This window comes from Lentzea sp. NPDC036949 (assembly GCF_055608075.1).
The window spans coordinates 56,293-110,575 of record NZ_JBVJRA010000016.1; the positions used below are offsets into that span (position 1 = coordinate 56,293).

At 71.4% G+C, this 54,283-nt stretch carries 58 protein-coding genes, 2 tRNA genes and 3 pseudogenes (1 of these 63 cut by a window edge); 41 read left to right on the forward strand and 22 right to left on the reverse strand.

Going from position 1 to position 54,283, the window contains the following annotated elements; genetic code table 11:
• Window positions 1–110: 110 nt before the first annotated feature.
• Window positions 111–902: a GNAT family N-acetyltransferase gene (locus ACZ7CD_RS33935; RefSeq protein WP_470380526.1), complete on the reverse strand. Its 792-nt coding sequence runs from the start codon at window positions 900–902 to the stop codon at window positions 111–113.
• 103 nt (window positions 903–1,005) lie between these two features.
• On the opposite strand from ACZ7CD_RS33935, the pseudogene ACZ7CD_RS33940 reads away from it, so the two are divergent.
• From ACZ7CD_RS33940 to ACZ7CD_RS34005, 14 genes and pseudogenes are all read left to right on the forward strand, one after another.
• Window positions 1,006–1,698 (forward strand): annotated as a pseudogene (locus ACZ7CD_RS33940) (PhoH family protein); the annotation flags it as partial.
• 570 nt (window positions 1,699–2,268) lie between these two features.
• Window positions 2,269–2,499, forward strand: a pseudogene (locus ACZ7CD_RS33945) (LAGLIDADG family homing endonuclease); the annotation flags it as partial.
• 282 nt (window positions 2,500–2,781) lie between these two features.
• Window positions 2,782–3,138 (forward strand): annotated as a pseudogene (locus ACZ7CD_RS33950) (PhoH family protein); the annotation flags it as partial.
• 5 nt (window positions 3,139–3,143) lie between these two features.
• The gene (gene ybeY / locus ACZ7CD_RS33955; protein ID WP_360397165.1) at window positions 3,144–3,704 is read left to right on the forward strand and encodes an rRNA maturation RNase YbeY; all 561 of its coding nucleotides are present in this window, start codon (window positions 3,144–3,146) and stop codon (window positions 3,702–3,704) included.
• 21 nt (window positions 3,705–3,725) lie between these two features.
• Window positions 3,726–5,015 carry a hemolysin family protein gene (locus ACZ7CD_RS33960; protein WP_360397166.1) on the forward strand — a complete coding sequence of 430 codons (1,290 nt, stop codon included), beginning with the start codon at window positions 3,726–3,728 and terminating at the stop codon, window positions 5,013–5,015.
• On the forward strand, window positions 5,008–5,358 hold the full coding sequence (locus ACZ7CD_RS33965) for a cytidine deaminase (RefSeq protein WP_360397167.1): 351 nt from the start codon (window positions 5,008–5,010) through the stop codon (window positions 5,356–5,358). The genes ACZ7CD_RS33960 and ACZ7CD_RS33965 overlap by 8 nt, the downstream gene beginning before the upstream one ends.
• Before the next feature lie 44 nt (window positions 5,359–5,402).
• The gene (locus ACZ7CD_RS33970) at window positions 5,403–6,299 is read left to right on the forward strand and encodes a PLL family lectin (RefSeq protein ID WP_360397168.1); all 897 of its coding nucleotides are present in this window, start codon (window positions 5,403–5,405) and stop codon (window positions 6,297–6,299) included.
• A 76-nt stretch (window positions 6,300–6,375) separates the two neighbouring features.
• Window positions 6,376–7,272, forward strand: coding sequence for a GTPase Era (gene era, locus ACZ7CD_RS33975; RefSeq protein WP_360397169.1), 897 nt, complete (start codon window positions 6,376–6,378; stop codon window positions 7,270–7,272).
• Window positions 7,272–8,024 (forward strand): DNA repair protein RecO, encoded by a 753-nt coding sequence (gene recO, locus ACZ7CD_RS33980; RefSeq protein ID WP_360397170.1) that lies wholly within the window; start codon window positions 7,272–7,274, stop codon window positions 8,022–8,024. Before era ends, recO begins: the two co-directional genes overlap by 1 nt.
• A gap of 48 nt (window positions 8,025–8,072) precedes the next feature.
• On the forward strand, window positions 8,073–8,891 hold the full coding sequence (locus ACZ7CD_RS33985) for an isoprenyl transferase (protein ID WP_360397171.1): 819 nt from the start codon (window positions 8,073–8,075) through the stop codon (window positions 8,889–8,891).
• On the forward strand, window positions 8,888–9,286 hold the full coding sequence (locus tag ACZ7CD_RS33990) for a YbjN domain-containing protein (RefSeq protein WP_360397172.1): 399 nt from the start codon (window positions 8,888–8,890) through the stop codon (window positions 9,284–9,286). The genes ACZ7CD_RS33985 and ACZ7CD_RS33990 overlap by 4 nt, the downstream gene beginning before the upstream one ends.
• Before the next feature lie 32 nt (window positions 9,287–9,318).
• Window positions 9,319–9,738 (forward strand): hypothetical protein, encoded by a 420-nt coding sequence (locus ACZ7CD_RS33995; RefSeq protein WP_458433863.1) that lies wholly within the window; start codon window positions 9,319–9,321, stop codon window positions 9,736–9,738.
• Entirely contained in the window at window positions 9,735–10,745 is a 1,011-nt protein-coding gene (locus ACZ7CD_RS34000) for a permease (RefSeq protein WP_458433862.1), read from the forward strand. The genes ACZ7CD_RS33995 and ACZ7CD_RS34000 overlap by 4 nt, the downstream gene beginning before the upstream one ends.
• Complete coding sequence (locus ACZ7CD_RS34005) at window positions 10,742–11,461, forward strand: TIGR03943 family putative permease subunit (protein ID WP_360397175.1); 720 nt, start codon at window positions 10,742–10,744, stop codon at window positions 11,459–11,461. The genes ACZ7CD_RS34000 and ACZ7CD_RS34005 overlap by 4 nt, the downstream gene beginning before the upstream one ends.
• 190 nt (window positions 11,462–11,651) lie before the next feature.
• Here ACZ7CD_RS34005 and ACZ7CD_RS34010 read toward each other — a convergent pair whose 3' ends face one another.
• Genes ACZ7CD_RS34010 through ACZ7CD_RS34020 form a run of 3 tightly spaced genes read right to left on the reverse strand, consistent with a single transcriptional unit; the run spans window position 11,652 to window position 12,687 of the window.
• Entirely contained in the window at window positions 11,652–12,050 is a 399-nt protein-coding gene (locus ACZ7CD_RS34010; RefSeq protein ID WP_360397176.1) for a Fur family transcriptional regulator, read from the reverse strand.
• Window positions 12,047–12,397, reverse strand: coding sequence for an ArsR/SmtB family transcription factor (locus tag ACZ7CD_RS34015; protein WP_065913762.1), 351 nt, complete (start codon window positions 12,395–12,397; stop codon window positions 12,047–12,049). The genes ACZ7CD_RS34010 and ACZ7CD_RS34015 overlap by 4 nt, the downstream gene beginning before the upstream one ends.
• An 11-nt stretch (window positions 12,398–12,408) precedes the next feature.
• Entirely contained in the window at window positions 12,409–12,687 is a 279-nt protein-coding gene (locus ACZ7CD_RS34020) for a hypothetical protein (RefSeq protein WP_360397177.1), read from the reverse strand.
• A gap of 17 nt (window positions 12,688–12,704) precedes the next feature.
• Here ACZ7CD_RS34020 and ACZ7CD_RS34025 point away from each other — a divergent pair, with 17 nt between their 5' ends.
• Entirely contained in the window at window positions 12,705–13,082 is a 378-nt protein-coding gene (locus tag ACZ7CD_RS34025; protein ID WP_470380527.1) for an antibiotic biosynthesis monooxygenase family protein, read from the forward strand.
• On the opposite strand, the gene ACZ7CD_RS34030 is transcribed toward ACZ7CD_RS34025, so the two are convergent.
• On the reverse strand, window positions 13,066–13,740 hold the full coding sequence (locus ACZ7CD_RS34030) for a tetratricopeptide repeat protein (protein ID WP_360397179.1): 675 nt from the start codon (window positions 13,738–13,740) through the stop codon (window positions 13,066–13,068). The genes ACZ7CD_RS34025 and ACZ7CD_RS34030 overlap by 17 nt on opposite strands.
• A gap of 94 nt (window positions 13,741–13,834) precedes the next feature.
• Between ACZ7CD_RS34030 and ACZ7CD_RS34035 the strand changes: the two genes are divergently transcribed.
• Complete coding sequence (locus tag ACZ7CD_RS34035; protein WP_360397180.1) at window positions 13,835–15,220, forward strand: glycine--tRNA ligase; 1,386 nt, start codon at window positions 13,835–13,837, stop codon at window positions 15,218–15,220.
• Between the two features lie 238 nt (window positions 15,221–15,458).
• Here ACZ7CD_RS34035 and ACZ7CD_RS34040 read toward each other — a convergent pair whose 3' ends face one another.
• Window positions 15,459–16,076, reverse strand: coding sequence for a serine hydrolase (locus ACZ7CD_RS34040; RefSeq protein WP_470380528.1), 618 nt, complete (start codon window positions 16,074–16,076; stop codon window positions 15,459–15,461).
• 268 nt (window positions 16,077–16,344) lie between these two features.
• A complete protein-coding gene (locus ACZ7CD_RS34045) occupies window positions 16,345–17,076 on the reverse strand; it encodes a Type 1 glutamine amidotransferase-like domain-containing protein (RefSeq protein WP_360397182.1) in 732 nt (243 codons plus the stop codon).
• Window positions 17,077–17,127: 51 nt separating this feature from the next.
• On the opposite strand from ACZ7CD_RS34045, the gene ACZ7CD_RS34050 reads away from it, so the two are divergent.
• From ACZ7CD_RS34050 to ACZ7CD_RS34065, 4 genes are all read left to right on the forward strand, one after another.
• Entirely contained in the window at window positions 17,128–17,802 is a 675-nt protein-coding gene (locus tag ACZ7CD_RS34050) for a YdcF family protein (protein WP_360397183.1), read from the forward strand.
• Window positions 17,802–19,040, forward strand: a complete 1,239-nt coding sequence (locus ACZ7CD_RS34055) for a deoxyguanosinetriphosphate triphosphohydrolase (protein ID WP_360397184.1) — start codon at window positions 17,802–17,804, stop codon at window positions 19,038–19,040. Before ACZ7CD_RS34050 ends, ACZ7CD_RS34055 begins: the two co-directional genes overlap by 1 nt.
• Before the next feature lie 59 nt (window positions 19,041–19,099).
• On the forward strand, window positions 19,100–20,107 hold the full coding sequence (locus ACZ7CD_RS34060; protein WP_470380529.1) for a serpin family protein: 1,008 nt from the start codon (window positions 19,100–19,102) through the stop codon (window positions 20,105–20,107).
• A gap of 82 nt (window positions 20,108–20,189) precedes the next feature.
• A complete protein-coding gene (locus ACZ7CD_RS34065; protein ID WP_360397186.1) occupies window positions 20,190–20,708 on the forward strand; it encodes a Scr1 family TA system antitoxin-like transcriptional regulator in 519 nt (172 codons plus the stop codon).
• On the opposite strand, the gene ACZ7CD_RS34070 is transcribed toward ACZ7CD_RS34065, so the two are convergent.
• Entirely contained in the window at window positions 20,705–20,884 is a 180-nt protein-coding gene (locus tag ACZ7CD_RS34070; RefSeq protein WP_030472123.1) for a hypothetical protein, read from the reverse strand. The genes ACZ7CD_RS34065 and ACZ7CD_RS34070 overlap by 4 nt on opposite strands.
• 146 nt (window positions 20,885–21,030) lie before the next feature.
• Here ACZ7CD_RS34070 and ACZ7CD_RS34075 point away from each other — a divergent pair, with 146 nt between their 5' ends.
• Window positions 21,031–21,843, forward strand: a complete 813-nt coding sequence (locus tag ACZ7CD_RS34075) for a class I SAM-dependent methyltransferase (protein ID WP_360397187.1) — start codon at window positions 21,031–21,033, stop codon at window positions 21,841–21,843.
• Between the two features lie 20 nt (window positions 21,844–21,863).
• On the opposite strand, the gene ACZ7CD_RS34080 is transcribed toward ACZ7CD_RS34075, so the two are convergent.
• Together ACZ7CD_RS34080 and ACZ7CD_RS34085 are read right to left on the reverse strand one after the other, a co-directional pair.
• Window positions 21,864–22,499, reverse strand: a complete 636-nt coding sequence (locus ACZ7CD_RS34080) for a dioxygenase family protein (RefSeq protein ID WP_360397188.1) — start codon at window positions 22,497–22,499, stop codon at window positions 21,864–21,866.
• 115 nt (window positions 22,500–22,614) lie between these two features.
• Window positions 22,615–23,499, reverse strand: coding sequence for a sigma-70 family RNA polymerase sigma factor (locus ACZ7CD_RS34085; RefSeq protein ID WP_458434465.1), 885 nt, complete (start codon window positions 23,497–23,499; stop codon window positions 22,615–22,617).
• Between the two features lie 40 nt (window positions 23,500–23,539).
• Between ACZ7CD_RS34085 and dnaG the strand changes: the two genes are divergently transcribed.
• Genes dnaG through ACZ7CD_RS34100 form a run of 3 tightly spaced genes read left to right on the forward strand, consistent with a single transcriptional unit; the run spans window position 23,540 to window position 26,714 of the window.
• Window positions 23,540–25,426 (forward strand): DNA primase, encoded by a 1,887-nt coding sequence (dnaG, locus tag ACZ7CD_RS34090; protein WP_360397190.1) that lies wholly within the window; start codon window positions 23,540–23,542, stop codon window positions 25,424–25,426.
• Entirely contained in the window at window positions 25,427–25,921 is a 495-nt protein-coding gene (locus ACZ7CD_RS34095) for a hypothetical protein (RefSeq protein ID WP_470380530.1), read from the forward strand.
• Window positions 25,922–25,973: 52 nt separating this feature from the next.
• A complete protein-coding gene (locus ACZ7CD_RS34100; RefSeq protein ID WP_470380531.1) occupies window positions 25,974–26,714 on the forward strand; it encodes a trans-aconitate 2-methyltransferase in 741 nt (246 codons plus the stop codon).
• Window positions 26,715–26,722: 8 nt separating this feature from the next.
• Here ACZ7CD_RS34100 and ACZ7CD_RS34105 read toward each other — a convergent pair whose 3' ends face one another.
• Complete coding sequence (locus ACZ7CD_RS34105; RefSeq protein ID WP_360397193.1) at window positions 26,723–26,983, reverse strand: YtxH domain-containing protein; 261 nt, start codon at window positions 26,981–26,983, stop codon at window positions 26,723–26,725.
• Window positions 26,984–27,132: 149 nt separating this feature from the next.
• On the opposite strand from ACZ7CD_RS34105, the gene ACZ7CD_RS34110 reads away from it, so the two are divergent.
• A tRNA-Asn gene (locus ACZ7CD_RS34110) sits at window positions 27,133–27,205 on the forward strand.
• A 67-nt stretch (window positions 27,206–27,272) separates the two neighbouring features.
• The gene (locus ACZ7CD_RS34115; protein ID WP_470380532.1) at window positions 27,273–28,127 is read left to right on the forward strand and encodes an oxygenase MpaB family protein; all 855 of its coding nucleotides are present in this window, start codon (window positions 27,273–27,275) and stop codon (window positions 28,125–28,127) included.
• On the opposite strand, the gene ACZ7CD_RS34120 is transcribed toward ACZ7CD_RS34115, so the two are convergent.
• A complete protein-coding gene (locus ACZ7CD_RS34120) occupies window positions 28,082–28,543 on the reverse strand; it encodes a GNAT family N-acetyltransferase (protein WP_458433849.1) in 462 nt (153 codons plus the stop codon). The genes ACZ7CD_RS34115 and ACZ7CD_RS34120 overlap by 46 nt on opposite strands.
• 105 nt (window positions 28,544–28,648) lie before the next feature.
• On the opposite strand from ACZ7CD_RS34120, the gene ACZ7CD_RS34125 reads away from it, so the two are divergent.
• The 3 genes from ACZ7CD_RS34125 (at window position 28,649) to ACZ7CD_RS34135 (ending at window position 31,381) form a co-directional block, all read left to right on the forward strand.
• Window positions 28,649–28,723: transfer RNA gene (locus ACZ7CD_RS34125), tRNA-Ile, on the forward strand.
• 77 nt (window positions 28,724–28,800) lie between these two features.
• Complete coding sequence (locus tag ACZ7CD_RS34130) at window positions 28,801–30,411, forward strand: hypothetical protein (protein ID WP_470380533.1); 1,611 nt, start codon at window positions 28,801–28,803, stop codon at window positions 30,409–30,411.
• A 73-nt stretch (window positions 30,412–30,484) separates the two neighbouring features.
• On the forward strand, window positions 30,485–31,381 hold the full coding sequence (locus tag ACZ7CD_RS34135; RefSeq protein ID WP_470380534.1) for an exodeoxyribonuclease III: 897 nt from the start codon (window positions 30,485–30,487) through the stop codon (window positions 31,379–31,381).
• On the opposite strand, the gene ACZ7CD_RS34140 is transcribed toward ACZ7CD_RS34135, so the two are convergent.
• The 5 genes from ACZ7CD_RS34140 to ACZ7CD_RS34160 all read right to left on the reverse strand — a co-directional run bounded on the left by ACZ7CD_RS34140 (window position 31,359) and on the right by ACZ7CD_RS34160 (window position 34,700).
• Window positions 31,359–32,669 carry a HAMP domain-containing sensor histidine kinase gene (locus ACZ7CD_RS34140; RefSeq protein ID WP_470380535.1) on the reverse strand — a complete coding sequence of 437 codons (1,311 nt, stop codon included), beginning with the start codon at window positions 32,667–32,669 and terminating at the stop codon, window positions 31,359–31,361. The two genes, ACZ7CD_RS34135 and ACZ7CD_RS34140, sit on opposite strands and share 23 nt — an antisense overlap.
• Window positions 32,666–33,343, reverse strand: a complete 678-nt coding sequence (locus ACZ7CD_RS34145; RefSeq protein WP_470380536.1) for a response regulator — start codon at window positions 33,341–33,343, stop codon at window positions 32,666–32,668. Before ACZ7CD_RS34145 ends, ACZ7CD_RS34140 begins: the two co-directional genes overlap by 4 nt.
• A gap of 3 nt (window positions 33,344–33,346) precedes the next feature.
• Window positions 33,347–33,469, reverse strand: coding sequence for a hypothetical protein (locus ACZ7CD_RS34150; RefSeq protein ID WP_360397200.1), 123 nt, complete (start codon window positions 33,467–33,469; stop codon window positions 33,347–33,349).
• A 5-nt stretch (window positions 33,470–33,474) separates the two neighbouring features.
• The gene (locus tag ACZ7CD_RS34155) at window positions 33,475–33,837 is read right to left on the reverse strand and encodes a hypothetical protein (protein ID WP_470380537.1); all 363 of its coding nucleotides are present in this window, start codon (window positions 33,835–33,837) and stop codon (window positions 33,475–33,477) included.
• Between the two features lie 74 nt (window positions 33,838–33,911).
• Window positions 33,912–34,700, reverse strand: coding sequence for an STAS domain-containing protein (locus ACZ7CD_RS34160; protein ID WP_470375778.1), 789 nt, complete (start codon window positions 34,698–34,700; stop codon window positions 33,912–33,914).
• A 208-nt stretch (window positions 34,701–34,908) separates the two neighbouring features.
• Between ACZ7CD_RS34160 and ACZ7CD_RS34165 the strand changes: the two genes are divergently transcribed.
• Window positions 34,909–37,113: an ATP-binding protein gene (locus tag ACZ7CD_RS34165; protein ID WP_470371868.1), complete on the forward strand. Its 2,205-nt coding sequence runs from the start codon at window positions 34,909–34,911 to the stop codon at window positions 37,111–37,113.
• A 16-nt stretch (window positions 37,114–37,129) separates the two neighbouring features.
• Here ACZ7CD_RS34165 and ACZ7CD_RS34170 read toward each other — a convergent pair whose 3' ends face one another.
• A complete protein-coding gene (locus tag ACZ7CD_RS34170; RefSeq protein ID WP_470380538.1) occupies window positions 37,130–38,188 on the reverse strand; it encodes an LCP family protein in 1,059 nt (352 codons plus the stop codon).
• A gap of 35 nt (window positions 38,189–38,223) precedes the next feature.
• Between ACZ7CD_RS34170 and ACZ7CD_RS34175 the strand changes: the two genes are divergently transcribed.
• From ACZ7CD_RS34175 to ACZ7CD_RS34210, 8 genes are all read left to right on the forward strand, one after another.
• The gene (locus tag ACZ7CD_RS34175; protein WP_360397205.1) at window positions 38,224–38,643 is read left to right on the forward strand and encodes a DUF6542 domain-containing protein; all 420 of its coding nucleotides are present in this window, start codon (window positions 38,224–38,226) and stop codon (window positions 38,641–38,643) included.
• Entirely contained in the window at window positions 38,604–38,729 is a 126-nt protein-coding gene (locus ACZ7CD_RS34180) for a hypothetical protein (RefSeq protein ID WP_360397206.1), read from the forward strand. The genes ACZ7CD_RS34175 and ACZ7CD_RS34180 overlap by 40 nt, the downstream gene beginning before the upstream one ends.
• Window positions 38,726–40,615, forward strand: coding sequence for a glycosyltransferase (locus tag ACZ7CD_RS34185; protein WP_470371865.1), 1,890 nt, complete (start codon window positions 38,726–38,728; stop codon window positions 40,613–40,615). The genes ACZ7CD_RS34180 and ACZ7CD_RS34185 overlap by 4 nt, the downstream gene beginning before the upstream one ends.
• Before the next feature lie 17 nt (window positions 40,616–40,632).
• On the forward strand, window positions 40,633–41,214 hold the full coding sequence (locus tag ACZ7CD_RS34190; protein ID WP_360397208.1) for a TetR/AcrR family transcriptional regulator: 582 nt from the start codon (window positions 40,633–40,635) through the stop codon (window positions 41,212–41,214).
• 63 nt (window positions 41,215–41,277) lie between these two features.
• Window positions 41,278–42,471, forward strand: coding sequence for a cytochrome P450 (locus ACZ7CD_RS34195; protein ID WP_458433833.1), 1,194 nt, complete (start codon window positions 41,278–41,280; stop codon window positions 42,469–42,471).
• Window positions 42,468–42,668, forward strand: a complete 201-nt coding sequence (locus ACZ7CD_RS34200; protein WP_470380539.1) for a ferredoxin — start codon at window positions 42,468–42,470, stop codon at window positions 42,666–42,668. The genes ACZ7CD_RS34195 and ACZ7CD_RS34200 overlap by 4 nt, the downstream gene beginning before the upstream one ends.
• Before the next feature lie 277 nt (window positions 42,669–42,945).
• Window positions 42,946–43,905 (forward strand): transcriptional regulator, encoded by a 960-nt coding sequence (locus ACZ7CD_RS34205; protein ID WP_470380540.1) that lies wholly within the window; start codon window positions 42,946–42,948, stop codon window positions 43,903–43,905.
• A gap of 233 nt (window positions 43,906–44,138) precedes the next feature.
• Entirely contained in the window at window positions 44,139–47,060 is a 2,922-nt protein-coding gene (locus ACZ7CD_RS34210) for an AfsR/SARP family transcriptional regulator (RefSeq protein ID WP_470380541.1), read from the forward strand.
• 93 nt (window positions 47,061–47,153) lie between these two features.
• On the opposite strand, the gene ACZ7CD_RS34215 is transcribed toward ACZ7CD_RS34210, so the two are convergent.
• From ACZ7CD_RS34215 to ACZ7CD_RS34230, 4 genes are all read right to left on the reverse strand, one after another.
• Window positions 47,154–47,345 carry a ferredoxin gene (locus ACZ7CD_RS34215; protein WP_360397212.1) on the reverse strand — a complete coding sequence of 64 codons (192 nt, stop codon included), beginning with the start codon at window positions 47,343–47,345 and terminating at the stop codon, window positions 47,154–47,156.
• A gap of 2 nt (window positions 47,346–47,347) precedes the next feature.
• On the reverse strand, window positions 47,348–48,550 hold the full coding sequence (locus ACZ7CD_RS34220; RefSeq protein WP_360397213.1) for a cytochrome P450: 1,203 nt from the start codon (window positions 48,548–48,550) through the stop codon (window positions 47,348–47,350).
• 19 nt (window positions 48,551–48,569) lie between these two features.
• The gene (locus ACZ7CD_RS34225; RefSeq protein WP_470380542.1) at window positions 48,570–50,141 is read right to left on the reverse strand and encodes an ABC-F family ATP-binding cassette domain-containing protein; all 1,572 of its coding nucleotides are present in this window, start codon (window positions 50,139–50,141) and stop codon (window positions 48,570–48,572) included.
• Window positions 50,142–50,247: 106 nt separating this feature from the next.
• Window positions 50,248–50,784 (reverse strand): TetR/AcrR family transcriptional regulator, encoded by a 537-nt coding sequence (locus ACZ7CD_RS34230; RefSeq protein WP_470380543.1) that lies wholly within the window; start codon window positions 50,782–50,784, stop codon window positions 50,248–50,250.
• A 71-nt stretch (window positions 50,785–50,855) separates the two neighbouring features.
• On the opposite strand from ACZ7CD_RS34230, the gene ACZ7CD_RS34235 reads away from it, so the two are divergent.
• From ACZ7CD_RS34235 to ACZ7CD_RS34245, 3 genes are all read left to right on the forward strand, one after another.
• Window positions 50,856–51,950 carry an FAD-dependent monooxygenase gene (locus ACZ7CD_RS34235; protein WP_470380544.1) on the forward strand — a complete coding sequence of 365 codons (1,095 nt, stop codon included), beginning with the start codon at window positions 50,856–50,858 and terminating at the stop codon, window positions 51,948–51,950.
• A gap of 174 nt (window positions 51,951–52,124) precedes the next feature.
• Window positions 52,125–53,300 (forward strand): nitric oxide synthase oxygenase, encoded by a 1,176-nt coding sequence (locus tag ACZ7CD_RS34240; RefSeq protein WP_458433828.1) that lies wholly within the window; start codon window positions 52,125–52,127, stop codon window positions 53,298–53,300.
• Window positions 53,301–53,304: 4 nt separating this feature from the next.
• On the forward strand, window positions 53,305–54,283 hold the 5' portion of the coding sequence (locus tag ACZ7CD_RS34245; RefSeq protein WP_360397217.1) for an APC family permease. The gene runs 92 nt beyond the window's last position; only the first 979 of its 1,071 coding nucleotides appear in the window; the start codon lies at window positions 53,305–53,307; its stop codon lies off the right edge, out of view.

Genomic DNA, 54,283 nt, shown 5'->3' on the forward strand with positions numbered 1-54,283 from the left:
CTCGAGCTCGACGACCTTCGTACCGAGGTCGTCGAGCTCGCGATATATCGGATATCGGCGTGGTCAGCTCGCCCGTGTGCAAGCGCGGCGGTTCCCGTCGAGTCCCCGCGTCACCCGAGTGCGTGCGAAGCGGGGGCGAAGTAGCGCGACCGGTCACTCGGCACGTCGTCGGCACCGCACACCATCAACGTGCACCCGCCGCCACCCTGCTCGAACCCCCGTCCCCGCAGGAAGGCCGCCACCTCGGCGTCACCGGTGTCCACGCGGACCCGGCCCGCACCGGCGGCCACGTCCACGAGCATCGCGCACGCGACCTCGGCCGACGGCGCGATCAGCGGCCCCACGGTCTCCCCGGCCGGGTTCGGCCGCGTCGCGACGACACCCTCCGCCGACATCAGCACCCGGTACGGCGACGCCGGGTCGAGCAGCCGCTCCCACAGCAACGGTCGCGTGAACCCGCTCACCTCCTCGTCCAGCGCGACGAGCACAGGCAGGTCCGCGGGCGTCGCCGGCCGCGTCCTCCCGCTCGCGGGACCGGCGAGCTCGCCCTGGAACTCGACCGTTGCCCCGACGGGGTGAAAGCCGAGCCGCGCGTACAGCGGCTCACCCATGGCCGTCGCGAACAGCACCGAAGGACTGATGTCCAACACATTGGTCATGAGCTGAGTGCCGATGCCCCTGCGTCCCGCCCACGAACCCACCAGCACACCGCTGATGGCCTGCATCTGCGGGTACGGCGTCGTCACCGCGGTGCCGAGCAACCCGGTCTCGTCGAACGCGCCCCACGCCGGCCCCAGCGCGAGCATCAGCTCCCACTGCTCGGGCGTCCAGGCCCAACCCCGGTCCGTGATGAGCTTCATGCAGTCGGGTACGTCGGCGACGGTCAGCCTGCGGATCTCCACAACCGGTGAGCACACACGGTGAGCAATCCGGTAGCCACTCATTTTCGGCCGGACTAGCATCGTGGCCATCAGATCCGAGCGACAGGAAGCAGGCCGGGGCCTCGTGGCCGAAGAAACACAGCAGAGCAACAAGGAAGGTCAGTCCCGGTTCGCCGTGCCCGACGGTGCGGTGCTCAGCCTGCTGGGGTCGCGCGACGAGAACCTCCGGCTCGCCGAGGAACTGCTCGACGCCGACGTCCACGTGCGCGGGAACGAGATCACCCTCTCCGGCGCCCCCGCCGACGTCGCCTTCGCGGAACGCGTGTTCACCGAGCTCGTCACCCTCGCGAGCCGCGGCCAGGCCGTCGACACCAACACCGTCCGCCGCACCGTCGCCATGCTGAGCGCGAACACGGACGAGTCGCCCGCCGAGGTCCTGAGCCTCGACATCATCAGCCGCCGCGGCCGCACCATCCGGCCGAAGACGCTGAACCAGAAGCACTACGTCGACGCCATCGACAAGAACACGATCGTGTTCGGCATCGGCCCCGCGGGCACCGGCAAGACCTACCTCGCCATGGCCAAGGCCGTCCAGGCCCTGCAGGCCAAGCAGGTCAACCGCATCATCCTGACCCGCCCGGCCGTCGAGGCCGGCGAACGCCTCGGCTACCTGCCCGGCACCCTGTACGAGAAGATCGACCCGTACCTGCGCCCGCTCTACGACGCGCTGCACGACATGGTCGACCCGGAGTCGATCCCGCGCCTCACGCAGGCGGGCACGATCGAGGTCGCACCCCTCGCCTACATGCGCGGCCGCGCCCAGCCGATCTTCACCCCGGTGCTGACCCCGGAGGGCTTCCGGCCGATCGGGTCGCTCCAGGTCGGTGACCTGGTCATCGGCTCGAACGGTGAGCCGACGCCGGTGCTGGGCGTCTACCCGCAGGGGGAGAAGGACGTCTACCGGGTCACGGCCCAGGACGGTTCGTCCACCCTCGCGTGCGGTGAGCACCTGTGGACGGTCCGCACGGCGTCCGACCGCCGCCGCGACAAGCCGTGGCGGGTGCTCCAGACGAAGGAGATGATCGGCAACCTCCGTGCCGCGCACGCACGCCGGTATGAGCTGCCGATGCTCAGCGCGCCGGTGTGCCTGCCGGAACGCGAAGTGCCGATGGACGCGTACGCGCTCGGCCTGCTCATCGGCGACGGGTGCCTCACGGGCGCGACGACGCCGGCGTTCTCGACGGCCGACCCGGCTCTCGCCCTCGCCCTCCAGGTGGCATTGGAACCCGAGGTCGCGGTGGTCCGGAAGAACCGGGTCGACTACACGCTCAAGCGCGTCCGGCAGCCCGGCGACGTGGTCACCATCGCGAACCCGGTGACGAAGGTCATGCGCGAGCTCGGGCTGAACGGCACGCGCTCGCACACCAAGTTCGTACCGGAGGTCTACCTCCACAACAGCGCGGACGTGCGGCTGGCCGTTCTGCAGGGCTTGCTCGACTCCGACGGCGGTCCGGTCACCCAGGCCGAACGGACCTGCCGCATCCAGTACGTGACCACCTCGCCCCGCCTGCGGGACGACGTGGTCGGTCTGGTGCGTTCACTGGGCGGTGTCGCCTACTGGCGGTGCCGTCCCGCAGCCGGCCGCAAGCCCGGCATGGCCAAGGGCCGTGAGGTCGGGTACCGCCACGACGCCTACGTCCTGGACATCCGGCTGCCCGCGGGCATCGAGCCGTTCCGGCTCGAGCGCAAGCGGGAGAAGTACCGCGCCGCCGGTGGCGGTGGGCGTCCGATGCGCTTCATCGACAGCATCGAGCCCGCCGGTCGCACCGAGACGGTCTGCATCCAGGTCGCGGCGCAGGACTCCCTGTACGTGACCGAGGACCACCTGCTCACCCACAACACGCTCAACGACGCGTTCATCATCCTCGACGAGGCGCAGAACACGACGCCCGAGCAGATGAAGATGTTCCTCACCCGCCTGGGCTTCGGCTCCAAGGTCGTCGTGACCGGTGACATCACCCAGGTCGACCTCCCCGGCGGCCAGCGCAGTGGTCTGAGGGTCGTCCAGGAGATCCTCGACGGCGTCGACGACGTGCACTTCTCCGTGCTGACCAGCCAGGACGTGGTGCGCCACCGCCTGGTCGGCGACATCGTCGACGCGTACGAGAAGTGGCAGGTCGACCAGGACGCGCTGGACCAGAACGGGCGGCACCAGGGACCCGGTGCACGGCGGGGGAACCAGCGGCGGGGACGATAGGCGCCGTGAGCATCGAGATCGCCAACGAGTCGGGCGTCGGGGTCGACGAGGGTTCCATCGTCTCCGCCGCCCGCTTCGCGCTGGACCGCATGGGCGTGAGCCCGCTGGCCGAGCTGTCCGTCCTGCTCGTCGAGCTGGACGTCATGGCCGACCTGCACGAGCGCTGGATGGACCTGCCCGGTCCCACGGACGTCATGGCCTTCCCCATGGACGAGCTGGACTCGGCCCGCAGGCCCGACGCGGCGGGGCTCGGTCCCGCGCTGCTCGGGGACATCGTGCTGTGTCCGGCGTTCGCCAAGGACCAGGCCAAGAAGGCGGGCCACGGCCTGCTGGACGAGCTGCACCTGCTGACCGTGCACGGCGTGCTGCACCTGCTCGGCTACGACCACGCCGAGCCGGCCGAGGAACGTGAGATGTTCACGTTGCAGAACCGCATCCTCGCGGACTTCCGCGCGGCGCGGGACGAGGCCGAGCGGGCCGCGCACCAGCGCAGTGCGGATGACAAGGTGCTCGGCGCCGTCGGTCTCGACGAGCAGAAGCCGCTGCAGCACCCCGAAGAAGACTGATCGCGCCAAGAGAGACTGAGAATGAGCGAGAGCCCTGCCGGTCTCCTGCTGCTGGCCGTCGTCCTCGTGCTCGCCGCGGGCCTGTTCGCGTGTGCTGACGCCGCGCTGGGCACCGTGTCGAGTGCGCGGGTGGAAGCACTGCAACGGCAGGGCCGGTGGGGGACCGGCCAGCTGTTGCAGGTGCTCAACGACCGGCCGCGGCACGTCAACCTGTTGCTGCTGCTGCGGCTGTTCTGCGAGCTGTCCGCGACGGTGCTGGTCACGGGCGTGTTCCTGCAGTACGTCGAGGAGGACTGGCTCGCGGCGCTGTACTCGTGCCTGAGCATGCTGGTCGTGTCGTACGTGCTGGTGGGTGTCGGGCCGCGCACGATCGGCCGTCAGCACCCGTACGGCGTGAGCTTGGCCGCGGCGGGCACGGTCCGCCAGCTCGGCCGGGTGCTGGGGCCGTTGTCGAAGCTGCTGATCCTGATCGGCAACGCGATCACGCCGGGCAAGGGGTTCCGCGAGGGCCCGTTCTCCTCCGAGGTGGAGCTGCGCGAGCTCGTCGACATGGCGCAGGAGCGCGGTGTGGTCGACGAGGGCGAGCGGGAGATGATCCACTCGGTGTTCGAGCTGGGTGACACGATCGCCCGCGAGATCATGGTGCCGCGCACCGAGATCGTGTGGATCGAGCAGGCCAAGTCGCTGCGGCAGGCGCTCGCGCTGTCGTTGCGCACCGGCTACACCCGCGTGCCGGTGATCGGGGAGAGCGTCGACGACATCCTGGGCGTGGTGAACCTCAAGGACCTGATGCGGGCGACGCTCGCGGAGGACGAGAACCCCGAGCACGTCGCCGAGCTGATGCGGCCGGTGAGCTTCATCCCGGACACGAAGCCGATCGCGGACCTGCTGCGGGAGATGCAGCTGTCGCGGCGGCACATGGCGATCGTGGTCGACGAGTACGGCGGCACGGCGGGGCTGCTGACGATCGAGGACATCCTCGAGGAGATCGTCGGCGAGATCACCGACGAGTCCGACACCGACGACCGTCCGCCGGTGGAGCACCTGCCCGACGGGACGGTGCGGGTGAGCGCGCGGCTGCCGGTCGACGACCTGGACGCGTTGTTCGGCACCGAGCTCGACGACCACGAGGTGGAGACCGTCGGCGGCCTGCTCGCGCAGCGCCTGGGCCGGGTGCCGCTGCCCGGCACGGAGGCGGAGATCGCCGGTCTGCGCATGCGGGCGGAGGGCGGCAAGGACGAACGCGGCCGCATCAGGGTCACCACGGTGCTGGTGCGCCCGCTGCCCAACCAGGAGGAGAAGGATGACTGACGCCGGTGTCGACGGCCTGGGTGCCGAGGACGCGAAGCTCGTCACGCTCGCGCGGTCGGTGCGTGCGCGCAACGGTGCGGCGGAGGGTGCCGCGGTCCGCGACCTGGACGGGCGCACCTACAACGCGTCCACGGTGTCGTTGCCGTCGTTGCGGCTCACCGCGCTGCAGGCGGCCGTCGCGGCTGCGGTGTCGAGCGGTGCGGAGGGCTTGGAGGCGGCGGTCGTGGTGACCGACGCGGGCGGTCTGGACGAGGCGTCCGTGGCGGCGGTGCGGGATCTCGCGGCAACTGCGCCGGTTTTTCGTGCAACTTCGGCCGGAGAGGTCGCGGACGTGGTGCGCTGACCCCGTGGGCGGGGGAGCCCGCCTGGTACGAGGGGGAAGTGCGGATGAGACGTTTGACCGCTTTGTTCAGCGTGCTCGCGATCGCCGCGGGCACGCTGTTCCTGTCCGGGCCGGTGGCGCACGCGGCCTGGAGCGACTGGACCGGGCACGGCGGGCAGGTGTACGGCACGCCCGCCGTCACGACGTGGGGTCCCGGCCGGCTCGACGTGTTCGCCGTGGGCACCGACTACGCGTTGCGGCACCGGGTGTACGAGAACGGCCGTTGGCACGACTGGGAGTCGCTCGGCGGGTACCTCACGACCTCGCCGTCCGCGGTGGCGTGGGGTCCCGGCCGCATCGACGTGGTGGCCGGTGACGCCGCGGGCGGGGTGCAGCGGCTGGTCTACGACGGCGTGTGGCGCCCGTGGGAGACGCTCGACACCGGCACGTACCGCTACGGCGCGGCGATCTCGTCGCGCGGTCCCGGCCGGCTCGACCTGTTCACCGTCGGCCGCGGCGGCGCCGGGGACACCGGTCTGCACGTGAAGAGCTTCGCCGACGGCACCTGGTCGGGCTGGACCGCGCTGGGCGGCGACCTGGCCTCGACGCCAGCGGCGGTGTCGTGGGACGCGAACCGGGTCGACGTGTTCGCGAAGGGCGCCGACAGCTCGCTGCACCACACGTGGGCCGACAACGGCGTGTGGGGGTCGTGGGAGTCGCTGGGCGGGGGCATCGACCAGGCACCGGGTGTCGCGTCGTGGGCGCCCGGCCGGCTCGACGTGTTCGCCCGCGGCACGGACAACTCGCTCTACCACAAGGCGTTCGACACGGTCTGGCACGCGTGGGAGTGGCACGGCGGGGTGCTGTCGTCCGGTGCCGCCGCGGTGTCGTGGGGCCCGAACCGCATCGACGCCTTCGTGACCGGCAACGACAGCGCGGTGCACCAGAAGGCCTGGTCCTGACGGTCGTGTGCGGCGTGGAATAGCAGATCCTGGGACCGGCGACAACCCCGTTGCCGGTCCCAGGGACAATGGCGGGATGGATGGTTACCGCTCCGGGTTCGCGTGCTTCGTCGGCCGCCCGAACGCAGGGAAGTCGACGCTGACGAACGCGCTGGTGGGCACGAAGGTCGCCATCACGTCGAGCAAGCCGCAGACGACCCGGCACACGATCCGCGGCATCGTGCACCGCGAGGACGGCCAGCTGGTGCTGGTGGACACGCCGGGGTTGCACCGGCCGCGCACGTTGCTGGGTCAGCGCCTGAACGACCTGGTGCGCGAGACGTGGTCGGAGGTCGACGTGGTCGGCTTCTGCGTGCCGGCCGACCAGAAGGTCGGGCCGGGCGACAAGTTCATCGCCGCCGAGCTGGAGAAGGTCGCGAAGCGCACGCCGGTGGTCGGCATCGTCACCAAGACCGACCTGGTGTCGCAGCAGCAGGTGGTGGAGCAGCTGCTCGCGTTGCAGAAGGTCATGGAGTTCGCCGAGATCATCCCGGTGTCGGCGGTCGACGGCTTCCAGGTCGACAAGCTCGGTGACCTGCTGCTGGGCAAGCTGCCGGAGGGCCCGCCGCTGTACCCGGACGGCGACCTGACCGACGAGCCGGAGCAGACGCTGGTCGGCGAGCTGATCCGCGAGGCCGCGCTGGAGGGCGTGCGCGACGAGCTGCCGCACTCCATCGCCGTGGTGGTCGAGGAGATGCTGCCGCGCGAGGGCCGCGACGACCTGATCGACATCCACGCGTTCGTGTTCGTGGAGCGGCCGTCGCAGAAGGCGATCATCCTGGGGCACCGGGGTGAGCGGCTCAAGCAGGTCGGCACGGCCGCGCGCAAGCAGATCGAGGCGCTGCTGGGCACCCGCGTGTACCTGGACCTGCACATCAAGATCGCCAAGGACTGGCAGCGCGACCCGAAGCAGTTGCGCCGCCTGGGCTTCTGATGGCGAACCTGTACCGCGACACCGGGATCGTGCTGCGCGTGCAGAAGCTCGGTGAAGCGGACCGGATCATCACCTTCCTGACCCAGCGGCACGGCAAGCTGCGCGCCGTGGCCAAGGGCGTGCGCCGCACGACGTCGAAGTTCGGCGCGCGGCTGGAGCCGTTCTGCCACGTCGACGCGCAGTTCCACCCCGGCCGTTCGCTCGACATCGTCACGCAGGTGCAGACGCTCGACGCGTTCGGCGTGGGCATCGTGGACGACTACCAGCGCTACACGGCCGCGTGCGCGGTGCTGGAGACCGCCGACCGCCTCACCGCCGAAGAGGGCGAACCGGCCGTGCGGCTGTACCTGCTGGTCGCGGGCGCGCTGCGGGCGTTGGCGGCGGCTGAGCGCGATCCGTCGCTGGTCCTGGACGCGTTCCTGATGCGGGCGATGTCGTTCGCCGGGTGGGCGCCCGCGGTCAACGAGTGCGCGAAGTGCGGTGACCCCGGTCCGCACCGCGCGTTCAGCGTCCAGGCCGGTGGGTCGGTGTGCCCGAACTGCCGTCCGCCGGGGTCCGCGTCGCCGTCGAGCGACACGCTGTCGTTGCTGTCCGCGTTGCTGCACGGGCAGTGGGACGTGGTCGACGGGATTCCGCACCTGGCCCGCCGTGACGCGAGTGGGCTGGTCGCGGCGCACCTGCAGTGGCACCTGGAGCGGCAGCTGCGGTCGTTGCCGTTGGTCGAGCGCAAGGCCCGTGCCGACGAAGGCTAATGTGGCGCCTACCGACAACGGTTTTCGCCCGAGAGGATGCCTGGTCCAATGCTGCGTCGACGTCGTGCCGAGGCTGAGAAGCGCGTGCCGCGCCCGCCGGAGCCGCACCCGTCCGGCGCTGTGCCCCCGGCGATCCCGGCCGAGTTCGTGCCCAAGCACATCGCGATCGTCATGGACGGCAACGGCCGCTGGGCCAACCAGCGCGGCCTGTCCAGGGTCGAGGGCCACAAGCGCGGTGAGCAGGTCGTCGTCGAGGTCGCCAAGGGCGCGATCGAGATGGGTGTGAAGTGGCTGTCGTTGTACGCCTTCTCCACGGAGAACTGGCGCCGCAGCCCGGAAGAGGTCCGCTTCCTGATGGGCTTCTCCCGCGACGTGATCCACCACCGCACCGACGAGCTCGACGAGCTGGGCGTGCGGGTGCGCTGGGCGGGGCGCCGGCCGCGGTTGTGGCGCAGCGTCATCAAGGAGCTGGAGGTCGCGGAGGAGCGCACCCGCGACAACGACCGGCTGAACCTCGCGATGTGCATCAACTACGGTGGCCGCGCCGAGATCGGTGACGCCGCCCGCGAGATCGCGCGGCTGGTCGCCGCCGGGCAGCTCAACCCGGAGAAGGTCGACGAGAAGACCCTCGCCCGCTACCTGTACCAGCCCGAGATGCCGGACGTGGACCTGTTCATCCGGCCGTCCGGCGAGCAGCGCACCTCGAACTTCATGCTCTGGCAGTCCGCGTACGCCGAGCTGGTGTTCCAGGACATCCTCTGGCCCGACTTCGACCGCCGCGACCTGTGGCGCGCCTGCGAGAAGTTCGCCGAGCGCGACCGGCGCTTCGGTGGTGCGGTCGACAAGCCCGACTCGGAGGTCTCGTGAACGCGACAGGTGACGCCCTGGAGTCCGCCCGCAAGGCGCTGGAGCTGTTCCACGACGTCGCGGTCGACGACGACGGCGCGCTCAGCTTCCGTCACGGCGACGTGCCGTGCGCGGTGCAGGGCATGGAGCTGGCCGACGGCCTGACCGTTCTCTCGCTGACGTGCGTCGTCGCGTGGGACCTGCCGGCCGACGCCGCCGTCTGGGTGGCGGAACGCGCTGGTCAGGGCCTCTTCGGCACGCTCGGCGTGATCGCGTCCCAGCGCGGTGTCGACGTGATGCTGCGGTACGCGTTCCCGGCGGACGGGCTCAAGCCCGAGCCGCTGAGCACGCTGCTCATGCTCGTCGTCTCGACCGCGTCGCAGGTGCGCGGCGAGCTGCTGTCCCGCTTCTCCTAGCTTTTCAGAAAGGAACCCCTTCCATGGGTGGCGTGATCATTTACGAGCCGGAAGAGGACTCCGAGGTCAACGAGTTCCCGTGGACGGTGACGTTCGAGCCGTCCGGCGGGGAGGAGTGGGACTCCTTCATCTGCGGGCCCTACGAGCGCGACCACGCGGTGGCGCTGGCCGAGGCCGTGGCGCTCGACGACACCGAGGGCGGCGTGCTGGCCGTCGTCGCGCCGATGCTGCCGGCGCTGAGTGCGGCCGACGTCATCGCGACGATCGAGGACCTGCGTGAAGCCGCGGCCGAGGAGGACGAGGCCGAGGACGACACCGTCAACGGCACCGCGGTCGACTTCGACGACGAGGAGCTCGTCGAGGAGGAGGCCGAGTTCGCGGAGCCGCCCTCGCCCGAGGAGGTCCGCGCGGGCATGGAGCGCACCTACCGCAGGCTGCTGGACGCGGAATGACGATCACCGGCGAGATCCGCTCGCCGAAGCGCCGCTCCGGCCCGCCTCGGCTGAAGATCACGTCGTTGGAGGTGCTGTGCGGGGTGCTCGTCCTCGCACTGCTCTTCCAGTCCCGGCTCGTCGACCTGCTCGACGTGCCGAAGCTGCGCACCGCCTCGACGGTGTTCGTCGCCATCTGCGTGCAGGCCATGCCGTTCCTGGTGCTGGGCGTGCTGATCTCGGGCGCGATCGCGGCGTTCGTCCCGGCCTCGGTGCTGCGCAGGGCGCTGCCGTCGAAGACGGCGCTGGCGGTCCCGGTCGCGGGTGTCGCGGGCGTGGCGCTGCCGGGCTGCGAGTGCGCGTCGGTGCCGGTGGCGCGGCGGCTCATGCAGCAGGGCGTGGCACCCGCGGTGGCGCTGACGTTCCTGCTCGCGGCCCCCGCCGTGAACCCGATCGTGCTGGTCTCGACGGCGGTGGCGTTCAACGACACCCCGATGATGGTCGTCGCGCGGTTCGCCGGCTCGCTGCTCACGGCGATGGTCATGGGCTGGCTGTGGGTCCGCTTCGGCAAGGCCGAGTGGATCGCGGAACGGGCGCTGGCCCGCATGAAGGACAACACCGGCGCCAACAGGTGGACCGTTTTCGCCGAGAGCGCGCGGCACGACCTGGTCGACGCCGGCGGGTTCCTCGTGCTCGGCGGCCTGTTCGCGGCGGCGTTCAAGACGTTCGTGCCAGTGGCCTGGATGGAGACCATCGGCGGCCAGATCGTGCTGGGCGTGCTGGTCATGGCGGTCCTGGCGGTCGTGCTGGCGCTGTGCTCGGAGGCCGACGCGTTCGTGGCCGTCGCGTTCTCCGCACTGCCGCTGCTGCCGCGCCTGGTGTTCCTGGTCGTCGGCCCCGCCGTCGACGTGAAGCTGATCGCCCTGCAGGCGGGTGCGTTCGGCAGGTCCTTCGCCTTCCGCTTCGCACCCGCCACCTTCGTGGTGGCGATCTTGTGCGCGGTCCTGACCGGGGTGGTGCTGCTGTGAGGCGGGAAACCCAGAACATCCTGCTGGTCCTGCTCGGCGGTGCACTGCTGAAGATCAGTTTCTCGGGCCTGTACCTGCGCTACGTGAAGCCGGGCCTGTTGCCCCTGCTGATCGCGGGCGGCGTGATCATGATCGGCCTGGCGCTGTTCGCGATCGTCCGCGACATCCGCGCGGCCAGGCCGGTCGAGGCCGCGGACCACGACCACGCCGAACTCGGTCACGAGCACTCGTCGCGTTCGACGTGGCTGTTGCTGCTGCCGGTGCTCGCCGTGTTCCTGATCTCGCCCCCCGCGCTGGGCGGTGACGTCGTGGGCTCTGCCGCCGACACCAACCAGACGCAGCGCGCCCGCAACCTGCTCGGCGAGCTGCCCTCCGGTGACGTCATCCCGCTGTCGATGACCGAGTTCATCACCCGCACGGCGTGGGACGAGTCCGGCACGCTCGACGGCCGCAAGGTCAAGCTCACCGGCTTCCTGACCCGCGCGGAGGGCTCGACGTACGTGGCCCGCATCGCGATCTCGTGCTGCGCCGCCGACGCCCGCCCGCTCAAGGTGAAGCTGCTCGGCGACGTGCCGGCGCTGCCCGACGAGCAGTGGGTCGAGGTGACCGGCCAGGTGGTGCCGAAGTCGGCGTCGGAGCAGACGTCGTGGGTGCCGAGCTTCACCGTGGAGTCGTCCGACCCGGTCGCCGAACCTGCCGAACCCTACGAGTCCTGACCGTCCGTTCCCGCGTGCACGCGGGGACCCTTCGTACCCCACAACGGTACGAAAGCTCCCCGCGTGCACTAAGCCGGTGGCCGAGTCGGCCGAGCCCTACGAGAGCTGAGCGGCCGTTCCCGAGTGCACGCGGGGACCTTTCGTACCCCACAACGGTACGAAAGGTCCCCGCGTGCGCTGGGCCGGTGGGCTACTTGAGGCCCTTGGCGGTGCACTCCGCGCACGTCCCGAAGATCTCGACGGTGTGCGAGACCTCCGAGAAGCCGTTCTCCGCCGCCACCCGGTCCGCCCACTTCTCGACCGCGGGGCCCTCGACCTCGACGGTGCGGCCGCAGTGGCGGCACACCAGGTGATGGTGGTGGTGGGCGGAGCAGCGGCGGTAGATGGCCTCGCCGGTGTCCGTGCGCAGCACGTCGACCTGGCCCGCGTCGGCCAGCGACTGCAGGGTGCGGTAGACCGTGGTCAGGCCGATGCCCTCGCCGCGGCGGCGGAGCTCCTCGTGCAGTTCCTGGGCGCTGCGGAAGTCGTCGAGCTGGTCGAGCAGGTTCGAGACGGCCGTGCGCTGCTTGGTGGACCTGAGTCCGGTCACAACTTCTCCTCGACGTGCGTCACAGCGTCTACCACTATGTGCGCCAGGTGTTCGTCCACGAGCCGATAGACGACCTCGCGGCCATGCCGTTCGCCGTGCACCACGCCCGCTGACTTGAGCACGCGCAGGTGCTGGCTGATGAGCGGCTGCGCGACGCCCAGCGCCTCGACCAGCTCGTGCACGCAACGGTCGTGTTCCTGCAGTTGGAGCACGATGGCGATGCGCACGGGAGCGGCGAGTGCGCGGAGCAGGTCGCCGGCCGCGGCCAGGGTCTGCGCGGAGCGCGGTGGCAGCGGTGCGGGGGCCGCGCGTTCGGGGGAGTGCTCGCCGTGCAGCTGGACGGTCATGGCGGCACACCTCACCTGGTAGGGATTTTCAGAACCAATTCTAGTGCGATGAGGACGAGTACCAGCAGGACCACCACGCGCAACGTGCGGTGAGCTGGGGAAAGAACCTTCCAGGTGGCGGCCAGGAGGGCGACGGCACCGACGATCAGGACGCCCAGCAGCACCGCGCCGACCGTGCCGCCGACCAAGACACCCGTGACGAACAGGGCGAGCACGGCGAGGAACGCCACCGCCGGGCGCACGCGGGCGAGCGGACCGTCGCCGGGCAGGAGAGGGCGCTTGGAGTTCACCGTGCCATCCTTGCACCGTGCTGCTCGTGTGCCGGTTCCGCGTGTCCGACCCAGAGGCGTTCACCGCGCGGGTGAGACGCGCCCTCGAGCTCCTGACCGCCCAGCCGGGATGTCTCAGGGGCGCGCTGGCGCGGTCCACCGACGAGGACGACCGCTGGGTGCTCACGGTGGAGTTCGAGTCCGTGGTCGCCTACCGGCGGGCGATGTCGCCGTTCCCGGTGCGCGAGCACGTGGTGCCGTTGCTGTCCGAGGCGTTGACCGACGAGCCCGCGATGTACGAGCCGACGCTGACCAGCACCGGCGGCGCGGTCGAGGAGCACACGAGCCTGCTTGCCGAGGACGCATTCACGGTGCGGCTGGGCGAGGCGGCGGGCCCGGCTACGCCTCGGCGATAGCCCGCATCTCCTCGACCCACTCGTCGTGCGAGTCGTGGGGGAGCAGCTCCAGCGCCCTGCGCGCCGCCGCCGCGGCCTCCTCGGTGCGGCCCAGCGCGTGCAGCGTCTTGGCCTTGCCGCTCTCCGCGTACGCCTCCGGCGTCTTCTCGAACGCCTCCAGCGCCTCGTCGAAGCGGCCGTTCTCGAAGTAGTACCAGCCCAGGTTGTTGTGCAGCGGACCCAGCCAGCGGCCCAGCTCCGGGTTGCCCCCGACCAGCTCCAGGCCCTGCTTCGTCCACTTCTCCGGGTCGTCGACCAGCGACGCCATGTGCGCGGCGTCCACGGCCAGCGACAGGTCACCGCGGGTCTTGGCGAGGATGAACGCCGCCACGAACAGCGGTTGCGCCGCCTGCGGGTCACCGGCGGAGCGGTGCAGCCGGCCGCGTTCGAGCAGCACCCGCACACGGCCGGTGGAGTCGGGCGCGATCAGCGCCTCCGCCTCGTCGACGAGCGCGTGACCTGCGGCGAAGTTCTCCCGCAAACCCTCGGCGCGGGCGAGCTGGGTCAGCACCTCCGCCCGCTCGTCGTCGGTGCGCACGTTCTCCAGGAACGCGCGGAACCGCGCCTCGGTGCCGTCGAGGTCGGCGAAGTCCCACAGCTCCCGCAGCCGGTCTTCCATTCGTGCAGGGTAAGGCTCCGGTCGCCCGTTCGGGGCGCGACGTGACGGGCTAGGCTGTGGCCCCCGATTCTCATTCCCCCGTTGGAGTTCGAAGTTGGCCGCCGATCGCATCGAGACCGTTGTCAGCCTCTGCAAGCGCAGGGGGTTCGTCTACCCGTGCGGGGAGATCTACGGCGGTACCCGCTCGGCGTGGGACTACGGCCCCCTGGGCGTGGAGCTCAAGGACAACATCAAGCGCCAGTGGTGGAACTTCATGGTCCGCGGCCGCGAGGACGTCGTCGGCCTGGACTCGTCGGTCATCCTGCCGCGTGACGTGTGGGTCGCCTCCGGTCACGTCGAGGCGTTCGTCGACCCGCTGATCGAGTGCGAGTCGTGCCACAAGCGGTTCCGCGCGGACACCCTGTCCGAGGAGTACGCCGAGCGCACCGGCAAGGAGGTCGCCGAGGGCGACGTCTCCGACGTGCCGTGCCCCAACTGCGGCGTGCGCGGCAAGTACACCGAGCCGAAGATGTTCAACGGCCTGCTCAAGACGCACCTCGGTCCGGTCGAGACCGAGGAGGGCCTGCACTACCTGCGCCCGGAGACCGCGCAGGGCATCTTCACGAACTTCCTGAACGTGCAGACGACCTCGCGCAAGAAGCCGCCGTTCGGCATCGGCCAGATCGGCAAGTCGTTCCGCAACGAGATCACGCCGGGCAACTTCATCTTCCGCACCCGCGAGTTCGAGCAGATGGAGATGGAGTTCTTCGTCGAGCCCGGCACGGACGAGGAATGGCACCAGTACTGGATCGACGAGCGCACCCGCTGGTACACGGAACTGGGTGTGTCGAAGGAGAACCTGCGCCACTACGAGCACCCGAAGGAGAAGCTGTCGCACTACTCGAAGCGGACCGTCGACATCGAGTACCGCTTCCAGTTCGGCGGCCAGGAGTGGGGCGAGCTCGAGGGCATCGCCAACCGCACCGACTTCGACCTCACCACGCACTCCAACGCCTCGGGTGTCGACCTGTCGTACTTCGACCAGGCCACGAACTCGCGCTACAAGCCGTTCGTCATCGAGCCCGCGGCGGGTGTCGGCCGGCCGATGATGGCGTTCCTGCTGGAGGCCTACACCGAGGACGAGGCCCCGAACGCCAAGGGCGGTGTCGACAAGCGCGTCGTGCTGAAGCTCGACCGCAGGCTCGCACCGGTGAAGGTCGCCGTGCTGCCGTTGTCGCGCAACGCCGACCTCTCGCCGAAGGCCCGTGACCTCGCGACGGACCTGCGCCGCAACTGGAACGTCGACTTCGACGACGCGGGTGCCATCGGTCGCCGCTACCGCCGCCAGGACGAGATCGGCACGCCGTTCTGCGTGACGGTCGACTTCGACACGCTCACCGACCTCGCCGTGACGGTGAGGGAGCGGGACACGATGTCGCAGGAGCGGGTGGCGATGGACCAGCTGGAGTCGTACCTGGCCGCGCGCCTGGTCGGCTGCTGAGCCGCACACGGGTTCCGCGGAGCGGGTCGGGCGTCGAGCCCGGCCCGCTTTCGCGTTGTCCGGGGGTGTTGTGCGCTCGGGCGGGCGACCGGGAACGGTGGGCCGGGTGGGTCGGGGCGGCGGTGGGCGCCGCTGACGCGGGTGGTTGACGTGCACGCCGTGCGCGACGGGATCGTGCTCGCCCACCTGATGGTGCGCGAGTGCACCGGGGAGCGGTCCTGGCCGAAACCGGAACGGCTCAGCCGTTGACGCCGAGCTTCGCGAGCAGCGCGGTGGTCACGGCGTCGATGGCTTGGCGCGCGGTGGTCCAGGACCCGGTCGGGCTCGTGGTGAGGACGGCGACGGCGTAGCGGTCGTCGAGCACGCCGGCGCTGTGCAGGTAGACGTCGCTGGGCAGGTAGTACATCCAGCCCTGCTTGGCGTACGCGCCGGTGCCGCCGAGCAGGCCGAACGCCTGGTCGAAGCCGTCGGCCGCGGTGGCGGGCGCCGCGGACAGAGCCGTGACGACCGCGTCGCGCACCGGCGAGCTGAGGACGTACCGGTAGAGCCGCACCATGTCGTCGGCCGTGATGACGACCTCGCCCCACTGCGACGGGTCGTCCGGCGCGTGCGTGCCGGTGAGTCCGGCGGCCGCGGCGACGCGACCGATGGCGCCCACGCCGTCGAACCTGGTCCAGAGCACGTCCATCGCGCTGTCGTCGCTCGCGCTCAACGCGCGATGTATCAGTTCGCGGTCCGCGTCGGTCACGGGCTGCTGGAGCGCGTCCACCGCCAGCAGCAGCTTCGACAACGACGCCGAGTAGAACTGCTGCTCGCCCTGCTGCTCGACGAGCTGACCCGTCTTCAGGTCGAGCACCGCGACGCCGACGTCAGACGCACCGCCCGCAGCTACCGCCGCCGATATGTCAGCTGCTGATATATCGGATATCGCCGACGAACCCGTATCCGATATATCGCCGGTAGCTCCGGAGTCCGGGCTGATATCCAGTACATCAGGTCCACGGAAAACTGATATATCGGATATCGGTTGGCCGTGGGCGAAGCAGGGCGCGGCGTCCGGGACCACGTAGACGGCCGCCGCGATGAGGACGATCAGCAGCCGGCGCACACCTCCAAGGTGTGCCTCACAGCAGGCGGGTGTCGAGCTTTTCCTCCTGTGCGGTTGCTGAAGAAACGTCCCTGGTCACGACGTACGCGCCGCTGCCGGGACGTTCCGCCACGGCCTCGACGAGCTCGGTGCCGCGGTAGAGCAGCCCGGCGCCGTCGTCGGTGCAGTAGGTCGTCGGCAGCACGCCCGCGGCCACCGCCTCGTGGACCTTGGGCCGGCGCTGCTCCTCGGAGTCGTAGTGCACGCCGTTGCCGTAGGGCAGCAGGCCGAGGCCGTTGGTGACGATGCGCAGGTCCGGTCCGAACGAGTCGGTCGCGCCGCCGGTGTGCCAGCAGATCGAGCCCGCGGAGACACCGCTGAGCACGACACCGGCCTCCCACGCCTTGCGGAACACCGGTCCGAGGCCGTGCACCTCCCACACCGCGAGCAGGTTCGCCACCGAACCGCCGCCCACCCACACGACGTCCTGCGCCAGCACGAACGACTCCAGGTCGTCGGTCGGCGGCATCGTGAACAGGTTGAGCACCGACACCTCGACGCCGGCGACGGCACCGGCCTCGACCACGTTGGCGTTCATCGCCCGCTGGTCGCCGCCCGCTGTCCCGACGTGGCAGAACCGCGGCTTGCGCCCCTGCACCCCGGACAGCTCCAGGGCGAAGTGGATCAGCTTGTTGAACTCGAGGTTGGTCCGGCGGCCGGAGCGGTAGCCCCCGGACGTCGCGAGGATGGTCGGCTGCTCAGCAGGCATGACGAAGATCCTCGCAGGGGCGTCAACGCGGGACCCCCGCCGTCTGGGAGCATGCTGGGTGTGCGGACGACCACCCTGAGACCACTCGCCAGGATTCGCCGGATCGTGTTGCGCCTCGTCTTCGGTGCGCTGGTCGTCGGGCTGCTGGTCGTGGGCGGCACGGCGGTCCGCGTGTGGCAGGTCGCGCGGGTGGACGACTGGACGAAGGCCGACATGGCGATCGTCCTGGGCGCCGCGCAGTACAACGGCGTGCCCTCCGACGTGCTCGAAGCCCGCCTGGGACACGCACTCGGGCTCTACCAGGAGGGCGTCGTCCGGTACATCGCCACCACCGGCGGCCGCCAGCCCGGCGACAACTTCACCGAGGGCCAGGTCGGCAAGCTGTGGCTGGTCGAGCGCGGGGTTCCCGAGGACCGGGTGCTGCAGGTCGGCGAGGGCGCGGACACGCTCGGCTCGCTGCGCGCCGTCGCGTCGGTCGCCAAGGAGCGCGACCTCAAGACCGCCGTGATCGTCAGCGACCCGTGGCACTCGCTGCGCGCCCGCACGATGGCCGAGGACGCCGGCCTGCGCGCGTGGACGTCGCCGACCAGGGTCGGCCCGAACGTGCAGACCCGCCAAGCGCAGCTGTTCTACATCAAGCGCGAGACCGGGGCGTTGCTGTACTACCGGCTGATGAAGGCGCACGCAGGCGTGTTCGACGAGCTCAAGCTCCCTAAGATCGGGTGATGGGATACACCGGCCACGACGCGGAGCGCCTGCTCGCGGAAGGACCCAAGAGCGCCGCGCTGCCGGGGGCCCGCACAGAAAAGCGCACCCCGTTCTCCCGCGACCGCGCCCGCGTCCTGCACTCCGCGGCGCTGCGCAGGCTCGCCGGCAAGACCCAGGTCGTCGGCCCTGGTGAGGGCTCCGAGGTCACCGGTGTGCCGCGGACCCGCCTGACGCACTCGCTGGAGGTCGCCCAGATCGGCCGCGGCATCGGCGAGGAGCTCGGCTGCGACCCGGACATCGTCGACACGGCCGGTCTCGCGCACGACATCGGCCACCCGCCGTTCGGGCACAACGGCGAGAGGGCGCTGAACGAGCTCGCGGGCCCGTGCGGTGGTTTTGAGGGGAACGCGCAGACGTTCCGCATCCTCGCCCGCCTCGAACCCAAGTCGCGGCACGGCCTCAACCTCACGCGCGCGGTGCTCGACGCGGCGACGAAGTACCCGTGGCCGCGCACGCCGGGCGTGGTGAAGTTCGGCGCGTACGACGACGACCTCGACGTGTTCGAGTGGATGCGCGCGGGCGCACCGGACCGGGCGAGGTGCATCGAGGCGCAGGTGATGGACTGGTCCGACGACGTCGCGTACTCGGTGCACGACGTCGAGGACGGCGTGCTGGCCCACCGCATCAGCCTCGCCGCGCTCGCCCGCCCCGACGAACGGGCCGCGATCGCCTCGCTGGCCGCGAAGACGTTCTCCGACGAGTCGGTCGCCACGCTGGAGGCCACCGCGCAGCAGCTCGTCGAGCTGCCCGTGATCGCGTACTTCACCGAACACGAGTACGACGGCTCGCTCGGCGCGCAGGTCGCGTTGAAGAACCTCACCAGCGAGCTGGTCGGCCGGTTCGCGAGCGCCGCCGTCACCGCGACCCGCGCCGTGCACGGCGACGGCCCGCTGACCAGGTACGGGGCCGCGCTGGAGGTCCCCGGCCAGGTCGCGGCCGAGGTGGCGCTGCTCAAGGCGATGGCCGTCCGCTACGTCATGAGCGACCCGGCCCGCCTGGCCATGCAGGCCGCGCAACGCGAGCTGATCACCGAGCTCGTCACCCGCCTGCTGCGGCGCCCGGAACTGCTCGACCCCGCGTTCCGCCCGGTGTTCGCCGCCGCCACCACCGACGCGGCCCGGCTGCGCGTCGTGGTCGACCAGGTCGCCCTGCTGACCGACGCGCAGGCCGTGGCCTGGCACCGCGCATCGGCGTAGCTTCGGGGGAACAGGAGACGGGTACCCACCGGGTCCGCGCACCTTGGAGGAGGGTCTTCGTGACCGATCAGGCCGACTTCGCACTCAACCTGCACCGCGTCGCCGTCCCTGATCCCGCCGAGACCGCCTGCTGGTCACCGTTCTCCGTGGCCAGCGCGCTCGCGCTGGCCCGCGCGGCCGCCGCAGGGCCGACCCGCACCGAGCTCGACGCGCTGCTCGGGGACTTCTCCGACGCCGACTCGCTCGACGTGCCGGAGCTGTCCGTCGCGAACACCCTGTGGGCCGACGACGACCTGACGGTCGACCCGGCCTTCCCGCTGGCGGACTCGGTGCGCCGCACCGCGTTCTCCGACCCGCAGACCGTGCGCAAGCTCGTCAACACCGACGTCGCCGAGACCACCCGCGGCCTGATCCCCGAGCTGCTCGCCGCACCACCGCCCGCGGACGCCGCCGCGATCATCGTCAACGCCCTGTACCTCAAGACCGGCTGGCTGAACGCGTTCCCCGAGGCCGACACCGAGCAGCGCCCGTTCCACGCACCCGGCGGCGACGTCGACGTGCCGACCATGCGGGTCACCGAGAAGTTCCGCTACGCCCACCAGGGCGGCTGGCAGTCGATCGCGCTGCCCGCCGACTCCGGGATCGAGACCGTGGTCCTGCTGCCGGACACCTCGCTCGACCAGCCGCTCGACCCGTCCGTGCTCACCGCGGGCAGCCACGTGCGCCTCGAGCTCTCACTGCCCAAAGTGGACGTCCGGGCGCGGTTCAACCTCAAGGGAACGCTGCGGCGGCTCGGCGTCGAGCGCATGTTCACGCGCGAGGCCGACTTCTCCGGGCTCTCCCCGGACGAGCGGATGTTCGTCGACGACGTGGTGCACGAGGCGGTGCTGCGCTTGAACGAGGAAGGCCTCGAAGGCGCCGCGGCGACCGCGGTCACGTTCCGCACGGTGTCCTTCGAGATCCCGTCCGACCCGGTCGTGGTGACCGTCGACCGGCCGTTCCTGCTCGCCGTCCGCAACGCGCGGTCCGGCGCCGTCTACTTCCTCGCGCAGGTCGCCCGTCCCTGACCAGCCACCCGTGGGCACCATTCGCCCTGTAGAGCGAGCGTTTCGCGCGGCGAGATCATGATCTTGCCCTTACCGTTCTGGCATGACCCAGCACGGTGCCGGTGAGCAGTACGTCGTGCTCGCGGCCGCGGGCGCCACGCGGATCACCTGCTTCAGCGGCGTCACCATCCCGGTCCTGCTGCGCACCGAGTGCTACTCGAAGGCGCTGACGGCCGCGCTCGGGCTCGCACCCACGCCGGAGCTGCTGCGCGACGGCGTGCTGCCGCACTGCGTCTTCTTCATCCACGAGTACGCGCTGCGCACCGTCGTCGGCGGCAACCGGCTGATGGAGGACCAGGTCCTGCACCTGCTGTTCCACGCCCCGTCGATCAGGGTCGTGCCGGCCAGTGCGGGCGGGGCAGCGGCCATCGGGACCGACGTGGCGCTCATCCAGTACGCCCATGAACCTCCGCTCGTCTACCTGGCGAACTGGGTCACGGCCAGCGACACCGCGACCGTCGAACGGTGCGTGTGCGCCTTCCGCCGGTTGCACGACGTGGCGCTCGACAACGAACGCTCCCGCGACCTCCTCATGGAGTACGTGGCCGTCTACGACCGCTAGTTCGGGGTGTTGCGCCGCAGGAAGAGCCGCATCCCGTCCTCGCCGGGCAGCGCGCACAGCAGCAGGCGGACGTTCTGGTGCCGCACCGGGACCGCGCACGAGTCGCCCGCCAGCAGCGTTCCCGCCAGCAGGCCGGCCGACTCGTGGTCGATGTCCAGCACGAAGTCGTTGCTCATGAACTGGACCCTATGAGCTGCCAGGTCCACGACCCAGTCACCCAAAGGTGTCACATTCCGCGGAGCTGCCCCGTGCACCGGCCAGGACGAGGACCAAGGGGGTTCGCCGGTGGGGACGCCTGCCGGACCCCGGCACACTGGGAGACGTGGAGAAGATCACGCTCACCGGTGCGCAGGAGACCATGCTCGCCACGCTGTACGGCAGGGCCCTGGACAGCGAGCGGGCGGCCTCCGTGCTGCACGACGTGGAGGCCCGCCGCGCGGTCGACCGGATCGACTACGACTTCACCAGGACCGGCATGACCACCACCAGCGCCGTCGGCGTCGCCATCAGGGCGAAGGTGCTCGACGACTGGACCGCCGACTTCCTCCGGCGCACCCCGTCGTGCACCGTCCTGCACCTCGCGTGTGGCCTCGACACGCGCGTGCACCGGCTGGACCGGCCCGACACCGTGCGGTGGGTGGACGTCGACCTGCCGGACGTGGTGGCGTTGCGGCACAAGCTGCTGCCGGTGCCGACCGGCGAGTACCGGCTCGTCGCCGGGTCGGTCACCGACGACGGGTGGCTCGACGCCGTGTCGCCTGCCCGCCCGGTCGTCGTCGTGTTCGAGGGCCTGTCGATGTACCTCACCCGTGCCGAGGGGCACGCGCTGGTCCGGCGCGTCACCGAGCGGTTCGAGACCGGCGAGCTGCTGTTCGACGTCTACGGCACGTGGGGGATCAAGCTCCAGCGGCTCGTCCCGGCCGTGCGCAACGCCGGGGCGACGTTGCACTGGGGCGTCGACGACCCGCGCGAGGTCGAGGCGCTGCACCCCGGACTGACCACGGTGGACGCGCTGCGCAGCGTGGACCTGCCGCACCTGGGCGCGTTGCCCAGGTCCGGCAGGGTCCAGCTGAAGCTCGTCAGCGCGATCCCGAAGCTCCGCGACGTCGGGAAGGTGCTGCGGATGCGGTGGTGATCACCCGTGCGGCCACATCGTCAGCCTTCGACGACGAAGTCGAACTTGGCGGTGTACCGGTTGCCCACCAGCGGCCCGAGCGCGACCTCGCACTCGCGGTCGAGGTAGGCGTCGCGCCGGTTCAGCCAGGCCACGTTCATCCCGTACGCCCGCAGGTTGTCCGGGAAGAACAGCTGCGTGGTGAGGATCGGGCCGCCGCGGGCCTGCACCTTCACGTGGATGTGCGGGGTCCGGCCGGGGTAGTCCTTCGGGATGATCGTCTCCAGCACGTAGGCGCCGGAGGCGTTCGTGAACTGGTGGCCGCGCATCTTGAAGGTCGTGTTGTCGTACACGCCGCGGTCGTCGGCCTGCCAGAAGTCCAGCAGGGCGTTCTGGATCGGCGCGCACTTCATCGTGTACACGAACCCGGTGAGGCTCAGCACGATCCCGGTGACACCGGGCGTGCGCAGGTTCGTGCGCTGCGGGGAGTTGCGCTTGAAGTAGGGGCCTTCGATGTTCGACGGGGTGTCGTCGTCATCGACGCAGGTCGGGGTCAGGGGAAGAGGGGCGCTGCGCGCCGTCGTGGTGCCGGCGGCGGTCAGTGCGACCACGGCGGCCGCGCTGGTGGCGGTCGCCAGGAACGCCCGGCGGGTGGGGATCTCGTCGTGTTCGGGCATGTTCGGACTCCGGTGGTTGCAACCCGCGGCAGGGGGGCTTGGGCTGGCCAACTCGTCCGAACGTAAGCGGCGAAACGATCCAGGGACCAGTTGTGGTCCAGACCAAAAAACGCGGTCAGAACACCACGTGGGCGAGCTTGTCCGGGTTCGCCATGTCGTAGACCGCGTGCACCTTGCCGTCGTGCACGGCCATGGTGATCACGCGCCGGGACGCCTCGCCCGTCGCGGCCATGACCACCCCCAGCTCGCCGTTGACGAGCGTGGGCCGCAGCTCCGGCATGCCGTCCCGGTCGAAGCCGTACTTGCGCATGAGGCCGAAGAAGAAGCGGGCGATCTTCTCCGCGCCGGTGACCGTGTGGACCGCGGTGCGCGCCTTGCCGCCGCCGTCGCCGACCATGACCGCCTGCGGGTGCAGCAGGCCCAAGACGGCGTCGATGTCACCGCTCGACATGGCGTGCAGGAACTTCTCCAGCACCTCCTGCTGCTCGGCGAGCGCCGAGCGGGGCGGCGGTTCGGCACCGGCCACGGCCTTGCGCGCACGGGAGGCGTGCTGGCGAGCGGAGGCCTCCGAGACGCCGAGCACGTCGGCGATCTCGCTGAACGGCAGGGAGAACGCGTCGTGCAGCACGAACGCCACGCGCTGGTCGGGCGTGAGCCGGTCGAGCACCACGAGCGCGGCCATGCGCACGCCGTCCGCCTGCACGACCGACGCCAGCGGGTCGTCCGCCTCACCGGTCGTGAGCAGCGGCTCGGGCAGCCACGAGCCCACGTACGTCTCCCGGCGCACGGCCGCCGACCGCAGCCGGTCCAGGCAGATGCGGCTCACGACGGTGGTGAGCCACGCGCGGGCGTCGTCCAGACCCACGGCCTTGGCGAACTTCGGCCACGCCTCCTGCACCGCGTCCTCGGCGTCGGCGACGCTGCCGGTCAGCCGGTAGGCCACGCCGATCAGGTGCGTGCGGTGCAGTGCGAAGACGTCGGCCGCGGTCACGGGGTGCAGTCTGCCACTGCCGGATTTCGGCAGGCCGTAGACTCGGGGTGTGGCAGGACGCATCAGGGAAAGCGACATCGCGTTGGTGCGTGAACGCAGCCGCATCGACGAGGTCGTGGGCGACCAGGTGTCGCTCAAGCGGGCCGGCGGGGGAGCGTTGAAGGGCCTGTGCCCCTTCCACGACGAGAAGACGCCGTCGTTCAACGTGCGCCCGTCGCACGGCACGTTCCACTGCTTCGGCTGCGGCGAGGGCGGCGACGTGATCGCCTTCGTGATGAAGGTCGAGCACCTGTCGTTCGTGGAGGCCGTCGAGCGGCTCGCCGACCGGGCGGGCATCCAGCTCACCTACGAGGGCGGCGGCAACACGATCCAGCGCGACCGGGGCACGCGCAGCCGGCTCATCGAGGCGCACAAGGCGGCCGCCGAGTGGTACGCGGAGCAGCTCGCGACGCCCGAGGCCCAGCCGGCCCGCGAGTTCCTCGCCGAGCGCGGGTTCGACGAGGCAGCGGCACGCCAGTTCGGCTGCGGCTACGCCCCCGGCGGCTGGGACAAGCTCACCAAGCACCTGCTGGGCCGCGGCTTCGAGCTGGCGGAGCTGATCAAGTCGCAGCTGGTCAAGGAGGGCCGCCAGGGCCCGATCGACCGGTTCCACCGGCGGCTGCTGTGGCCGATCAGGGACATCGGCGGCGAGGTCGTCGGCTTCGGCGCGCGGCGGATCTTCGACGACGACCCGATCCAGGCGAAGTACCTCAACACCAGCGAGTCGATGATCTACAAGAAGTCGCAGGTGCTGTTCGGCCTCGACCAGGCCAAGCGGGAGATCGCCAAGCGCAAGCAGGCCGTGATCGTCGAGGGCTACACCGACGTGATGGCCATGCACCTGGCCGGCGTCCCGACCGCGGTCGCCTCGTGCGGCACGGCGTTCGGCACCGACCACATGAACGTGCTGCGCAGACTGCTGATCGACGACGACGTGAACGGCGAGGTCATCTTCACCTTCGACGGCGACGAGGCCGGCCAGAAGGCGGCGCTGAAGGCGTTCGAGGGCGAACAGCAGTTCTCCGCGCAGACCTACATCGCGGTGGCGCCCGACGGCATGGACCCGTGCGAGCTGCGGCAGGCCAAGGGCGACGTGGCCGTGCGCGACCTGGTGGCCCGCCGCACGCCGTTGATCGAGTTCGCCATCAAGGCCCAGCTGCGCTCCTACGACCTCGACTCGGTCGACGGCCGCGTGGAGGCGCTGAAGAAGATGGTGCCGTTCGTCGCGCAGATCAAGGACCGCGCCAAGCGCGACGGCTACGCCACGCGCCTGGCCTGGTGGGTCGGCTGGGACGACGAGGCCATGGTCGTGCGCCGGGTGCGCCAGGTCGCGGGCGGCAAGGCCCCGGCCGTGGCGCCGCGCGCGGACCCGAACCAGATGGCGCTGTCCGTCGACGTCGACGGCCCCGCGCGCCCGAACCCGCGCGATCCCCGCCTGGTGCCCGAACGCGAGGTGCTGAAGGTGGCGCTGCGGCTGCCCGAGTACGCGGGCCCGCTGTACGACTCGCTGCCCGACGAGGCGTTCACCGACCCGGCCTACGTGGCTCTGCACCGCGCGATCCGCGCGGCCGGCGGCGCCTCGTCCGGTCTGGCGGGCACGGCGTACCTGGACGCGATCTCGCAGAACTGCTCGCACGCGTCGGTGCGGTCGGTGCTGACGGAGCTGGCCGTGGAACCGCTGGCGGTCAAGCAGGACGACGAGTTCCGCTACGTGTCGATGGTCATCGCGCGCCTGCAGGAGGTGCAGGTGAGCAAGCAGATCGAGGACGTGAAGTCGCGGCTGCGGCGCCTGTCCCCGATCAAGGACGCCGACGAGTACCGGGCGCTGTGGGGCGACCTGGTGGCGCTGGAGGAGTACCGCAAGGCACTGCTGCAGCAGAGCGCCGGGGTGCTGTAGATGGGCTTGTGGAAGCGGTTGTTCGGCTCCGGAGCGCCGGACGGGTTCGACGGGACGTTGGAGCCCGAGGAGACCGTGGTGGCGTGGGCCGCCGTCACCGGTGGCGGGCACCTCGTCGTGACGTCGCTGGGGCTGTGGGTGCCGGGACCGCGGCGGATCGGCTGGCACCTGGTCAGCAAGGTGAAGTGGGAGAGCTCGCTGCGGGTCGTGGAGGCCCGCGAAGCCGATGTCGTCGCGTCCGTGGTGCTGCTGGAAGACCTTGCGCCGCAACGGTTCGCGCTGGAGGAACCCGGCCGGGTGATGCGCGCGATCTCGCAGCGGGTCGAGGGGTCGATCCGGCACCGGGAACGCGTGGACCCGCCCGGGGTGTGGGTCCTGCAGCGGAAGGTCCCGGGGCGGGACGGGTCGGTGTGGCAGGCCCGCGGTGACGCCGGGGTGGACGAGGCGGCGGTGCGGGCGGCGGTGACGGCGTTCGTCGAGAAGCAGCCGCGTTAGCGCTGCTCACGCGGGGCTGGCGCGCTAGCAGTACGCGTGTACTGTAAGCGGCATGTGGGATCCGGCGCAGTACCTGGCCTTCGCCGATCACCGGGCGCGGCCGTTCTACGAGCTCCTGGCGCGCGTGCGGGCGGAGTCGCCGCGGCGCGTGGTCGACGCGGGCTGCGGCCCCGGCAACCTGACGGTGTCGCTGCGCGAGCGGTGGCCGGGCGCAGTGGTCGAGGCGTTCGACTCGTCGCCGGAGATGGTCGAGGCCGCGCGGCGGGCCGGTGTGGACGCGCGGGTGGACGACGTCACGACCTGGGAGCCGCCGCCCGACACCGATGTCGTGGTGTCCAACGCGGTGCTCCAGTGGATTGCGTCACACCCCGTGATCGCGCAGAAGTGGGCGGCCGTGCTGCCCGAGGGGGCGTGGCTCGCGTTCCAGGTGCCCGGTAACTACGCCGACGCCTCGCACCGGTTGATCCGGGAGGTCGCGGGTGAGCGGCTGGCGCACGTCTTCCGGGTCGAGCAGCCGGTGCTGCAGCCGGTCGAGTACGCCGAGCTGCTGGCCGGCTGCTCCTCCGTGGACGCCTGGGAAACCACGTACGTGCAGCGGCTCTCCGGCGCGGACCCCGTGCTGGAGTGGGTCTCCGGCACGGCGTTGCGGCCGGTGCGGGCCGCGCTGTCCTCTTCGGACTACGACGCGTACGTCGCGGAGCTGGCACCGCGGCTGCGCGAGGCCTACCCGCGGCGAGCCGACGGCACGACGTGGTTCCCGTTCAGGCGGATCTTCGTGGTCGCTGAGGTGTGACGACCGTCTCAGGTCACCGGCTGCCCGTTGGACCAGGTGGTGGTCTTCTCCTTGGTCCAGGGCGCCTTCTCCTTGGCGACGTGCGCGGCCTCGACCGACTTCTCCTTGGCGATGTGAGCTGCCTCGAACGCCTTGTCCTTGGCCGTACCAGCGGCTTTGCGCACGGTCGGGCTTTCGGTGAGCCGGTGCCAGGCGCGCACGATCTGGTCGTAGCGCTCCCGCCCGGCCTTCGCTCCGAGCACGTAGCCGACGGCCGCTCCGATCAGCATGGCCTTCATCATCCGGTTCCCTCCCGTAACAGGCCTGGTCAAGTGGTGTTCCTGGGCTAAACGGGGGGTGCCTGCAGAACCCGTTTCCAGCCTCATGTAGAGTTACCCACTGTCAGGAGGAACCAAGCCTGACGGAGACAACAGAACATTCCCCCATAGCTCAATTGGCAGAGCATGCGACTGTTAATCGCAGGGTTACTGGTTCGAGTCCAGTTGGGGGAGCTTCTCAAGACCCTGGTCATCCGACTGGGGTCTTTTGGTTTCGAGGCCCATGCGTGACCTTGGGGCCATGCGCTTCGCGAACCTCCGCCGCATCACCTCGCTGGACCCGGTGGCCGACCACCAGGAGGTCCTGCGCATCTCCGCCGGCCTGGAGTTCCCGTGGGACTACCAGAAGGCGCTGGAGTTCGCGCTGTTCCGCACCTACTGCGTCCCCACGATCTCCGGTCTGCTGGAACGCACCGGCGAGTTCGAACGCCGCCCGCAGAAGCGCTACGACGACACCGCCGTGCTGATGGCCGAGCTCATCGAACACGGCTACGACTCCCCGCGCGGCCGCGAGGCCCTGCGGGTCGTCAACCGGCAGCACGGCCGTTACGACATCTCCAACGACGACATGCGGTACGTGCTCGCCACGTTCATCTACGACCCGATCGACTGGCTCACCCAGTACGGCTGGCGTCCTCTCTCACGCAACGAGCAACTCGCCGCGTTCCACTTCTACCGCGCGGTCGGCGCGCGCATGGGCATCCGCGATATCCCCACGGACTTCGACGAGTACCGCGCGTTCAAGAAGGCCTACGAGGACCGGCACTTCGTCTACGCGCCCTCGAACCGCCGCATCGGCCAGTACACCCTGGACCTGTTCTGCTCGTGGTACCCGGCAGCGGTCCGCCCGGCGGTCGCACGGGCCGTGGTCGCGCTGCTCGACCAGCCGATGATCCGCGCGTTCGGCTTCACCGCGGCCCCGGCGTGGCTCAGCGCCCTCGGCCGTTTCGCCTTGCGCACCCGTGCCGCCGTGGTGCGCCACATGCCCGTGCGCCGCACGTTGAAGCTCACGAACGCCCGCAACCGCACCTACCCCGGCTACCCGAGGGGTTACCGGCCCTCGGACCTCGGCGCGAGCTCCAGCACCGCCCGCTGACCGTTCAGCACGAACCCCATCGCCCTCAGGAACTCGACGCCGGGCTCGAAGTCGCTGAGCCCGGCCTGCACCCGCGTGACCGCCGGGAACCGCTCGCGCAGCGCCCTGACCATCTCGCTGCCGATGCCCCACCGCCGCAGGTCGCCCGGCACCAGGAAGAACCCGATGCTCGCGTGCCCCGGCTCCGGGTGGTCGACCACCAGGTCCACGAACCCGATCATGCCCTCGGCCTCGGCGACCAGCAGGTGCTTCTGCTCGAACGCGGCCCCCTCCGGCAACGCGTAGAACAACCCCTGCACGTCGCCGGGCCCGGACGGGTGCCCCGTGGCGGCCTGGAACCAGTCGTCGCAGGCGGCGAACAGCCGCAGCACCTCGGCCTCGTCCGCCGGCGTGAAGTCGCGGAGGGTCAAACGCACGCGTGCAGCCTATGTGGCGCTCGCCACGGGGGCGCGCAAGGCCTGATCGGCGTGATCGGTATCCTCCTTCACGCAGTGCGCAGCCGTGCGGACGGCCGCTGCGCGGGGGAAGTAGCTCAGTTGGTCAGAGCAGCGGACTCATAATCCGTCAGGTCGTGGGTTCGAGCCCCACCTTCCCCACCGGTTCGTCTGGCGCGGGTCCGCTGGCGCGGTCGGGTGCTGGTCAGCGCCGGATGGCGTGGAAGGTGGATGACTCCGTGGATGTCCTGGAACCGCGGGAGGAGCAGGTCGACGAGCTGGTGGCCGAGTTCGGTGACTGGGCTGCCGGGCGGGGGCTCGAGGTCGACCTCTTCGTCGTAGAGGCGGCGTTGGACGCACGGGTTCCGCACGTCGAGGTGCTCCTGCTCGAATGGTTCCCGCGGAAGGCCACGCTGGAGCGGCCGCACTGGCCGGGTGTGCTGACCACGCTGCACCACTGGGCCGACTTCCTGACCGCGACCCGCGGTGACGAGGAGTGGAACGGGGGCGAGCTGCACGCGGCGATCGACCGGAGCGCTCCGGAGTTCCTGGCCAGGATGGCGGACGAGCGCAACTACGGGCCGGCGAAGTTCTGGGCGACCCGGATGATCGAGAACGGCGTCGACCCCGAGGACGAGGACGACGTCCGCGACTTCCTGCTGGCGGTTCAGGCCGGTGCGGTCGAGTACGACGAGGACGTGCTGGCCGAGATCATGCGCAGGCACGCGGACGGTGGTGGAGCCGACCTGCTCCTCCCCGAGTTCGGCGGGGGTGCGCCGGGGCCGTTGCCGCCGGTGCCCGTTCCGCCCGATGGCGAGCTCGCGGCACTGGCGGAGGCCACCGGGGTGGTGACCCGGTTGCGGACGCTGGTGGCGTGGGTGGGTGCCGGTCGTGCGGTGACGACCACGAAGCACCTGCTCGTTGCGGACGCCCGTGAGCTGGCAGTGCTGCTGGGACTGGACGAGCCGGGTGCGGAACGGGCGCGCGGCAGCGAGGACCTGCCGGAGGTGTCGCTGCTGGTGGCCTGGGCCAGGGCCGTTCGCCTGGTCCGGGTGGTCAAGGGCAGGCTCGTGGCGGTCAAGAGTGCGGCCGGCCTCCTGGACCGGCCGGTGGAGCTGTGGTGGCGGGCGTTCGAGGCGTACGGCGGGCTGGGGCCCGAGGCGTGCGCGCCCGCGAGCCGGCACGAGGCACCCTCTCCGCTCGGGCTGGCGCTGCGGGAGGTGCTGCTGGACCTGTGGCTGGGCCTCTACCCGGCAGGCGGGGCACCGGTACCGGTGGAGCTGCTGGCGGAGAGCGCTCACCACGCGATGTCCGCGTGGTTCGAGGTCGGCGGGTTGCCGGCCGGTGCCCGGGAGGTGATGTGGCGGCGGGATTTCGCCGCTGTGCTCGGGGCCCTGGCGGTGCTGGGGGTGGTCGAGCTGGCGGTGTCCGCGGACGCGGAGGAGCACGCCGAGATCATCGAGCTGTCCGGCAACGATGATCCCGACCTCACCCTCGCCCGGCTGACACCCCTCGGCCGGTGGGCTGTGCAGCGGGCGTTGCGCGCGGAGGGGTTCGACGCGCCGTCCGTGGAGGAGTTCGCGCAGTTCCCGCTGGAGGAGGTGTGCGAGGCGGTGGAGCCCTGCGCACCGGAGGTCGCCGAACCGGTCCTGGCTGTCTGGGTCGCGGCCAGGGACGCCGGGGAGGCGGCGGCCGAGCTCGCGGCGTTCTGCGTGGACGGGCCGTCCGCCGAGGTGCGGCTGCTGGCGTGGGCCGCGCTGGAGCACGCCGGTGCACCGGGTGCGGAGCAGGCCCGCCGGCTGCGCTCCGCAGGAGCGGTGCCGACCGAGTGGCCGGCCGTGGTGAGCTGACCTCCCGCCCGCAGCGCGGTGGGAGTCCACTGAGGACGGACCGTCCGCCTGACCAGGCCCGTCACCCGGCTCCATGCGGGCTCCAGGGCTTGTGACTACCGTGGTCCCGGTGCGAGTGGCGACCTGGAACGTGAACTCCGTCAAGCAACGCGTGCCGAGGCTCTTGCCGTGGCTGGACCAGCGGCAGCCGGACGTGGTGTGCCTGCAGGAGACCAAGCTGGCCGACGACGCCTTCACCGCCCTGCTCGGCGCGGAGCTGGAGCAGTGCGGGTACCAGGTCGCGGTGTTCGGCGAGACGCAGTGGAACGGGGTTGCGATCCTGTCGCGCGTCGGGCTGGAGGACGTGGAGGTCGGTGTCGCCGGTGCGCCGGGGTTCCCGCACCAGGAGGCACGGGCCGTGGCCGCCACGTGTGGTGGTGTGCGGGTGCATTCGCTGTACGTGCCGAACGGGCGTGAGCCGGAGTCGGACCACTACAAGTACAAGCTGGAGTGGCTCGCCGCACTCAGGGACGTGCTCGCAGCCGGGCCGGCGGACGCGCTGGTCTGCGGTGACATCAACATCGCCCCCGCGGACGCCGACGTGTTCGACCCCGACGCCTTCGCCGGGCACACGCACGTGACGGAGCCGGAACGGGCGGCGCTGCGGGCGATCGAGGCGCTCGGGTTCCACGACGTCGTGCGCGAGCGGTGGCCGGACGAGCGGATCTTCAGCTACTGGGACTACCGGGCCGGCATGTTCCACCGCGACCTGGGCATGCGGATCGACCTGGTCCTGGCGAGCGACGGGGTGGCGCCGCGGGCGAAGGCCGCGTGGATCGACCGGCACGCGCGCAAGGGCACCGGGCCGAGCGACCACGCGCCGGTCGTCGTCGACCTCGACGAGGCGCCGGACGGCGACATCGGGCCCGTCGTGCCGCCGCCGTCGGCTCCGGGCGCGAAGAAGAAGGTCAAGCTGCCCCAGGCGAAGTGAGCGGCAGGGCCACGGTGAACGCGGCCCCGCCCTCCGGTGCGGGGCCCGCCGTGATCGTGCCGCCCATCCGGGTGACCAGGCCGTGCACCAGCGCCAGGCCCACACCGGTGCCGACCGGGCGGGTCTGCTGGTAGCGGGCGTGCAGCACGCCGCGGTCGAACGCCACGGGGTAGTCCTCCGGTGCGAGGCCGGGGCCGCCGTCGCGCACCTCCAGCACCGACGACACCGCGAGCACGACCGGGCGGCCCGCGGGCGTCACGCGCAGGGCGTTCTCCAGCAGGCCGTCGATCACCTGGCGCAGCCGCCGGGGGTCCGCGCGCACCACCGGGGAGGCCGTGACGTCGACCGAGAACCGCACGCCGGCCGCGTGGCAGCGGGCGTGCCACACCTCGGCGGCCGAGCGGACCACGGGGACCAGCTCGACGGCGGCGAGGTCGAGGCGGAAGTCGTCGGCGCCCAGGCGGGCCAGGTCGAGCAGGTCGGACACGAGCCGGTCCAGCCGGCGGGCCTCGGACAGGACCACCGCGCCGACCGGGGCCACCTGCTCGCCGGTGACCACGCCGTCGGCCAGCGACTCGGCGAACCCGGTGACGGCGGTCAGCGGCGTGCGCAGCTCGTGCGACACCGACAGCAGGAAGTCGCGCTGCCGGGACTCGCTGCGCTGCAACGCGTCCGCGAGGTCGTTCACCGACCTCGACACCTCGGCCAGCTCGTACGGGCCGGACACCGGCACGCGCAGGTCCCGCCGGCCACCGCTCATCGCGTGCGCGACCCCGGCGACCCGGCGCAACGGCCGCGCCAGCACCGTGCCCAGCGCCAACCCGGCCACGCAGGCCACGACCAACCCGATGGCGAGCGCGAACAGGACGTTGCGGACCAGCGCACGCGCGTTGCCGCCCGTCTCGGTCTCCTGCACCAGCGCGAACCCGCCGCCACCGGACGGCCGCGCCTCGACCAGCAGCTGCCCGCTCGTCTTCGACACCGGTTTCCCGGTGAGGACCTCCTCGGCGTGCACGGCGCGTGCGGCCCGCACGGCAGCCTTGTCCTGGCCGGACACCTCACCGGCCGCGGACACCGTGACGATCGCGATGCCCTGCCCCTCCAGCACCTGCTCGACCCGCCTGTTCGACACCTGGCCCGCGACGACGTCGGCCTGGTTCGCCAGGATCTCGCGGCTCACCTCGCGGGAGGTGCTCAGCACCAGGCGCGTGGACACGAACCCGGCGACGAGGACCGCGACGAACGCGACCCCCAGGCACAGCAACGCGATCCGGGTGGCGAGGTTCACGACGCGTCCGCCGAGTAGCCGACGCCGCGCACCGTCCGGATAGGACTGGAGGCGCCGAACTTCGCGCGCAGCTGGGCGATGTGCACGTCGACCGTGCGCGTCCCGGCCGCGGACGAGTACCCCCACACCGCGCTCAGCAGCTGCTCGCGGGAGAACACCCGGCGCGGGTGCCGCATCAGGTGGGCGAGCAGGCCGAACTCCGTCGAGGTCAGGGAGACCTCGGCGGAGCCGGCCCACGCGCGGCGTTCCCCGACGTCCAGCCGCACGTCACCCACCCGCAGCGCCTCGGTGGCGGTCGCGGCGGGCGTGGCCCTGCGCAGCACCGTGCGGACCCGCAGCGCGAGCTCGCGCGGGCTGAACGGCTTGGTGACGTAGTCGTCCGCGCCGAGCTCCAGCCCGAGCAGCCGGTCGACCTCGTCGTCGCGCGCGGTCACGAACAGCACCGGCGTCCAGTCGCCCGCCGCCCGCAGCGCCCGGCAGACCTCGATGCCGCTCATCCCCGGCAGGCCCACGTCCAGCACGACCGCGACCGGCGCGAGTGAGCGGACCGCGGCCAGTGCCGCGTCCCCCGCTGCCTCCAGGTGCACGCCGAACCCGTCGCGCCGCAGGTAGAGGGCGACGAGCTCGGCGATCGCCGGTTCGTCCTCCACGACGAGCACCAGGCCACGTTCCACTGCTCACCCCGGTTGGTCGATCTCGGACTCGATGCTGTTCAGCGTCGATTCCACAGCATCGAGGTCGGGGGCCGGCTCCTCACCCCGGCACGCCGTCAGCGAGACCAGCAACGCGAGCGCGGCCACCCACCTCACTTGGCACCGCAGTGCTCGGACTTGAACCTCGCCACCCGCTCGCCGGCCTGGCCGAGCCGCACGAGCTGGGCCGCGCGCAGCTTCACCCGCGCGTCCAGCACATCCGCATGCGCCGTGTTGCCGGCCTTGCGCGCGTCGGCCGCCTTCTGCTCCAGCCACTTGGTCGAGCCGAGCGTCTCGGGTGTGCCGTTGATCCTGTCGGTCAGCGCCTTGACCTTGGCCTCGACCCGCGGCACGCGCTGCTCGCAGATCTTGCGCACCTTCTCCGGGCTGATCGTGACCGGTTCCTGGGCCGACGCGGTGCCCGCGCCGAGCAGCAGCAGTCCGGCGACGACCACGCCGATTCGTGAAATGTCCATGACGCAGAACGATGGCGGCCCGCCGTCAGAGGCAGGTCCGGCGGATGTTCGGGTTCTGCAAAGACCAGGAGGGGTTAGGCCGGGTGGGTGAAGGCGACGGTCTCGCCGAACGCGGCGGGACGGCGCCGGCTGTCCTGCGGCACGTCGAGCAACGCCCAGATGACGTGCCGTCCGCCCCCGGCCGGCGTCTCACCCATGGTGAAGTTGCAGACGGCGATGGACGCGACGTTGCGCCGCATGGTGTTCCACTGCCTGAGGTCAAGCCGTGCGGTCGTGCGCACCGCCACGGACAACTTGTCACCACGCATGCGCAGCAACAACGAGACCGGCTGCTCGTCCTCGACGTGCGACACGAGCTCCACGGCCAGCTGCGGCGCCACGTCCAGCAACGCCTGCACGCCCCACCGTTCGCACGCGCGCTCGGTGATGCGCTCTGCCACATGCGGCGCACACCGGCACGTGGGCAGCACGGCGTCCACTCGGTCCTCGTGCTGCAAACGGGTCACGTTCGCGAGTGCGGCCTCCGTGGTGGCGTGCAGCGGGATGTGCCGCGGCAGACCGCGCGCCCCCAGCGTCGACCGCAACCGGTGGTCGCCCACGACGAGGCTCAGCGAGATGCCCGGCCAGCGCGCCGCCGACAGCCACACCACGTCGAACACCACGAGCAGCGCGGGCGACTCGGCCACGAGGCCGTCGAGCTCGACGACGACGCCGACCAGCTCCCTGGTGGCGCAGTCGAGCAGCACGTCCTGCACGCGCAGGTACGTGGACCAGTCCAGGCGGCCGGTGAAACGCACCACCAGCACGCCGCTCTGCTCCCGGAGGCCGACGTCGAGACCGTGCGCGGCGGTGTCAGCGGTCATGGTCCTTCCCTCCCCGGAACGCGGGCTCCCACCTCCCACACTGGCTGTCACGACCCGGTCGCCCTAGGGGGTAACTACCCGTGTTCCGGCGTTGGTACCTCCGGGGGACCGCGTTGCAGCGGCCGATCGCACCGACCTAGGGTGCGGTGTGGGCAGCGCACTTTCCCCGAGTCGCAAAGGCAACCTGCCTGCCGACACCACTGCTTTTGTGGGCAGGAAACAGGATGTCGCCGAGGTCAGGAGACTCCTGGCGGAGTCGCGCCTGGTCACCCTGACGGGGGTCGGCGGGGTGGGCAAGACCCGGCTCGCGCTGCGGGCGGCGGCCGAGCTGCGCCGGGCGTTCCCCGACGGCGTGTGGTTCGTGGAGCTGGGCGGGCTGAACGACCCGGACCTGGTCGTGCACACCGTGCTGGAGTCGTTGGGGGTGCACGACGACACGGTCCGCCGGCACCGGACCGTCCTGGTGGAACACCTGCGCGACCGGCAGGTGCTGGTGGTGCTGGACAACTGCGAGCACGTCGTCGGCGCGATCGCCGACCTGGTGGACGGGCTGCTGCGCGGTGTGCCCGGCCTGCGCGTGCTCGCGACCAGCCGGGAACGCCTCGGCGTGGACGGTGAGCACCTGTGGCAGGTCGCGCCGCTGCCGCGGGACCCGGCGCTGGACCTGTTCGCCGAACGCGCGGCCGCCGTCGAGCCGGGGTTCGCGATCACGGCGGCCAACCACGCCGCGGTGAGCCAGATCTGCGCGCTGCTGGGTGGAATCCCACTGGCCATCGAACTGGCCGCGGTGCGGTTGCGGGTGCTGACGCTCGACCACCTGCTGTCCAGGTTGGACGACACGTTCCGGGTGCTCGGCGACGGACGGCGCGGGGGCGACCCGCGGCACCAGACGCTGCAGGCGGCGGTGGACTGGAGCTTCCACCTGTGCACCCGCGCCGAACAGGTGCTGTGGGCGCGCGCGTCGGTGTTCTCCGGCACGTTCGACCTGGAGGCCGCGGAACGGGTGTGCTCCGGTGAGAGCGTGGACACCCACGAGGTCATGCGGTCGCTGGCCGGTCTGGTCGACAAGTCCGTGGTGGTGGCCGAGCAGCACCCGTCCGGCACCCGGTTCCGGTTGCTGGAGCCGTTGCGCCAGTACGGCTTGGACAAGCTGCGCTCCGCCGGGTGCGAGCAGGTGCTGCGCGAACGGCACCGCGACCACTACATCGAGTGGGCCCGGCGGCGCGAGGAGGAGTGGTTCGGCCCGGCCCAGCCGCGGATCTTCGCGCTGACCCACCTGGAGAACGCGAACCTCCGGTCCGCGCTGGACTTCTGCTTCTCCGCCGCCGGTGACCACTGCGTCCACCTCGCCGGCACGCTGTGGTTCTACTGGGCGGGCTGCGGGATGCTCGGCGAGGGCCGGCACTGGCTCGACCGCGCGCTCCAGACGTCCGCGACCGGCCCGGTGCGGGCCAAGGCCCTGTGGGTCAACGGCTACGTGGCCACGTTGCAGGGCGACATCGCCACCTCGGTGCGCATGCTCGACGAGTGCCGCGACTACGCGCGCACGGCCGGTGACGAGTCGGCGCTCGCCTACGCCACCCACCGGCTGGCCTGCACCCACCTCGTCGGCGATGACCTGGACCTGGCCGACGAGCTGTTCGAGGAGGCCAGGAGGCGGTACCGCAGCCTCGGCGCGGTCAACAGCCACACCATGCTCGCGGGCATCGAGCTCGCGATCTCCGCGACCTTCCGCCGCGACTTCGCCACCGCGGAACGGCTCTGCGTCGAGGCGAAGGCCGTGGGCGAGGAGCACGGCGAGCTGTGGGCGCAGGCGTACGCCATCTACGTGCTCGCGTTGTGCGCGTGGGCCAGCGGCGACCTCGCGCGGGCGGACGCGCTGGGCCGCGACTGCCTGCGGATCAAGCGCACGTTCCACGACCTGCTCGGCATCGTGCTCGGCATGGAGGTGCTGGCCTGGATCGCCGCCTCGCAGGGCAACGCCCGGCGCGCGGCGACGCTGCTCGGTGCGACCAGCGAGATCTGGCGGTCGGTCGGCTACCCGATGTTCGGCTCCCGCTACTTCGGCACGCCGCACGGGGAGTGCGAGTCGGCGGTCGTCACGGCGCTGGGCGAGGCGGAGTTCCGGGTGGCGTTCCGGCACGGCATGGACCTGGAGCTGGAGGACGCGCTCGCGTTCGCCATCGGTGAGGAGCCGGCGGAACCGGAGCCGGTCGAGCCGCCCACCCCGTTGACCCGCCGCGAGCAGCAGGTGGCCGACCTGATCGCCGGCGGCATGTCGAACAAGGAGATCGCGGCCCGGCTGGTGATCGCGCGGCGGACCGCGGAGGGCCACGTCGAACGCATCCTGCAGAAGCTCGGGTTCACGTCACGGGCGCAGATCGCGACGTGGGTGACCGAACGCCGCACCTGAGCAGCACGGGGGCGCGTTAGTCGACGCAGGGGACGCCGTCGTTCGGTGGGGGTGGTGGGGGAGCGGTCGCCAGCTCGGTGACCTTCGCCCGCACCTTCTCCTGGTCGACGCGGTTCACGTCCTGCCCGCCGACGTGCGCGCCGCCCTCGACCGGCAGCGTGTCGAACCGGACCTCGGACGGCAGCTTCCCGGCCAGCTCGGCCAGGTCGAGGTCCGCGTCGAGCACCACGTCCTGCTTGGCCGTGTCGATCATCGCCGGGACCTTCGCCGGGTCCTTCAGCCGCCGCGCCACGGCCGACAGGAACGCCTGCTGGCGCCGGGTGCGGGCGAGGTCGCCGCCGGGCAGCCCGTGGCGCTGCCGCACGAACGACAGCGCCTGGCCCGCGTCGAGGTGCTGCGGGCCCGCCGGGAAGTCGGCGCCCGACAACGGGTCCGCCGTCGCGTTCCGCAGGCACACGTCCACGCCGCCGAGGCCCTCCGCGATGTGGAAGAAACCGATCAGCGAGATCTCCACGAGGTGGTCGATCGGCTGGTCGAGGAACGCCGACACGGTCTGCACCTGGGCCCGCCGACCGGCTTCGCGGCCCGCGCGTTCCAGCCGGCGCTTGTCCGCCATGCCCGCGGCGCGCAGCCGGTCCTCCTCGGCGATCTTCGCGCGCCCGTAGGCCTCCTTGACCTTGCCCTCGCCGCCGGAGGCCAGCGGGACGAGGTTGTCGCGCGGCACGGACATCGCCACGGCCGGACCGGACGCCGGCAGGTGCAGCAGGATCAGCGTGTTCGCGTTGTACCCGCCCCGGTCGCTCTCGCCGGCCTGCAGCCGCCGCAGCACGTCGTCGGGCAGCGGCTCGCCGTGCAGGTCGAGCCGGGTGGTCAGGCCCATGATCAAGACATTGCGCCCGGACACCGACCGCGGCGCGTCGGCGGCGATGGCGTGGGAGCGCTCCACCCCGGTCGAGATCGTGGTCACCGTCGACCACGCGACGCCTGCCACGACGAGCACCGCGGCGCACACCAGCACCCACGCCGTGCGCAGGATCACGTGGCAGGCACGCCGGAAGCGGCCGGCAGAACTCATGAGATCCCCCATCCCCTCGACTATTCTACGTGCTCATGGGGGTGCAGCTGCCGGGTTTGGCGGCGCTCGCGATGCTCACGGTGTTCGCCCAGGTGGGTCTCTGGGTGGACGGGGACAACCTCGGGTGGCCCTTCGGCGTCTGGCTGGTGGGGGGCGCCGTGGTCGCCTCGGCGCTCGTGCGCCGGGTGGGGTTGTGGACGGTGGCACCGGCGCCACCGGTCGTCTTCGTCGTCCTCGCCGCGGGCAACGCGGCGTGGCAGCGGCTGGCGACGGGGCAGTCGTTCTGGGGAAGCAGCGAGGAGGTCGCCGCGGCAGCGGTCCCGTGGTTCGTCAACGGGTTCCCGTGGCTCGCGGCATCGGTCGGCGCGGCCGTGGTGGTCGCGGTCGTCCGCACGGTTTCTGGGGGGAATCGGACATGCAGGTCTTCGTCGACGGCAACGGCGGCAGACGGGTAGTGGCGAAGCTGGTCAGCGTGACGCTCGCGGGCGGGCTGGTGGTGTTCGCCGCGGTGGTCGGCGGCACGCTGCTGGCGGTGTGGTGAGGCGCACGCCCCGGTTGCACTGGCTGTCGATCCTGCTCGGGCTCCTGGTGCTGCTGTGCGTGGTGTCGTTCCACGCCCACGCCGCGCTGAGGCCCGAGCCGGTGCCCGCACCGCACGCGGTGCACGAGCTGCCCGATCGCACGATCGCGCTGGCGTTCCACGGCGGCCCTGATCCGAAGTGGACACCGCACCTGCTCGACGCGTTGCGGGAGGCCGACGTGAAAGCGACCTTCTTCGTGCTGGGCACGCAGGTCACCCGCAACCCGGAGGTGACGGCCAGGATCGCGGCAGAGGGGCACCGGATCGGCATCGACGGCTTCCGCACCGAGGGCGACTGGGTGAACCCGCTCGACCTCGCGTTCGCGCAGGCCGCGCTCGCCGACGTGCTGGGTGTCCACACGCGACTGGTCGGCGCGCCGGTCGAGGTCGACAGCGGTGACCGCGAGCACCAGGACATCGGCACGCTGGTGCGGATGTCGCTGGCGCAGGGCCGGGGCGTGGTCCGGCTGCACGACGACGGCAGCATCGGCGCGGACATCGCCCGGCAGCTGGCGCGCACCCCCGGCCTGCGGTTCGCGCAGCTCGGGGACGGCGTGACCGCGGCAGGCCCGGCCGAACGCTTCACCGGCGCCGTCACCGGGTGGGCGCAGCGCAACGGGGGTGCGGTCGTCGCGGTGATGGGCACGGCGATCGCCGTGGCGGCACTGCTCGGCATCCTGCGCACGTTGATGCAGCTCGGCCTCGCGCACACCGACCGCCGCCTGCGCCGGGAGAGCGAGCACGCGCCGCCGCCGTGGACAGCGCCACCGGTGTCGGTGATCATCCCGGCGTACAACGAGGCCGTGAACATCGCGGCCACCGTCCGGTCGATCGCCGCGAACGACCACCTCGCCGACGTGGAGGTGGTCGTCGTCGACGACGGCTCGACCGACGGCACCGCCGACCGCGCCGAGGAGCTGGGCCTGCCCGGCGTCACCGTCCTGCGCCAGGACAACCAGGGCAAGCCGGCCGCGCTGAACGCGGGTGTCCGTGCCGCCCGCCACGACGTGCTGGTGCTGCTCGACGGCGACACGGTCTTCGAACCGGACACGATCGGCCAGCTCGTGCAGCCGTTCGCCGACAGCGGGGTCGGCGCGGTGGCGGGCAACGCGAAGGTCGGCAACCGGCAGGGCCTGCTCGGTCGCTGGCAGCACTTGGAGTACTGCGCGGGGTCCAACCTGGACCGGCAGATCCTGCACGCGCTGCGGTGCATCCCGACCGTGCCCGGTGCGGTGGGGGCGTTCCGGCGGTCGGCGCTCACCGACGTCGGCGGCGTGCCGGAGCACACGCTGGCCGAGGACACCGACCTGACGATGGCGGTCACGCGGGCGGGCTGGCGGGTGGCGTACCGGCCGCAGGCCAAGGCGTGGACCGAGGCGCCGGTGACCGTGCACGGGCTGTTCCGGCAGCGGTACCGGTGGTCCTACGGCACGTTCCAGGCGATGTGGAAGCACCGCGGCGCGTTGCTGGAGAACGGGCCGATGGGCCGGTTCGGCCTGCTCTACCTGCTGGCGTTCCACCTGCTGCTGCCGCTGCTCGCACCGGTGATGGACCTCTACGTGCTGTACGGGTTCATCGTCGCGGACGCGCCGCTGGCGTTCATCGTGTGGACCGTGTTCCTCCTGCTGCAGACCGCGAGTGCGGGGTACGCGCTGCGGCTGGACGGTGAGTCGGTGAAACCGTTGTGGGCGTACCCGTTGCAGCAGGTGGTGTACCGGCAGTTGATGTACGCGGTGGTGATCCAGTCGTTGGTCACGGCCCTGCACGGAACTCAGCTCAGGTGGATGTCGGTCCGGCGCACGGGTCGGCTCGCGGACGCACCCGGCGGTAGCGTGGCCCGCACTTGAGACCGGAGGGGACCAGGGTGGGCCGCACGCCTCTCGACACGCCCGCACGGCAGCAGGAGGTGTTCGCCGCCGTGCTCCACGTGTTCGCCGACGTCGGCTACGCCCGGTTCAACATGGACCTCGTCGCGAGCCGCGCCAGGGCGAGCAAGGCGAGCCTGTACCAGCGCTGGCCGTCGAAGGCGCGGCTGATCGTCGACGCGCTGAGGGCGAACATGCCGGTGCTCGCCCAGCCGGACGAGGGCTCGTTCGTGGAGGACGTGCGGGCGATCATGCGGTCGTGGGGCGAGCCGAGGCCGTTCGACCTGACGGGGATCTTCCTCGGGCTGCTGGAGGGCAGCCGGCAGGACGCCGACCTCGTGCGCCTGCGCGAAGAGCACGTCGACCGCGTCTACACCGAGCAGCTGCAGGTGGCCGTGGTGCGGGCGAAGGACCGCGGTGAGCTGCCGCGCGACCTCGACGCCGACGTGCTCATGACGGCGCTGGTCTCGACGTTCGTGCTGCGGTCGGAGGAGGCCGACGTGGTCGGCGGGATCGTCGACGGCCTGCTGCGACCGCTGATCGGCAGGTCCTTCGCCACCGAACCACTCGTCAAGGAGTAGCCGCTGCGCTACGTTCGGTCGTGGATCCAAAAGAACAGATTTGTTCTGTTGAAGGGAACACCCGTGACCGAAGCTGCCGTCTGCCCCGTCCACCACGAACGCGACCACCCCCTCCAGTCGCCGACCGGCTTCGCCGACGCCGTCTCCGGCGGCCCGGTCAGGATGCTGTGGCCCAACGGCGTCGAGGCGTGGGTCGTCTCCAGCTACTCCGGTGTCCGCAAGGTGCTCTCCGACCCGCGCTTCAGCACCCGCAAGGGCGGTCAGCCGGAGATGCGCACCGACGAGGGCGAACCCGTCCTCGACGCTGACCAGCCGGGCAACATCAACGGCATCGACGGCGACGCGCACCTGCGCCTGCGCCGTCCCCTCTCGCGCGGGTTCATGGTCAAGCGGATGAACCAGCTGCGGCCGCGCATCCAGGAGATCGTCGACGAGCACCTGGACGCGATGGAGGCCAAGGGCGCACCGGCCGACCTGGTCACCTCGCTGTGCCTGCCGCTGCCGTCGCTGGTGATCGCCGAGCTGCTGGGCGTGCCGCCGGAGCACCAGGAGCTGTTCCAGGCCACCGCCGGCGACCTGTTCGGCAAGAACGGCTCCAAGGACGAGTACATCGCGCACGCGACCAAGCTCTCCCAGGTGCTCGCGCCGATCGTCGCCGCGAAGAAGGCTGCGGGCACGAACGACGACCTGATCGGCCTGATGGCCAACGACACCGACTTCAGCATGGAAGAGCTGATCTTCCTCTGCATCGGGCTGCTCGCGGCCGGGCACGAGACCACGTCGAACTTCCTCGGCCTGTTCACGCTGCACCTGTTCGAGCGCCCCGACCAGCTGGCGGTCCTGCAGCGCGACCCGAGCCGCGCCGACGTGGTCGTCGAGGAGCTCATGCGCTACACCGTCGGCTCCCTCGGCGGTCCCGGCCTCACCCGGCGGGCGACCGAGGACGTCGAGGTCGACGGCGTGCTGATCAAGGCCGGTGAGTGGGTGAGCGTGTCGCTGATGGCGAACCTCGACGAGGAGCTCTGCCCGCGCGCCGACGAGCTCGACCTCGAACGCGACGCCGTGTCGCACCTCGGGTTCGGCTTCGGCCCGCACCAGTGCCTGGGCGCGAACCTCGCCCGCGCGGAGCTGCAGATCGGCCTGCGGTCGTTGTTCGAGCGGTTCCCGAACCTGCGCCCGGCCGTGCCGGTCACGGAGCTGACCTACCGCAACGACATGATCACCTACGGCGCGGCAGAGATCCCGGTGGTGTGGTGAGCGCGGTCGTCCGGATCGACCAGACCAGGTGCATCGGGGCGGGCCAGTGCGTGCTCGCCGCACCGGACGTGTTCGACCAGCGCGACGACGACGGCATCGGCGTCGTGCTGGTGCCCGAGCCGCCGGCCGGTCTGCTGCCGGGGGTGCGTGACGCGGTGGAGAGGTGCCCCGCCCAGGTGGTGACCCTGCAAGAGTGACCTGATCGGCCGTTCCGGTGAGCCGTCGTCACCGGGAACGGATTCAGCCGCCGACCGCTGACACCTCGTTGGCCCCTTCCCGGTCATGCCGTCCGTCCAGAATCGTGAGCGCGGCCGCCACAACGTCGTGGCGGTCGCGCTCACGCCGGTCCAGGGAGCCGAACGACCCTTCCCGACCAGGCCGGACAGCGAGATGGTGGCGGCGGCGCGGTGAGTACCGGCGGTGTGCGACGGGTACCTGGCGACAGGTGGCCGGCGCACGTCAGGAGGGCCAGCGATGTTCAACGGCGACGCAGTTCCCGTGCGCGTGGACAAGACCGACGCACGGCACGTGGAGGCACTGACCGGTGCGCTGCGGGCACTCGACCACGAGCACGGCGGCGGTGCCTGCCGCGACGCCTGCGTGGCGTTGCTGAACTGGGCGAACCCGCTGCTCGACACCGGGCCGTCCAGCCGGGTGCTGCACCGGTTGCAGGTGGCCATCGCCGACCTGCACAACCTGGCCGGCTGGGCGTCGTTCGACATGGGCCTGCTGGAGTCCGCGCACGTGCACTTCGGCCGTGCGATGGACCTCGCGCGCGCGTCCGGCAACAGCGCGTTGGAGGCCAACATCCTCTACCGCATGGGACGCGTGCACCTGCACTACGACCTCGCCGAGGACGCCTTGGCGTCGTTCCAGCGCGGACTGCCCATCGCACAGGCCAGCGGTTCCACCTTGGCCGTGTCCATCCTGCACGCCAACGAGGCGTGGGCGTTCGCGAAGATGGGCGCCGAGAAGCACGCCTTGCGCCAGCTCGCGCGTGCAGAAGAAGAGTTCGACCGTGCGTCCAACGAAGACGCACCGCCGTGGGCTCGTTTCTTCGACCAGGCCGACCTGGTGTCCATCGGCGGGATGGTGCACACGGAACTGGCGCGCACGTGCGACGTGAAGTACGGGCGGACCGCGATTCCGTTGCTGACGCGTGCGATCGCCTCCGGCGGTGAGGACGCGGCGCGCAGCCAGTCGTTCCGCCTGGCCGCGCTGTCGATGAACTACCTGCTGCAGAACGAACCCGAGCCGGCGCGCGCCGCCGGCGTGCGGGCGATCGAGGTGTCCTGGCCGATCCGGTCGGTGCGCACGCGGGACCGGATGCGGCCGTTGCGGCAGGAGGTCGAACGGCTGCGGGGCAACGAGGCCGCCGACGAGCTGTCCGCGCGGCTGGGGACGTTCATGTCGGCGTCGCGCGGCGCCGCCTGAGCGGAAGGCGTCGCCGGGCCCGAGGAGAGGTTCGGGCTTCGGGCCCGGCGACGGCAAGGCAGGAGCGGCACCCGGCTGGGGGGCCACAGGAACCGCTCCCGGTCACGGGATCAGCGGCCGACGACAACGCGCCGGAGGCACCGGAGGTTGACCGCTTCCTGGGCGAGAAGCATCACGTCACCCGCTGACATTTCGCTGACACCCCGGGTTACCGGCTGGTTAGGATCTGCGCCATGCCGCGGTGGGAGTTCAAGGTTCTCGGATCGTTGCAGGTCCTCGACTCGGGCCGACCGGTGGAACTGCGCTCGGCCAAACAGCGCGTTCTGCTCGCCGCGTTGCTGATGAAGCCCAACGCGCCCGTGTCGTTCTACGAGCTGATGGAACACCTGTGGGGCGAGGAGCCTTCCGGTTCGGCGCGGGCGACGTTGCAGACGTACGTCATGCGCTTGAGGCAGTCGTTGGACGACTTCGCGGACCGCAAGCTCGTGCGCACGTGGCCGACCGGCTACTCGATCCACGTCGGGGACGACCAGCTCGACCTGCTGACGTTCCAGCGGTTGCGGGCCGAGGCGCGCCGGGCACCGGACCTGGAGACCGAGGCGCGGCTGCTCGGCGAGGCGGCGGCGCTGTGGCGGGGACCGGCGCTCGACCAGCTGTCGTCGCTGCGCGTGGAGCAGACCGACGTGCAGCGGCTCAACGAGCAGCGCTGGGAGGTGCTGGAGCGGCGCAACGACGCCGAGCTCCAGCTGGGACGGCACGACCAGCTCGTCGACGAGCTGCGGTCGCTGGTCGCGCACCACCCGCTGCGGGAACGCTTCTGGTACCAGCTCATGCTCGCCCTGCACCGCACCGGCCAGCAGGCGCAGGCGCTCGACGTGTACCGCAGGGCCGGCGAGGTGCTGGCGGAGGAGCTGGGCATCGACCCGAACGCCGAGCTGCGCGCGCTGCACATGGAGGTGCTGGCGGGGTCTTCCGCACCGGTGGCCGTCCAGGCGGGACCGTCGTGGCTGCCGCCCGCGGTCGGCGACTTCTCCGGCCGCGCGGACGAGGTGGCGCGGCTGACGACCGGGTTGCGCGGCGGTGGTACGTGGACGGTCACCGGGTCCGGCGGCGTCGGCAAGACCTCGCTGGCGGTGCACTGCGCACACCTGGTGCGCGACGCGTTCCCGGACGGCCAGCTGTACCTGAACCTGCGCGGCGGTGAGCAGAAGCCGGTGGAACCCGCGGCGGCGCTGGACCGGTTGCTGCGCGGCCTCGGCGTGTCCGGCGGCGCGATCCCGTCCACTGTGGACGACCGGATCGACCTGTACCGCGACCTGCTGTCGGACCGGCGGGTCCTGGTCGTGCTGGACAACGCGGTCAACGAGGCCCAGGTGCGGCCGTTGTTGCCGGGCACGACGTCCGGTGCGGCGCTGGTGACGTCACGGGCCGCGCTCGCGGGCTTGGAGGCCGCGCACGTCGTCCCGCTGGACGTGCTGCCGCCCGCGGACGCGCTGGGCCTGCTGCGGTCCGCGCTGGGGGACGTCAGGGTCGCCGCGGAACCCGGTGCCGCGCAAGCGATCGTGACCTACTGCGGGCGGTTGCCGCTGGCGTTGCGGGTCGCCGCGGCCCGGCTGGTCGCCCGCCCGCACTGGCAGCTCGCGAAGCTCGCGGGCCGCCTGTCCGACGAACGCCGCCGCTTCGACGAGCTCTCGCTGGGCGACCTCGACGTGCGCGCGTCGCTGGCCCTGTCCTACGACGGCCTCGACGAGACGCACCGCCGCGCGTTCCGGCTGCTGTCGCTGGTCGACACACCGGACTTCCCGGCCTGGGTGGCGGCGCCGTTGCTGGGCCTGGACCTCGACGACGCGGAGGACCACGTCGAGGCCCTCGTCGACGCCCGCCTCGTCGACTACGCGGGCCGTGACGCCCTCGGTCAGGTCCGCTACCGCCTGCACGACCTGCTGCGCGCGTTCGGCCGGGAAGCCGCCGACGAGGACCCGGCCACCGCGCTGAAGCCGTTGGTCGAACGCTGGCTCGACCTCGTCACGCGCGCCGACGCCGACCTGCCGCACCAGGGCGTCCGCCTGGCCCCGCGGGCGTTGGAGCCGTTCGACCTGGGCGACGCCGCCGAGTGGTTCGACGCGGAGTGGCTGAACATCGGGGCGGTCCTGACCCAGGCCGCCGCGCTGGGCCTCGGCGACCTGGCGGCACAGCTCGCGATCCGCTCGTCGGCGTTCTGCGACCTGCGGGCCCGCTTCGACGACTGGGAGCAGATCAACGACATCGGCCTCGCGTGCGGTTCGGCCGCGCTGAAGCCGGTGCTGCACCAGCAGCGCGGAATCCTGCGCGCCCGGCTGCACGACTACGCCGGCGCGTCGGCGGAGTTCCGGTCGGCGCAGGAGGGCTTCGCGGCGGCCGGGGACGTGTGGGGCGAGGCGTACGGCTGGTACGGCATGGGGTGGATGCACGAGTGGAGCGGCCGCTCGCGGGAGGCTCGCGCCGCGCACCGGGAGGCGATGACCCGGTTCGTGGCCGCCGGCAACCCGCACGGCGAGGTCGAGGTGCTGTGCTCGCTGGGCGCCATCGAACGCCGGGCCGGTGGTCTGACCGCGGCGCAGGACTACCTGGAACGGGCGCGGCGCGTGGCAGGGCAGCTGGGGGACGAGCAGAGCGAGCTGATGGCGACGCTGGAACTGGGGCGGCTGCACCAGTTCACCGGCGAGCTCGACCTGTCGGCGGCGTTCCTGCGGTCGTCGCTGGCCGCGGCGCAGAAGCTCGGCGACCCGGACATGGCGGCGAACATCCGGTTGTTCCTGGCCGACACCCTGGTGCGCTCCGGTGCCGTCGCACCCGCGCAGGAGCAGCTGACGGCGGCGTGGGAGTTCTTCGAGGAGCACGACGACCGGCAGGGGCGCATCTGGGTGTGGCGCCTGCGGTCCGGCCTCGCGGCCTCCGCCGACGAGGCGCTGCGACTGGCCGGGCTGGCGCTGAAGGCGGCGCGCGAGATGGACTCGCCGCCGGAGCTGGGGCGGTCCCTGCGGGTGATGGGCGACGCGCTGGAGCGGTGCGGGCGCGGCGACGAGGCCCGCGAGCACTGGCGGCAGGCGGAGGAGACGCTGACCGCGGCCGGGTTCCAGGCGGAGGTGGACGAACTGCGGCTCACGACGTCCTGATCCTGGCTCGACGTCGTCGTGGTGCGGCGCGGTGGTGCCAGGCGACGGGGCACGGATGTCGCCTGGCAGCTCCCAACGGCTACCGCGCGCGGATCAGCTGACCGTGATCGCGCCCGCCGGGCAGAGGCCGGCCGCTTCCTGCGCGGTGGCCTCGTGCGCGGCGTCGGGGTGCTCCTGCAGGAGCACCACCGTGCCGTCCTCTTCGTTCTGGTCGAAGAGGTCCGGGTCGGTCAGGACGCACATCCCCGAACCGCAGCACTTCGACTGGTCGACGGAAATCTTCATGCTCACCACGCTACTGGCAACGAGTGGACCCCGTAGATGCCCATGTCGGTCCGCAGCGGCACCTCCTCGGGCGCGACGTCGAGCCGCAGGTCCGGGAACGCCGCGAACAGCCGGCTGAAGCCGATCCGCATCTCGATGCGGGCGAGCTGCTGGCCCAGGCACTGGTGGATGCCGTGGCCGAACGCGACGTGGCCGGAGGCCGGGCGGCGCAGGTCGAGCTCGTCGGGGTTGCCGCCGAACTTCTCCGGGTCCCGGTTCGCGGCCGGCACGTGCATCACCACGGTGTCACCGGCCTTGATGAGGTGGCCGTCGATCTCCACGTCCTCCAGCGCCGTGCGCGATGGTCCGAAGTGGATGATCGACAGGTACCGCATCAGCTCCTCGACGGCGTTGTCGACCACGTCCGGCTCGTCGCGCAGGATCTTGAGCTGGTCCGGGTGCTGCAGGAGCGTGAACGTGCCGATGCCCAGCATGTTCGCCGTGGTCTCGTGGCCGGCGAGCAGCAGGAGCAGCGCCATGTTCGACGCCTCCTCGTCGGTCGGCTCACCCGTGGCGATCAGGTCGCTGATCATGTCGTCGCCGGGGTTCGCCTTCTTGCGCTCGATCAGCTCGCGCATGAACTCCTGGATGCGCGCGAACGCCGCCATGGACTCCTTGACGGGGGTCTCCAGCGACAGCATCTTCGCGGTGTCCTCCTGGAAGCGGTGCCGTTCGTCGTAGGCGACGCCCAGCAGCGCGCAGATCACCAGCGAGGGCACCGGCAGCGCGAACTCCTTGACCAGGTCGGCCTTCCCGCCCAGCGAGCGCATGTGCGCGATCTGGTCGTCGACGATCTGGCCGATCCACTCGGACAGCTGGTTCATCCGCCGCACGGTGAACTGGCCCTGGAGCATCTTGCGCAGCCGGGTGTGGTCGGGCGGGTCCTGGCTGAGGAACAAGCCCGGCTGGACCTTGCGGTTCTCCGGTGGAGCCTCCCCCTGGAACCGCAGGTCCAGCAGGTGGTGCTCTTCGGGGCGGTTGGTGAACTTGGGGCTGCCCAGCACCTCCCGCACCTGGTGGTGGCCGGTGACCAGCCAGCCGAGGTGGCCGTCGGCGAACTTCAGCCTGCTGATGCGGGCCTTCTCGCGGATGGCGGTGATCTCGGCGGGCGGGTCGAACGGGTTCTGGCGGGTGGTCGGCAGTTGTTCGGAGATCAGTTCGGTCATCTCGCACACCTCCCAGTGCTCAGTAGAGGACCTGTTCCGAAGCTACAGAACTTTCACGACTCCGTGAAGGTGAATTGAGGATCACGGTGCGCCACCGGCCGAAATCTGTCCGCATCTGCCGGTCGTGGGTCGCGACGGCCACGGCGGCCCTCGTCCGCAGCAGCGCCTCGGTCAGCTCGTCGACCAGTGCGATCGACAGGTGGTTCGTCGGCTCGTCCAGCAGCAGCACGTGCGGACCGGCGCTCAGCGCCACCGCCAGCGCCAGCCTCCTGCGCTGACCGGTGGACAGGAGCCGGACCGGCCGCGCGACGTCCCCCGCCGTCAGCAGCCCGAGCTCCGCCACCCGCGGGCAGACCTGCGCCGCGGTGGCGTCCTCGTCCTCGAACGACGACTCCTGCGCGAGCAGCGCGACCCTGCCGGCGTGGTGCACCGTGCCGCGAGCAGGCGCGAGCCGACCGGCGAGGACGCTGAGCAACGTGGTCTTGCCGGCCCCGTTCGGGCCGGCGACGAGCAGCTTCTCGCCCGCGCCGAGCGAGATCGGCTCGTCCAGCACCAGCCGTCCCGGCACCTCGAGCGGCGTCGCGTGCAGCAGGTCGCCGCTCGCCGCCAGCTCCGGTGGCGTGAAGCGCAGCGGGGGCGGGGGAGCGGCCACGCGCTGGTCGTCGAGCTCCTCCAGCCTGCGGGCGACGGTGCGCATCTTGTTCGCCGCACGGGTGCCGCGCTTGTGCTTGAACGCGCCCTTCGGCGGCCGCCAGGCGTCCTGCAACCGGCTCTGCGCGCGTTCGACCCTGTCGGCCAGCTCGTCGTGCTCGGCGGCCTCCTGGGCGAACCGCTGCTCCCAGCGCTGCCGTTCGGCGCGCTTGGCCTCCTTGAACGCCCGGTAGCCGCCGCCGTGCAGGCGCACCTCGCCGTCCGGCGTCGGGTCCAGGTCGAGCAGCTGGGTGCAGACGTCGTCGAGCAGCGCGCGGTCGTGGCTGACCAGCACGGTCACACCGGGGTGCTGCCGCAGGCGCTCGGTGAGGAACCCCAGTGCCGCCGCGTCCAGGTGGTTCGTCGGCTCGTCGAGCAGCAGGACGTCGGCGCGCTCGGCCAGCAGGCACGCGAGCCGCACCCGGTAGCGCTGCCCCACCGACAGGGTCGCGAGCGGCGTGGCCCTGTCGTGGTCCGCGTCGAGCGCCTTGAGCGCGATGCCGGCCCGGCGCTCGGCGTCCCACGCCTCGACGTCCTCCGCGTGCGCCAGCGCCCGCTCGTAGCGCGGCTCGTCGAACGGCTCCGCCGCACTGTCCAGTTCGGACAGTGCGAGCCGGCTCACGCGCAGCGCCTCGTCCAGCAGGTCCCCCACCGTCTCCCGTTCCTGGAACGGCATCTCCTGTCGCACCAGGCTCAACGAACCGTGCCGGGTGACGGTTCCCTGGTCGGGTGCGAGGTCGCCGGCGAGCAGGCGGAGCAACGTGGTCTTGCCACGGCCGTTCTCACCGATGATGCCGAGGCGCTGCCCGGCGGAGACCTTCAGCGAGACACCGTCGACGACGGGACCGCTCTCATAGCCCTTGGTGAGGTCTTGGGTCGTCAGATGAACATGCGAACGCATGCCGGATCCTCTTCTGGGTACGCGAAATCAGGACGTGTGGCTGGGCGACACGTCCTGGCTCAGAGGTAGAAGACCCCGTACCCGAATCCCATGGGACCCACGCTACCTACGGTCGCAACGCCTTTTCGACGGCCCGGCGCAGGTCCTGGCGGCTCTCCTCGGTGCCCGGCTCCGGTCCCGACGTGCTGCCGCCACCGACGAGCCGGTAGAAGAGCAGGCCTTCGAGGAACGCCATGATGTGCCCGCCGGACGCCTCCGGGTCCTCGTGACCCAGCGCCTGCGCGAGCTCCGTCGCCCGTTCCCGCGGGGAGTGCGCGAGGATCGAGCGCAGCTCCGGGTGGTGCGTGGCCTCCAGCATCGCCGCGTACCGCGCGAGCGTCCGGTTCCGCTCCACCAGCCAGTTGTCGACCGTCCTGGCGAGACCGCCGGCCAGGTCGTCCCGGTCGAGGACGACCTCCTCCTGCTCCTTCAGCGCGAGCCGTTCGACGAACCCCTCGACCAACGCCTTGCGGGTGCGGAAGTAGGCGCTCGTCGACCCCTCCGGCAGCCCGGCCTGCCGGTCGACCGCGCGGTGCGTGAGGCCCCGCATGCCGGAGGTCGCCACCAGGTCGATCGCGGCGTCGGTGATCAGGTCCCTGCGCATGTGCTCCCCGTCATCTCTACAGCTGTAGTCTACAGGTGTAGTGTCCTCTACACCTGTAGAGGAGAGTGGCCGTGAAGGCGATCGTGGTCGGTGGCGGTATCGGGGGACTGGCGGCAGCGGTGTCGTTGCGGCGCGTGGGCTGGGAGGTCGAGGTCCGCGAGCGCGCCACCGCGTTCGGCGAGATCGGCGCCGGGGTGGGGGTGATGCCGAACGCGCTGCGGGCGCTGTCGTGGATGGGGTTGGAGGACGAGGTCCGGCGGCTGGGGACGCCGCGGGTGTCGGGCGGCGTGCGCGCGTCGGACGGTCGTTGGCTGGTGCACCTGCCCGACGTCGGCCAGGAGAAGATCATCGCGATGCACCGCGCCGACCTGCACGGCGTGCTGCTGCGCGCGTTGCCGCCGGAGGTCCTCTTCACCGACTCCGAGGTCACCGGCGTCGAGGACCTCGACGCGGACCTCGTGGTGGCGGCGGACGGCATCAACAGCCGCCTGCGCGCGCAGCTGTTCCCCGACGCGCCGGGACCGGTGTACGCGGGCGCCACGGCGTGGCGGGGAGTGGCACCGGGTCCCTTCGAGCTGCCGATCACGCAGACGCTCGGTCCCGGCGGCGAGGCGGGCGTGCTGCCGCTGGGCGACGGCCGGGTCTGCTGGTACCTCGCACGGGTGGCGCCGGCCGCGGCCGACCTCGACCCGGTGGAGCTGTTCGGCGGCTGGCACGACCCGATCCCGGACCTGGTGGCGTCGACCCCGGCCGTGGTCCGGCACGACGTCCACCACCTGCCGCCGCTGCGGACGTTCGTGTCGGGCCGGGTGGCGCTGCTCGGGGACGCGGCCCACGCGATGGTCCCGTACCTGGGGCAGGGCGCGTGCATGGCGCTGGAGGACGCCGTGACGCTGGCGGCCTGCGGCGGTGACCTGGCCCGGTACGACGCCGTGCGACGGCCGCGCACGCAGGCGGTGTGGCGGGGGTCGCGGACGGCCGGGCGGTTCGGGATCGAGCTGCGGTCACCGGTCGCGGTGTCGTTGCGCAATCTCGTGTTCCGCGCGGTTCCGGCGGCGGTGGCGGTGCGCGGCATGGCCCGCTTTTCGTCATGGGAGGTGCCCGCGATGCCCACGCCCGTGGGTTCACTCGACCGGGTCGAACCGGGCGGTGACGTGGATCACTGATAAATGTTCGGTTGCGGCGAGATAACGGTCGAAGACCATTCTTTGTCGCAGGCATCGTCACCCGGTTGCGGTATCAAGTACTCGCTGAGCGAGTCGGATGCGGTCCAATGATCCAACCGGTGTAGCGCGAGAGGCGGTTTTCGCCACACGAAAGCGGCGATACGGTGCCTCGCCATGACCCCCGTCCCGACTGATGTGATGCCCCGTTCCCTCACGGCGTTCCCCCCGGCGCCGGGCGAGACCGCCGGCGAGCTCGACATCGCCGAGGTGGAGGACTTCGTCCGCCTGCACCACGCCGAACACCCCGACCTGGGTCCGGTCGAAGCCCGGCTCGCCGAGGTGCACGCCGAGATCGCGGCGACCGGCACCTACCGCCACACCGCCGCCGAGCTGACCTTCGGCGCACGGGTGGCCTGGCGCAACAGCTCCCGCTGCATCGGCCGCCTCTACTGGCGGAGCTTGAAGGTGCGCGACCTGCGGGAGCTGTCCGCCCCCGCCGACGTGGCCGCGGAGTGCGTCGAACACCTCCGCGTCGCCACGAACGAGGGGAAGATCCGGCCGGTCATCTCGATCTTCTCCCCGGCCGAGCCCGGCATGCCCGCCCCGCAGGTCCTCAACGAGCAGATCATCCGCTACGCCGCCTACCGCGGGCCCGACGGCGGGGTGCTCGGCGACGCCCGCAACCTCGCGCTCACCGAGCTCGCCGTCGAGCACGGGTGGCAGCCGCCCGCCACGCGCGGGCCGTTCGACGTGCTGCCGCTGCTGGTCTCCTGCGAGGGCCACGAGCCCGCGCTGGTCGAGATCCCCGCCGACGCGGTGCTCGAGGTGCCGCTGTCGCACCCCGACCTGCCGTGGCTCGCCAAGCTCGGCGTGAAGTGGCACGCGGTCCCGGCGATCAGCAACATGCGCCTGCGCATCGGTGGCATCGACTACCCGTGCGCCCCCTTCAACGGCTGGTACATGGGCACCGAGATCGGCGCCCGCAACCTGGCCGACCACGACCGGTACGACCTGCTGCCCTACCTCGCCAAGCGGATGGGCCTGGACATGTCGTCGGAGGCGACGTTGTGGCGCGACCGGGCCCTCGTGGAGCTCAACCGCGCCGTCCTGCACTCGTTCGCCCAGGCCGGTGTCACGATCACCGACCACCACACCGAGTCGAAGAGGTTCCTGACGCACCTGGAGAAGGAGGAGGCCGCCGGACGTTCCTGCCCCGCGGACTGGTCCTGGATCGTGCCGCCCGTGTCGGGCGGGCTGACGCCGGTCTACCACCGCTACTACGACACCGGTGAACTGCTGCCGAACTTCTTCCCCTCGGCGGCCCCCGGGAAGTGCCCTGTCGCACACTGACCACGTGCAGCTCGCCAGAAGCCTGACCCTCACCGACGCCGTCTTCGTCGGGCTCGGCTCGATGATCGGCGCCGGTGTCTTCGCGGTGTTCGCCCCGGCCGCGGCGGCCGCCGGGTCCGCACTGCTCGTCAGCCTGGTGATCGCGGGCGTGATCGCCTGCTGCAACGCGTTGTCGAGCGCCTGGCTCGCGGCGCGGTACCCGCGCTCCGGCGGCACGTACGTCTACGGCCGGGAACGCCTCGGGCGGGTGTGGGGCGACCTGGCCGGGTGGGCGTTCGTGCTCGGCAAGACGGCGTCGTGCGCGGCCATGGCGCTGACCGTCGGCACCTACGCCGGCGCACCGAAAACCGTTGCCGTGGCGGCGATCGTGGCGCTGACGGTGCTCAACCTGACCGGTGTGCAGAAGTCCGCGCTGGTCACCAGGGCCATCGTGGTCGCGGTGCTGCTGGTGCTCGTCGCGACGACCGTGACCGCGCGTGAAGCCGTGCAGCCGGCGGAGTTCCTGTCCGCGGGAATCCTTCCCGCCGCCGCGCTGCTGTTCTTCGCGTTCGCCGGCTACGCGCGCATCGCGACCCTCGGAGAGGAGGTCAAGGAACCGGAGCGAACCATTCCCCGTGCCGTGGTCATCTCGTTGGCGATCACGCTCGTCGTGTACGCGGCCGTCGCGGTCACCGCATTGAGCGCGCTGGGCAGCGACCTCGCCACGAGGACGCTCGCCGACGTGTCACCCGCGCTGGCACCGGTGATCCGGGTCGCCGCCTGCCTGGCCGCGCTCGGCTCGCTGCTGTCGTTGCAGCTGGGCGTCAGCCGGACCGCTCTGGCGATGGCGCGCGACCGCAGGCTGCCGGGTCTGCTCGCGGACCTGCGCGCCGCCGAGGTCGCCACCGGCCTGGTCGCGATCGTGTTGGTGCTCACCGTCGACGTCACTCGGGCGATCGTGTTCAGCTCGTTCTGCGTGCTGCTCTACTACGCGATCGCCAACG

What these genes read in the sequence shown, in the direction of transcription:
- ACZ7CD_RS33960 (WP_360397166.1), top strand. Translation starts at nt 3,726, where the DNA reads ATGAGCGAGAGCCCTGCCGGTCTCCTGCTGCTGGCCGTCGTCCTCGTG.
- ACZ7CD_RS33965 (WP_360397167.1), top strand. Translation starts at nt 5,008, where the DNA reads ATGACTGACGCCGGTGTCGACGGCCTGGGTGCCGAGGACGCGAAGCTC.
- ACZ7CD_RS33970 (WP_360397168.1), top strand. Translation starts at nt 5,403, where the DNA reads ATGAGACGTTTGACCGCTTTGTTCAGCGTGCTCGCGATCGCCGCGGGC.
- era (WP_360397169.1), top strand. Translation starts at nt 6,376, where the DNA reads ATGGATGGTTACCGCTCCGGGTTCGCGTGCTTCGTCGGCCGCCCGAAC.
- recO (WP_360397170.1), top strand. Translation starts at nt 7,272, where the DNA reads ATGGCGAACCTGTACCGCGACACCGGGATCGTGCTGCGCGTGCAGAAG.
- ACZ7CD_RS33985 (WP_360397171.1), top strand. Translation starts at nt 8,073, where the DNA reads ATGCTGCGTCGACGTCGTGCCGAGGCTGAGAAGCGCGTGCCGCGCCCG.
- ACZ7CD_RS34000 (WP_458433862.1), top strand. Translation starts at nt 9,735, where the DNA reads ATGACGATCACCGGCGAGATCCGCTCGCCGAAGCGCCGCTCCGGCCCG.
- ACZ7CD_RS34015 (WP_065913762.1), bottom strand. Translation starts at nt 12,397, where the DNA reads ATGACCGTCCAGCTGCACGGCGAGCACTCCCCCGAACGCGCGGCCCCC.
- ACZ7CD_RS34030 (WP_360397179.1), bottom strand. Translation starts at nt 13,740, where the DNA reads ATGGAAGACCGGCTGCGGGAGCTGTGGGACTTCGCCGACCTCGACGGC.
- ACZ7CD_RS34045 (WP_360397182.1), bottom strand. Translation starts at nt 17,076, where the DNA reads ATGCCTGCTGAGCAGCCGACCATCCTCGCGACGTCCGGGGGCTACCGC.
- ACZ7CD_RS34050 (WP_360397183.1), top strand. Translation starts at nt 17,128, where the DNA reads ATGCTGGGTGTGCGGACGACCACCCTGAGACCACTCGCCAGGATTCGC.
- ACZ7CD_RS34055 (WP_360397184.1), top strand. Translation starts at nt 17,802, where the DNA reads ATGGGATACACCGGCCACGACGCGGAGCGCCTGCTCGCGGAAGGACCC.
- ACZ7CD_RS34065 (WP_360397186.1), top strand. Translation starts at nt 20,190, where the DNA reads ATGACCCAGCACGGTGCCGGTGAGCAGTACGTCGTGCTCGCGGCCGCG.
- ACZ7CD_RS34070 (WP_030472123.1), bottom strand. Translation starts at nt 20,884, where the DNA reads ATGAGCAACGACTTCGTGCTGGACATCGACCACGAGTCGGCCGGCCTG.
- ACZ7CD_RS34080 (WP_360397188.1), bottom strand. Translation starts at nt 22,499, where the DNA reads ATGCCCGAACACGACGAGATCCCCACCCGCCGGGCGTTCCTGGCGACC.
- ACZ7CD_RS34095 (WP_470380530.1), top strand. Translation starts at nt 25,427, where the DNA reads ATGGGCTTGTGGAAGCGGTTGTTCGGCTCCGGAGCGCCGGACGGGTTC.
- ACZ7CD_RS34100 (WP_470380531.1), top strand. Translation starts at nt 25,974, where the DNA reads ATGTGGGATCCGGCGCAGTACCTGGCCTTCGCCGATCACCGGGCGCGG.
- ACZ7CD_RS34105 (WP_360397193.1), bottom strand. Translation starts at nt 26,983, where the DNA reads ATGCTGATCGGAGCGGCCGTCGGCTACGTGCTCGGAGCGAAGGCCGGG.
- ACZ7CD_RS34115 (WP_470380532.1), top strand. Translation starts at nt 27,273, where the DNA reads ATGCGCTTCGCGAACCTCCGCCGCATCACCTCGCTGGACCCGGTGGCC.
- ACZ7CD_RS34135 (WP_470380534.1), top strand. Translation starts at nt 30,485, where the DNA reads ATGCGGGCTCCAGGGCTTGTGACTACCGTGGTCCCGGTGCGAGTGGCG.
- ACZ7CD_RS34155 (WP_470380537.1), bottom strand. Translation starts at nt 33,837, where the DNA reads ATGGACATTTCACGAATCGGCGTGGTCGTCGCCGGACTGCTGCTGCTC.
- ACZ7CD_RS34160 (WP_470375778.1), bottom strand. Translation starts at nt 34,700, where the DNA reads ATGACCGCTGACACCGCCGCGCACGGTCTCGACGTCGGCCTCCGGGAG.
- ACZ7CD_RS34170 (WP_470380538.1), bottom strand. Translation starts at nt 38,188, where the DNA reads ATGAGTTCTGCCGGCCGCTTCCGGCGTGCCTGCCACGTGATCCTGCGC.
- ACZ7CD_RS34175 (WP_360397205.1), top strand. Translation starts at nt 38,224, where the DNA reads ATGGGGGTGCAGCTGCCGGGTTTGGCGGCGCTCGCGATGCTCACGGTG.
- ACZ7CD_RS34180 (WP_360397206.1), top strand. Translation starts at nt 38,604, where the DNA reads ATGCAGGTCTTCGTCGACGGCAACGGCGGCAGACGGGTAGTGGCGAAG.
- ACZ7CD_RS34205 (WP_470380540.1), top strand. Translation starts at nt 42,946, where the DNA reads ATGTTCAACGGCGACGCAGTTCCCGTGCGCGTGGACAAGACCGACGCA.
- ACZ7CD_RS34210 (WP_470380541.1), top strand. Translation starts at nt 44,139, where the DNA reads ATGCCGCGGTGGGAGTTCAAGGTTCTCGGATCGTTGCAGGTCCTCGAC.
- ACZ7CD_RS34215 (WP_360397212.1), bottom strand. Translation starts at nt 47,345, where the DNA reads ATGAAGATTTCCGTCGACCAGTCGAAGTGCTGCGGTTCGGGGATGTGC.
- ACZ7CD_RS34220 (WP_360397213.1), bottom strand. Translation starts at nt 48,550, where the DNA reads ATGACCGAACTGATCTCCGAACAACTGCCGACCACCCGCCAGAACCCG.
- ACZ7CD_RS34225 (WP_470380542.1), bottom strand. Translation starts at nt 50,141, where the DNA reads ATGCGTTCGCATGTTCATCTGACGACCCAAGACCTCACCAAGGGCTAT.
- ACZ7CD_RS34230 (WP_470380543.1), bottom strand. Translation starts at nt 50,784, where the DNA reads ATGCGCAGGGACCTGATCACCGACGCCGCGATCGACCTGGTGGCGACC.
- ACZ7CD_RS34240 (WP_458433828.1), top strand. Translation starts at nt 52,125, where the DNA reads ATGACCCCCGTCCCGACTGATGTGATGCCCCGTTCCCTCACGGCGTTC.